General features: G+C 41.4%; 55 protein-coding genes. 19 read left to right on the forward strand and 36 right to left on the reverse strand.

Annotated features, from left to right (window positions below):
• Positions 1-265: 265 nt before the first annotated feature.
• The 8 genes from EZV76_RS15495 to EZV76_RS15530 all read right to left on the reverse strand — a co-directional run bounded on the left by EZV76_RS15495 (position 266) and on the right by EZV76_RS15530 (position 10,543).
• Positions 266-1,231, reverse strand: a complete 966-nt coding sequence (locus EZV76_RS15495; protein WP_136567479.1) for a hypothetical protein — start codon at positions 1,229-1,231, stop codon at positions 266-268.
• A gap of 312 nt (positions 1,232-1,543) precedes the next feature.
• Positions 1,544-3,991 (reverse strand): AAA family ATPase, encoded by a 2,448-nt coding sequence (locus tag EZV76_RS15500; RefSeq protein ID WP_161594430.1) that lies wholly within the window; start codon positions 3,989-3,991, stop codon positions 1,544-1,546.
• On the reverse strand, positions 3,975-4,157 hold the full coding sequence (locus EZV76_RS15505) for a hypothetical protein (RefSeq protein WP_116183694.1): 183 nt from the start codon (positions 4,155-4,157) through the stop codon (positions 3,975-3,977). Before EZV76_RS15505 ends, EZV76_RS15500 begins: the two co-directional genes overlap by 17 nt.
• 6 nt (positions 4,158-4,163) lie before the next feature.
• The gene (locus EZV76_RS15510) at positions 4,164-4,619 is read right to left on the reverse strand and encodes a hypothetical protein (RefSeq protein WP_116183693.1); all 456 of its coding nucleotides are present in this window, start codon (positions 4,617-4,619) and stop codon (positions 4,164-4,166) included.
• 2 nt (positions 4,620-4,621) lie between these two features.
• Entirely contained in the window at positions 4,622-6,616 is a 1,995-nt protein-coding gene (locus EZV76_RS15515) for a site-specific DNA-methyltransferase (RefSeq protein ID WP_116183692.1), read from the reverse strand.
• Positions 6,616-9,336 carry a restriction endonuclease gene (locus EZV76_RS15520; RefSeq protein WP_116183691.1) on the reverse strand — a complete coding sequence of 907 codons (2,721 nt, stop codon included), beginning with the start codon at positions 9,334-9,336 and terminating at the stop codon, positions 6,616-6,618. Before EZV76_RS15520 ends, EZV76_RS15515 begins: the two co-directional genes overlap by 1 nt.
• Before the next feature lie 5 nt (positions 9,337-9,341).
• Entirely contained in the window at positions 9,342-9,653 is a 312-nt protein-coding gene (locus tag EZV76_RS15525) for a helix-turn-helix domain-containing protein (protein ID WP_116183690.1), read from the reverse strand.
• A 413-nt stretch (positions 9,654-10,066) separates the two neighbouring features.
• A complete protein-coding gene (locus EZV76_RS15530; protein WP_093980792.1) occupies positions 10,067-10,543 on the reverse strand; it encodes a hypothetical protein in 477 nt (158 codons plus the stop codon).
• 148 nt (positions 10,544-10,691) lie between these two features.
• Between EZV76_RS15530 and xerA the strand changes: the two genes are divergently transcribed.
• The 4 genes from xerA (at position 10,692) to EZV76_RS15550 (ending at position 13,203) form a co-directional block, all read left to right on the forward strand.
• Positions 10,692-11,510: a site-specific tyrosine recombinase/integron integrase gene (gene xerA / locus EZV76_RS15535; RefSeq protein ID WP_136567480.1), complete on the forward strand. Its 819-nt coding sequence runs from the start codon at positions 10,692-10,694 to the stop codon at positions 11,508-11,510.
• 121 nt (positions 11,511-11,631) lie between these two features.
• Positions 11,632-12,219 (forward strand): recombinase family protein, encoded by a 588-nt coding sequence (locus EZV76_RS15540; RefSeq protein WP_093980791.1) that lies wholly within the window; start codon positions 11,632-11,634, stop codon positions 12,217-12,219.
• Positions 12,220-12,227: 8 nt separating this feature from the next.
• Entirely contained in the window at positions 12,228-13,019 is a 792-nt protein-coding gene (locus EZV76_RS15545) for an AAA family ATPase (RefSeq protein WP_093980790.1), read from the forward strand.
• Positions 13,020-13,038: 19 nt separating this feature from the next.
• Positions 13,039-13,203 carry a type II toxin-antitoxin system HicB family antitoxin gene (locus EZV76_RS15550; RefSeq protein WP_093980789.1) on the forward strand — a complete coding sequence of 55 codons (165 nt, stop codon included), beginning with the start codon at positions 13,039-13,041 and terminating at the stop codon, positions 13,201-13,203.
• Positions 13,204-13,454: 251 nt separating this feature from the next.
• On the opposite strand, the gene EZV76_RS15555 is transcribed toward EZV76_RS15550, so the two are convergent.
• Together EZV76_RS15555 and EZV76_RS15560 are read right to left on the reverse strand one after the other, a co-directional pair.
• Entirely contained in the window at positions 13,455-13,679 is a 225-nt protein-coding gene (locus EZV76_RS15555) for a hypothetical protein (RefSeq protein WP_093980788.1), read from the reverse strand.
• A gap of 287 nt (positions 13,680-13,966) precedes the next feature.
• The gene (locus EZV76_RS15560; protein ID WP_136567481.1) at positions 13,967-15,226 is read right to left on the reverse strand and encodes a phospholipase D-like domain-containing protein; all 1,260 of its coding nucleotides are present in this window, start codon (positions 15,224-15,226) and stop codon (positions 13,967-13,969) included.
• Between the two features lie 362 nt (positions 15,227-15,588).
• Here EZV76_RS15560 and EZV76_RS15565 point away from each other — a divergent pair, with 362 nt between their 5' ends.
• Positions 15,589-15,801 carry a hypothetical protein gene (locus EZV76_RS15565; RefSeq protein WP_136567482.1) on the forward strand — a complete coding sequence of 71 codons (213 nt, stop codon included), beginning with the start codon at positions 15,589-15,591 and terminating at the stop codon, positions 15,799-15,801.
• Positions 15,802-15,857: 56 nt separating this feature from the next.
• On the opposite strand, the gene EZV76_RS15570 is transcribed toward EZV76_RS15565, so the two are convergent.
• The 3 genes from EZV76_RS15570 to EZV76_RS15580 form a co-directional block, all read right to left on the reverse strand.
• Entirely contained in the window at positions 15,858-16,286 is a 429-nt protein-coding gene (locus tag EZV76_RS15570; RefSeq protein WP_136567483.1) for an FKBP-type peptidyl-prolyl cis-trans isomerase, read from the reverse strand.
• 137 nt (positions 16,287-16,423) lie between these two features.
• On the reverse strand, positions 16,424-17,500 hold the full coding sequence (locus tag EZV76_RS15575) for a DUF2911 domain-containing protein (RefSeq protein WP_136567484.1): 1,077 nt from the start codon (positions 17,498-17,500) through the stop codon (positions 16,424-16,426).
• A 21-nt stretch (positions 17,501-17,521) separates the two neighbouring features.
• The gene (locus EZV76_RS15580; protein ID WP_136567485.1) at positions 17,522-18,622 is read right to left on the reverse strand and encodes a hypothetical protein; all 1,101 of its coding nucleotides are present in this window, start codon (positions 18,620-18,622) and stop codon (positions 17,522-17,524) included.
• 129 nt (positions 18,623-18,751) lie between these two features.
• Between EZV76_RS15580 and EZV76_RS15585 the strand changes: the two genes are divergently transcribed.
• Positions 18,752-20,002 carry a hypothetical protein gene (locus tag EZV76_RS15585; protein ID WP_136567486.1) on the forward strand — a complete coding sequence of 417 codons (1,251 nt, stop codon included), beginning with the start codon at positions 18,752-18,754 and terminating at the stop codon, positions 20,000-20,002.
• Between the two features lie 12 nt (positions 20,003-20,014).
• Here the strand turns inward: EZV76_RS15585 and EZV76_RS15590 are convergent, their stop codons facing one another.
• From EZV76_RS15590 to EZV76_RS15630, 9 genes are all read right to left on the reverse strand, one after another.
• Positions 20,015-20,596, reverse strand: coding sequence for a YdeI/OmpD-associated family protein (locus EZV76_RS15590; RefSeq protein WP_136567487.1), 582 nt, complete (start codon positions 20,594-20,596; stop codon positions 20,015-20,017).
• Positions 20,597-20,616: 20 nt separating this feature from the next.
• Positions 20,617-21,498, reverse strand: a complete 882-nt coding sequence (locus EZV76_RS15595) for a helix-turn-helix domain-containing protein (RefSeq protein ID WP_136567488.1) — start codon at positions 21,496-21,498, stop codon at positions 20,617-20,619.
• Positions 21,499-21,633: 135 nt separating this feature from the next.
• Entirely contained in the window at positions 21,634-21,822 is a 189-nt protein-coding gene (locus EZV76_RS15600) for a DUF1348 family protein (protein ID WP_136567489.1), read from the reverse strand.
• Positions 21,823-21,918: 96 nt separating this feature from the next.
• Positions 21,919-22,335: a nuclear transport factor 2 family protein gene (locus EZV76_RS15605; RefSeq protein WP_136567490.1), complete on the reverse strand. Its 417-nt coding sequence runs from the start codon at positions 22,333-22,335 to the stop codon at positions 21,919-21,921.
• Between the two features lie 60 nt (positions 22,336-22,395).
• The gene (locus EZV76_RS15610) at positions 22,396-22,863 is read right to left on the reverse strand and encodes a YHS domain-containing (seleno)protein (RefSeq protein WP_136567491.1); all 468 of its coding nucleotides are present in this window, start codon (positions 22,861-22,863) and stop codon (positions 22,396-22,398) included.
• A gap of 28 nt (positions 22,864-22,891) precedes the next feature.
• Positions 22,892-23,437, reverse strand: coding sequence for a carboxymuconolactone decarboxylase family protein (locus EZV76_RS15615; RefSeq protein ID WP_136567492.1), 546 nt, complete (start codon positions 23,435-23,437; stop codon positions 22,892-22,894).
• Between the two features lie 349 nt (positions 23,438-23,786).
• Complete coding sequence (locus EZV76_RS15620; RefSeq protein WP_129652429.1) at positions 23,787-24,518, reverse strand: cysteine hydrolase family protein; 732 nt, start codon at positions 24,516-24,518, stop codon at positions 23,787-23,789.
• A 148-nt stretch (positions 24,519-24,666) separates the two neighbouring features.
• Entirely contained in the window at positions 24,667-26,754 is a 2,088-nt protein-coding gene (locus EZV76_RS15625) for an adenylate/guanylate cyclase domain-containing protein (RefSeq protein WP_136567493.1), read from the reverse strand.
• Between the two features lie 54 nt (positions 26,755-26,808).
• The gene (locus EZV76_RS15630; RefSeq protein ID WP_136567494.1) at positions 26,809-28,899 is read right to left on the reverse strand and encodes a lipocalin-like domain-containing protein; all 2,091 of its coding nucleotides are present in this window, start codon (positions 28,897-28,899) and stop codon (positions 26,809-26,811) included.
• 168 nt (positions 28,900-29,067) lie between these two features.
• Here EZV76_RS15630 and EZV76_RS15635 point away from each other — a divergent pair, with 168 nt between their 5' ends.
• Positions 29,068-29,688, forward strand: coding sequence for a JAB domain-containing protein (locus tag EZV76_RS15635; RefSeq protein WP_136567495.1), 621 nt, complete (start codon positions 29,068-29,070; stop codon positions 29,686-29,688).
• A gap of 6 nt (positions 29,689-29,694) precedes the next feature.
• On the opposite strand, the gene EZV76_RS15640 is transcribed toward EZV76_RS15635, so the two are convergent.
• The 4 genes from EZV76_RS15640 to EZV76_RS17405 form a co-directional block, all read right to left on the reverse strand.
• A complete protein-coding gene (locus EZV76_RS15640; RefSeq protein WP_136567496.1) occupies positions 29,695-30,072 on the reverse strand; it encodes a hypothetical protein in 378 nt (125 codons plus the stop codon).
• Positions 30,073-30,077: 5 nt separating this feature from the next.
• Positions 30,078-31,106, reverse strand: a complete 1,029-nt coding sequence (locus EZV76_RS15645) for a hypothetical protein (RefSeq protein WP_236640941.1) — start codon at positions 31,104-31,106, stop codon at positions 30,078-30,080.
• A gap of 1 nt (position 31,107) precedes the next feature.
• Complete coding sequence (locus EZV76_RS15650) at positions 31,108-33,165, reverse strand: RNA-directed DNA polymerase (RefSeq protein ID WP_136567498.1); 2,058 nt, start codon at positions 33,163-33,165, stop codon at positions 31,108-31,110.
• 391 nt (positions 33,166-33,556) lie between these two features.
• A complete protein-coding gene (locus tag EZV76_RS17405) occupies positions 33,557-33,679 on the reverse strand; it encodes a hypothetical protein (protein ID WP_262709770.1) in 123 nt (40 codons plus the stop codon).
• Between the two features lie 112 nt (positions 33,680-33,791).
• On the opposite strand from EZV76_RS17405, the gene EZV76_RS15655 reads away from it, so the two are divergent.
• Complete coding sequence (locus tag EZV76_RS15655) at positions 33,792-34,058, forward strand: hypothetical protein (RefSeq protein WP_136567499.1); 267 nt, start codon at positions 33,792-33,794, stop codon at positions 34,056-34,058.
• Here the strand turns inward: EZV76_RS15655 and EZV76_RS15660 are convergent, their stop codons facing one another.
• On the reverse strand, positions 34,059-35,243 hold the full coding sequence (locus EZV76_RS15660) for a PQQ-dependent sugar dehydrogenase (RefSeq protein ID WP_136567500.1): 1,185 nt from the start codon (positions 35,241-35,243) through the stop codon (positions 34,059-34,061).
• Between the two features lie 88 nt (positions 35,244-35,331).
• Positions 35,332-35,889 (reverse strand): DUF4251 domain-containing protein, encoded by a 558-nt coding sequence (locus tag EZV76_RS15665; protein ID WP_136567501.1) that lies wholly within the window; start codon positions 35,887-35,889, stop codon positions 35,332-35,334.
• A 91-nt stretch (positions 35,890-35,980) separates the two neighbouring features.
• On the opposite strand from EZV76_RS15665, the gene EZV76_RS15670 reads away from it, so the two are divergent.
• Complete coding sequence (locus EZV76_RS15670; protein WP_136567502.1) at positions 35,981-38,200, forward strand: DUF5916 domain-containing protein; 2,220 nt, start codon at positions 35,981-35,983, stop codon at positions 38,198-38,200.
• On the opposite strand, the gene EZV76_RS15675 is transcribed toward EZV76_RS15670, so the two are convergent.
• Positions 38,197-39,390 (reverse strand): MFS transporter, encoded by a 1,194-nt coding sequence (locus EZV76_RS15675; RefSeq protein ID WP_236640942.1) that lies wholly within the window; start codon positions 39,388-39,390, stop codon positions 38,197-38,199. The two genes, EZV76_RS15670 and EZV76_RS15675, sit on opposite strands and share 4 nt — an antisense overlap.
• A 74-nt stretch (positions 39,391-39,464) precedes the next feature.
• Between EZV76_RS15675 and EZV76_RS15680 the strand changes: the two genes are divergently transcribed.
• Positions 39,465-40,037: a Crp/Fnr family transcriptional regulator gene (locus EZV76_RS15680; protein WP_136567503.1), complete on the forward strand. Its 573-nt coding sequence runs from the start codon at positions 39,465-39,467 to the stop codon at positions 40,035-40,037.
• Between the two features lie 2 nt (positions 40,038-40,039).
• On the opposite strand, the gene EZV76_RS15685 is transcribed toward EZV76_RS15680, so the two are convergent.
• The 5 genes from EZV76_RS15685 to EZV76_RS15705 form a co-directional block, all read right to left on the reverse strand.
• Complete coding sequence (locus EZV76_RS15685) at positions 40,040-40,957, reverse strand: EamA family transporter (RefSeq protein WP_136567504.1); 918 nt, start codon at positions 40,955-40,957, stop codon at positions 40,040-40,042.
• A gap of 105 nt (positions 40,958-41,062) precedes the next feature.
• Positions 41,063-41,395 carry a hypothetical protein gene (locus EZV76_RS15690; RefSeq protein ID WP_136567505.1) on the reverse strand — a complete coding sequence of 111 codons (333 nt, stop codon included), beginning with the start codon at positions 41,393-41,395 and terminating at the stop codon, positions 41,063-41,065.
• 161 nt (positions 41,396-41,556) lie between these two features.
• A complete protein-coding gene (locus tag EZV76_RS15695; RefSeq protein WP_136567506.1) occupies positions 41,557-42,249 on the reverse strand; it encodes a YiaD family glycine zipper/OmpA-like lipoprotein in 693 nt (230 codons plus the stop codon).
• A gap of 3 nt (positions 42,250-42,252) precedes the next feature.
• Positions 42,253-42,738: a lipocalin-like domain-containing protein gene (locus EZV76_RS15700; protein WP_136567507.1), complete on the reverse strand. Its 486-nt coding sequence runs from the start codon at positions 42,736-42,738 to the stop codon at positions 42,253-42,255.
• Between the two features lie 89 nt (positions 42,739-42,827).
• Positions 42,828-44,804 carry an alpha-ketoacid dehydrogenase subunit alpha/beta gene (locus EZV76_RS15705; protein WP_136567508.1) on the reverse strand — a complete coding sequence of 659 codons (1,977 nt, stop codon included), beginning with the start codon at positions 44,802-44,804 and terminating at the stop codon, positions 42,828-42,830.
• A gap of 112 nt (positions 44,805-44,916) precedes the next feature.
• Here EZV76_RS15705 and EZV76_RS15710 point away from each other — a divergent pair, with 112 nt between their 5' ends.
• The 5 genes from EZV76_RS15710 (at position 44,917) to EZV76_RS15730 (ending at position 49,079) form a co-directional block, all read left to right on the forward strand.
• Positions 44,917-45,867 (forward strand): isopenicillin N synthase family dioxygenase, encoded by a 951-nt coding sequence (locus EZV76_RS15710; RefSeq protein WP_136567509.1) that lies wholly within the window; start codon positions 44,917-44,919, stop codon positions 45,865-45,867.
• A 3-nt stretch (positions 45,868-45,870) separates the two neighbouring features.
• Positions 45,871-46,200 (forward strand): translation initiation factor, encoded by a 330-nt coding sequence (locus EZV76_RS15715; protein WP_136567510.1) that lies wholly within the window; start codon positions 45,871-45,873, stop codon positions 46,198-46,200.
• 144 nt (positions 46,201-46,344) lie between these two features.
• Positions 46,345-47,277 carry a DUF1835 domain-containing protein gene (locus EZV76_RS15720; RefSeq protein WP_136567511.1) on the forward strand — a complete coding sequence of 311 codons (933 nt, stop codon included), beginning with the start codon at positions 46,345-46,347 and terminating at the stop codon, positions 47,275-47,277.
• A 1-nt stretch (position 47,278) separates the two neighbouring features.
• Positions 47,279-48,163: a nucleoside phosphorylase gene (locus EZV76_RS15725; RefSeq protein WP_136567512.1), complete on the forward strand. Its 885-nt coding sequence runs from the start codon at positions 47,279-47,281 to the stop codon at positions 48,161-48,163.
• A 67-nt stretch (positions 48,164-48,230) separates the two neighbouring features.
• Positions 48,231-49,079: a substrate-binding domain-containing protein gene (locus EZV76_RS15730; protein WP_136567513.1), complete on the forward strand. Its 849-nt coding sequence runs from the start codon at positions 48,231-48,233 to the stop codon at positions 49,077-49,079.
• 86 nt (positions 49,080-49,165) lie between these two features.
• On the opposite strand, the gene EZV76_RS15735 is transcribed toward EZV76_RS15730, so the two are convergent.
• Positions 49,166-49,831: a uracil-DNA glycosylase gene (locus EZV76_RS15735; RefSeq protein WP_136567514.1), complete on the reverse strand. Its 666-nt coding sequence runs from the start codon at positions 49,829-49,831 to the stop codon at positions 49,166-49,168.
• Between the two features lie 253 nt (positions 49,832-50,084).
• Between EZV76_RS15735 and EZV76_RS15740 the strand changes: the two genes are divergently transcribed.
• The 3 genes from EZV76_RS15740 (at position 50,085) to EZV76_RS15750 (ending at position 55,323) form a co-directional block, all read left to right on the forward strand.
• Entirely contained in the window at positions 50,085-52,256 is a 2,172-nt protein-coding gene (locus EZV76_RS15740; RefSeq protein ID WP_136567515.1) for an endonuclease MutS2, read from the forward strand.
• A gap of 713 nt (positions 52,257-52,969) precedes the next feature.
• A complete protein-coding gene (locus tag EZV76_RS15745; RefSeq protein WP_136567516.1) occupies positions 52,970-53,725 on the forward strand; it encodes a type 1 glutamine amidotransferase domain-containing protein in 756 nt (251 codons plus the stop codon).
• 140 nt (positions 53,726-53,865) lie between these two features.
• Positions 53,866-55,323 carry a Gfo/Idh/MocA family protein gene (locus EZV76_RS15750; protein ID WP_136567517.1) on the forward strand — a complete coding sequence of 486 codons (1,458 nt, stop codon included), beginning with the start codon at positions 53,866-53,868 and terminating at the stop codon, positions 55,321-55,323.
• 169 nt (positions 55,324-55,492) lie between these two features.
• Here EZV76_RS15750 and EZV76_RS15755 read toward each other — a convergent pair whose 3' ends face one another.
• Positions 55,493-55,774, reverse strand: coding sequence for a hypothetical protein (locus EZV76_RS15755; protein WP_136567518.1), 282 nt, complete (start codon positions 55,772-55,774; stop codon positions 55,493-55,495).
• Between the two features lie 242 nt (positions 55,775-56,016).
• Between EZV76_RS15755 and EZV76_RS15760 the strand changes: the two genes are divergently transcribed.
• The gene (locus tag EZV76_RS15760) at positions 56,017-56,742 is read left to right on the forward strand and encodes a DUF6090 family protein (protein WP_136567519.1); all 726 of its coding nucleotides are present in this window, start codon (positions 56,017-56,019) and stop codon (positions 56,740-56,742) included.
• The last annotated feature ends 249 nt before the right edge of the window (positions 56,743-56,991 follow it).

Raw genomic sequence — 56,991 nt, forward strand, 5'->3', positions numbered from 1 at the left:
GTTGCTTTGAACAATGTCAGGAACAAACTTTTGGCAAGGGCATTCTCTGTGGTTAAAAGAGGGACACCATACGTGGTTTTACAAAAATTCGCTGCTTGAAAAAGGTTGAAATAAGTTTGGATTTGATCTTGGAATACGGCTATGATTTGTGGCGGTGAAGAAATGCGGAGCATTTCCACCGTGGCAAATCCAGCCGTTGATGGTTTATGAGCTTCAAGTTAACGAAATGCAGCTATAAATTATAGCCCTTGTTAGCCACAGGTATTTATTTCCAATACTCTATTTCCCTAGTTTCTTCGTAAGCTGGCGTGAATTTCTTAGAATCAGCAAAATGCTCTTTTAAAGAAACAACTTTTTTAATCCAGTTACCTTCCTGGTCCAAGATGTATTTGCTTTTGAATTCCCGATTTAATTCTGAATTTTCAAACGCTTTAGAAATGACAGGATTACCATATTTGTCATACTCTGTAATTTCTTGAAGGTGTTCTTTCGTATCCGCACTGATGATGTAGCTTGTCCGTTCAGTCAAAGTTTTTCCATTGTACTTAGAGGTTGATTTGAATTTCATTTGACTGTTTCCGTTGATGCTTTCGGTAATATTTCCAGAGCTGTCATATTGATAGCTATAAGTCTGGGGCTCGTCATCGTTAGAAGGAAGAACTTCTTTAAAAATCAAACGGTTTTTTCCATCGAATTTCTGTTTTGCGGTCCAAACGACGGTATCACTATTTTCAATGCTTGTCTGCCTTAATAGCTGATCATTTTCATCATATTCTTCGATGTATTTAAAGTTTATGGTGTCGTTTATTACAACATTACGAATAGCTAAATTATTTAGGGTGTCATGTTCAATCGTCATCAGAGATTTGTGTGGACGAAGATGATGAGTGGTTAAGGACTTTACGAAAAATTGATTTTCGTCAAATTCATTTGTTGTAGTTTGGATCAAACTGCCAAAATCGTCATAATATTCAGTCCTTTTCGTTGAGCCAAACTCTGTAAACTCCTCCCTAAGGGTTTTTATGGGTTCACGAGTCTTTTTACCATCTGAATCCAGATAGGTCGCTTTGTAATTGGTGATTGACTTAACTTTCCCAACAAGATTTTTAGACTCCCAGTCAGTTCCTTGCTCAAAGGCTGAAAAATCCTGTTCTCCTGATGATTCTTTTTTACAACTAGATAAAACTAAAAGTTGTAGGACTAGGATTGAACTGAAAAAAGATTTATTCATACTTGTGGCTAACGACCCGGCTAAGAAACGTAGGGGAGTTTGAAATACTGCCCTTTCAGTTTAGCACTTAGCCAAGCCAAATATTTTTATAATTATCTTTCTTTTTTCATTATCAAAATTTTGGTTTGGCGGACTTGATTAAAAACTCCAAACTTTCAATTTACCATCGAAACCCCTATGTTTTTTTAGCCATTGTTACCCACCGTTTTCATTGCTTTTCAGCGTTGGCAAAGGCATACTCTTTGACAAGTTTTGGTTCGTGCGGTTGGCTTTTGAGCGACTTGGCAATGTGTATGACTTTTAGGATTAGCATTATTTCTTGTTCCAGTCGTATTTTGTTTCACCACAACCTCCACATCTTATTTTCTTTGCAACAGTGTCATAATTCTTTAGTGATACCATTGGTCTTTTACAGTCCGATTGTTCGCAAATGAATATTTTTTCCAATTCAAGGATGTCAGCCCAGAATGCTTTTAAATCCCCAATTTTAGGATTAAATGGATTGTCATGTGAAGAAATGTTTCCCAATATTGCCGAACTTTCTATGCGGTCAATGACTGGAAATTTTGCTTTTAATTCTGTACTACACTTTTTGATTTCTGATTTAATCCCCATAATCAATTCGTAAGGCATTCTATGCTCGTTCGAATCATTATACTGAAAACTTAATTTAGCTTCAATATTTAGGGCAATTTCCTTCAATGAGTGTTCAAGGTATCTGCGAATAGGATTCCCTAAATTCTCTATTTTACTGTCGGCTAGATTTGTTTCTATTCTTTCTCTTAAATCTCTTGGCTCTTCGTCAAGATATGTTCCTTTATCTTCTGTCCATTTAATCTCGTTAATTAGCCAGCCTTTCTTTTTTGCTAGTGGACTTACAAAATTTGTAAACCAATCGGCTTCATGAGTAAGTAAAATGATTTGATATTTTGAGAATTTTTCAAAAATCAATTCTGCAAAGCGTTTTCGGTGGTTAGAATCAAAACTTGAAATAACATCATCAAGTAGGATAAATTCGTTCTTATCGTTAAAGGCATTTACAGAAGCCAAAAAGAATGATAATCCAAAACAGTTCAAATGAGATTCACTAAAGTACTTTTGTGGCGGTGAAACCCAATTACCGTTGTACTTGTACTCAATTGTAATTCCGTTTAGTTCATCCTCATCACCAATAGTTACAATTTTAATCTCCTGAAAAGGCTCATCAGGATTCATGTATTGATAATATTCGTTGATTTTGCCTGAGAAATTGGTGATGAAATTTTCAAGTCCTTCTTTTTGAACTTTTACAAATTCATTATAGATTATTTCTAAGGACTTACGCTGTTTCTCCAGTTTTGCCTTTTGCTTTTCAAACAGTTTTATTTTTAGAAACGCGTCTTTAGAGGCAGAAATATTTGAATACAGAACTGCGGAATTGTCTTTCTTAAAAATTTCCTGTATTTGCTTAATTCTTGAAGCTATTGCCTTTTGAAACTCAAAATCTGAGGTTAAAAGTTTAAGTGTTTCCGCTTTTGGAATTTTATTACCTGAGGTTACTCGCTCAACACTTGCCTTTTGATATTCAGTGATTTTTTCTTTTAAATCCGTGAAGCCTTTCTTAATGAGTTTACTTTCCTCAATTTCAACAAGGGGATCTAAAAGAACGGTTTCCAACCTCTTAATTCGTTCAATGGTTATTGAATTAACTAATTGTTTTGCCTTATCAAATGATGCTTTTTTCTTAGAAGATTCTTCAATCTCTTTTAATCTAATGGCAATTTCTGCACGAAGTTCTTCAATGCTTTTGGGTTGCAAACAAAGAGGGCAGTTATCCGTCTTATGATACTTTTTAGCTAAAACGGTATCACCTGTTTTTAATAATTCACCTAAAAAAGTTTGCATGATGCTTTCAACATCATTTGCAATAAGTTCAAATTCATCAAAATATTTCGTGTATTCGGAATCAATAAATTCTACCTCTGATTTGAGTGTGTCCAATGCCGTGTTTGCTTTTTCTAAAAAAGCCAATTCCTTATTGAGTTTATTATTTGTTGCGTTTTTTAGGTGTGCTAGAACTTTATCAATATCCTCAAATTTCTTAACCTCAATGCCTGTTTTTAAGGGTTTGATTTTTTCGTTTATCTTTTCAAATAAATTTTCTTCTTGGCTAATAGCAGCACCTAATTTTTCAATAAGAGTTCCTTTTTGAATATTCGTTTGAGCTTCAAAATTTTGGTTCTTGATTTCGGTTTTTATCGAATTGTAGCTTTTTTTGAGAACCTCCTTCTTTTTAGTTACTTCCGAAAAACCAATAATGTCCGATAAGTACTTTAGTTTATCACTTTTTGTGTTGTCAATAAAATCGGTCAGATATTGATAACGCAACAGGAGGTTTTCTTCCTTTGAAAGCTCCAAATATTTTTTAAAATCATCAGAAGAATTAGAAAAATCCGTAGTTAGATTATCTCTTTTATAGAAAAGGGTTTTGGAACAATCAATATCAGTTTCTTTAACGAATGACACTTTAACTTCAGAAACATCATCTTTACCGAGTCCAGAGTTTCTTAAAGCATCTTTTAGGTCTATTTCACTATTACTGGATAAATGCGATACACGATTTGTGTAAAACCACTCAAGTGCATCTGAAATACTACTTTTTCCTGTTCCGTTATCACCATAGAGAACAATTGATTTGCCTTTTAATGGCAATTCCAAACTGTCTTTTGCCCCTCTAATACCTTTGATGGTAATACTATTTATTTTAGTCTTTATCGCCATCTCGTAGTTGTTGAAGTTCATTTTTAACATTGGTATCAGTCAACTTATCTTCTTGATAAAGTCTTTCCAACATTTTAGCAATGTCCGTATCAACATTTTCAATTTTCTCAATTCCATTGAAAAAATCGTCCAATATTTCTTTTCCAGATTTTACATTTTCTGCCATACTGTATTATTTAAAGTATTTCCAATCAATTTTAAAACTGGAAGTGAGTGTTTTATTTTGAATTTCAAAACCTGATTTATTATTACAAATAGGGTAAACTCCATATTGTTCCACAAAATCCAAAATGAAGTAGCTTTCCAAATCTTCGATACGGAATTGCCAAATATTTTTGAGCATTTCAAAATTGATATAGGTAAATAGTAAAGGTTCTACTTTTCTGTAATTGGTTAACCCCAGGTTTTTCGATTTACAATCAAAATGTCCCAATAAGCGTCTGCCAATGCTATTAGTTTTCTTCTCGCTCATACCTATATAAAGTAGTTTTGATTTATCAAAAGGGTATTGAATATCAATGGTCTGGCTAAAAATGAAGTACAGACCTGCAATGCCATTTAATGGCTGAATATTACTCGGCTCAAATGACAATGGGCGGTCAAAATATATGGTTACTTCATTACTCATTCCTAAAAAGCATTAAACTTATCGCCCATAGCGTGTTTCAGGTTCCATTTTTTGGTAGTGTCCAAAGCACGTTCAAGCACGATCAATTTTTGGTCGGTATGTGTTTTGAAATGTTCTACCGTTTCATCTGAAATGGTTACGTCCAAACAAATCAGGGTTTCTTTGTCACCGTCAGAAGCTAGTAAAATCTCATTCTTTTTAAATTCTTCTTGTTTGGTTAACGAGTAATTGAGTTTGAAGCCATTTTTGATTAAAATTTCGGTTATCAATTCATCCCTGTTGAAAGCTGTAACCAATTGAGCTTCTTTGTCTCGAATATATTTTTTGAGTGCCTCAATATTTTCTTCTTCCGTTTTTTCAGGATCGGGAGCGTATTCTACTCTAGGGAAATTTGATTTTTTGAGTTTGAAAACTTTAAAACCAAGACCATTTAATTGGTCTTGGTCATTTTCCTTTTTACTGAACAAATCAGGTTGAGCCTCTTTTTTTTCTTTGATAATTTTTTCAACTACACGTTTATTCCGTTCTATGGTGATGTCGCTTATTTTTTTGAATCCGTTTTTAAATGCGATACTTGATTCTGGACATTTTTCTGGTAGCTGAATAGCTATAAACTTAATGTCTTTGTCAGTGTTATTATTCAATTCGAAAACCGATTGTCCCGTAGTGCCTGAGCCTGCAAAAAAATCTAAAACAGTGTCACCTTTCTCAACGGTTAGTTCAATACATCTTTTAACTAATTCAACAGGTTTCGGGAAATCAAACTCACCATCAAACCCTAAGTTTTTAACTTCTACTGTTCCTGTTTCGGTAAGAAATGCATTATCATCCCATATAGACTTTGGTTTGTAAGTTGTTTTTCTATATTTTTCGTACACACCAAAACTGCCATCTCCCTTTTCCTTACCAACAACATTGCTTAGCAAAGTGTTAGTGTTTACATTGTCTTCAAATTTTGTTGTCCCCCAACGCCAGCAAGATTCAATGCCTTTTGAGTTAAATGGTTCAATTTTAACATTGTATTCATCTGTCTTTTTTAACGAAATTGGGAAGAAACCATCTTTATCAGCTAATTTGGTATTTGCATAAATAGGATAGAATAAATTTGGACGATTATGTTTACCAAATTTGGGATTTCGATTTCTTAATTCACGAATATTGAAATTTCCGATATCGTCTTTAAGATTCAAATCTGAGTTTGCTGCATCTTTTTCAAGTTCAATTAAATCACCATCAATCGACTTTGTGTAAATAAGGATATATTCATGTGTCTTTGCTATCTGGTTGTATGTTTGTCCCCTGCTGTTAGCACGAACAATTATTTGAGAGTAGAAATTATCCTCACCAAAAACTTCATCGCATAATTTTCTTAGATGGTGTATTTCATTGTCATCTAATGATATAAAAATGACTCCATCTTCCCGTAACAACTGTCTCGCAACAAGCAATCTGCTATACATCATATCCAGCCAGTTACTGTGAAAACGACCTTCAGTTTCAATGTTGGTGTCAATCTTGAGACCATTCTCTATCATTTCTGCATCCTCCCAGTATTCTTTTCTATCTTGATTGAACTTATCGGAATAAACAAAGTCATTTCCTGTGTTGTAAGGAGGGTCAATGTAAATGCACTTTACTTGCTCACGGTAGCTGTTACTTAGTAATTTTAGTACCGCCAAATTCTCACCTTCAATAATCAGATTTTCACTTTCGGCAGGGTTTACGCTTCTTTTTTCATCATAAACCAAAGTAGCATCAGTAGGGGTGAAAGCTTCTCTTTTCGCATTGCTTTTGCCAAACCATCTAAACTCGTAACGTTCAGTTTCATTTACGTTTTTCGGGTCAACCACTTTTTTAAGTTCGTTGATGTTTAGCTGTCCATCATTGGTAAAGAGGTCAGGCATTAATTGCTTTAGCTGTTCCAAACGTTCATTGTTCCAATCGTGTGACTGTACCTTTTCCATTGGGTTATCTGTGGTTTCTTTTTCCTTATTCATTATGCTTTTTCAATTAATGCGTTAATATCTTTTTGAGCTTCTGTTTTAAAATACTGATAGTCTTTTACAGGAGCTTTGTACTGTACTTCTACACCAAGCGTGGCAAAATGCTTTACAGCACATTTTATTTTATAAATCTCACTTTCTTTGAGAGCCTTTTTGTTGTTGATGTCGTTTGTTCCTTTGGTTTCAATCACAAAATAAAACTCGCTTTCTTTTCCGTTTCTCAGGCTTTTCCGCTTCATCACAATTCCGAAATCGGGTTCGTATTCGCCAATAGGTGTTTGAATTTTGTAGTAAGACGGAAGTTTAAGAAAACAAACCACTTCATCATCTAAATCGGTGGCTTTGGCAAAGGATTTTTCTACGTCACTATCCACCAACATTTTATCGAAAATGCCTCTTTTTGGAGTGGGTTCATATCCTTTTTCATCGATATTTTTAACGTAATCATCAAATTCAAAGGGGAAGGTTTCATCTGTCAAATGATAATCCAAACCTCTAAGCATTTCTTCCAACTCAATGTTTTTGATTAGGGAAGATGCCTGATGAATGTATTGCGGTGGATTTTTAGCAAAATGGGAATGATTGGTAATTCCGTCAATAATTCTAAAAAGAGTAGTGTAACTCAAACCTGTGTTTTCACTTAATTCTTCTACCAAATCCAAAGCCGAGAAGTAGGCTTTCAGTTTGTAACTTTCTTTGCCTCCAAATTCATCTTCAATGCCATCTTCCGTTATGGTTCCGATCGAACGGCTGCTTACTTCTGCTTCATAGTCTGCAATGTCAATGTTGTTTAAAGCTTCCTTGCTTCTTTCAATCAAAGCTTCTTCGTCAAAACTTACGGTATAGTTTGTTTTCTTGGCTAATGCAGTCCAAAAACGCTTGAATGCTTTATTCAGTTCGTCATTCGGATTTCGTTTAAAATGAACTTCATTTTGTGGTTTTCCTTTGTGTGTGTGGGTCATTCCTGCACCCGCTTTGGAAGTTCCGTAAACTTCTTTTATCTCTTCCTGGTACTGCGTTACAAAGGTTTCGTAGGTTTCATTTGGAATAACGGTCAATTGATTAATACGCTCATCATCTGCGACATTCAGTTTATCGTAAACTCGGTGTCCTTCACTGTTGACACAAATTCGCAAACCTCTACCTATTTCCTGTCTCTTTTTAATTTCGGAGTAGGAGTTACTAAGTGTAGCAATATTGAAAATATTTGGATTGTCCCAACCAACACCCAAAGCGGAATGCGAGAAGATAAACTCAATTCTATTGGCAACTGAATCACCATAAGACAACAATTCTTTCTTATCTCTCAGAATTGCATCAAATACTTCTGAGTTTTTTCGCATGGAGTTTTCATTGTCGGTAAATTCGCCTTTTCCTGTTTGAGCAAAATAAAATCCTTGGATTGCATCAATATGCTCTGCGGTGGGTTCTTTACCGTCATGAAATTCGGGGTATAGTGTTTTGTATTTTTCGATAAATAGATTTTTGATTGTGGGATCTTCACTCACATAGTTGGAAACTCTATCAATAAAAATCAGTGAAAGGCATTTTATGCCTTGTTCCTTTAATTTTTGTTTTTTGGTAAAATGACGTAGAATGAGCCATTCCAATTGCAAAGCCCAAACGCTTTGAATGTTTCCAGATGTTTGTTTTTCAAGAATTTCGGTTCCATTGGTAAAAGAAACAGACCATTTTCCAGTTCTCAAACTTTTATTGATGCGTTCAATTTTGTATTTGAGGTAGCTTGGGTTATTGGTAACTTCTCCAAGGTTATCGCCATCTTTCAACCATTTTGTGTCTTTGAATTCTATTTTCCCACTTGCTAATTGATGCCACGCTTTAATTTTAGCTTGTATTGGATTTTTTCCGTTTTTGGTTTCAGAAAGTTCCAGTTTCAAAGTGGCTTCATCATTTTTTTCTGTAACTGTTAATACTTCTATCTTTTTTACCAATCCTTCTTTATAGCTGTCATAAGGTGTTAAACGATAGACTTTATTGACTGAAACTTTATGTGTGGCGGAATATCTTAGTTTAAAAAGTGGATTGAGTTTTTTAATCCTTTCTACGGAATTCTCTGTGTCCATTCCTTCCTGTGGTTCATCCATAATGATGATTGGATTTGTTTTTCCAATAGCATCAATAAAAGGAATGTTGGAGAATAGGTCTTCTCGTTGTGCACGATTCAAAATTCTATCGTCAGAAGCGAATGATGCCAACGTCATCACCATTATCTGAGGGTGTTGCTCCTCAATAAAATTGGTTACTTTATTCAGCTTTTTACTGTCGTATTCAAAGGATTTGGGAGTAAAACCATAAATTTCTTCCAACTGTTTTTCAAAGGTTGAAATGGCACTTAGCACCCCTTGTCTAATGGCTACAGAGGGAACAAGAATAATGAACTTGGTAAAACCATAGTGCTTGAACAATTCGTAAACGGTTTTAATGTAAACAAGTGTTTTACCTGTTCCAGTCTCCATTTCGATAGTTAACTCCTGTAATTCGCTGAGTTTAGCGGTTTCTTCATCAATGCCATTTTCGATTATTACAGATTTGATGTTTTCCGCTAATTGTTCTTTTGAAAGTGAGCAAACATTTGAGCGAATACCTTCAAAGCAAGCATTGTCAAACGTGTTTTTGTTGTTGCCATCAAAAACATTAACCACAGATTTGATGGCTATTTGCTGGTACTCTAATTCTTCTAATTTTATTTCCATCAATCTCAGCTATTGTTTTTGTTATTGTATTTCATTTTTTGTTCAGCCGCTTTAAGTGCTTTGCTTCCCAATTCTTCATCTTTTATTTCGTAAAGAATTTTTTCACTCAGGAATTGAACAATCAAATCTTCTTCGTCTAATTCGAGAATTTCAGCAAGTTTTATGATTTGCTCTTTACTTGCTTTTCTTTCACTTCTTTCAATCTTGCTAAGTATTGCAGTGTCTATGTCAAGCATAGCGGCTACTTGCCTAAGCAACAATCCTTTTTTTTCTCTTTCTTCGCGAAGTATTTCTCCTGTTGTCTTGCTTTCTTTCATTTGTGAAATATCACTTGATTATTTTATTTTGACAATAAGTGTCAAATATAATTAGTCTTTTTGGTAATTCCTTGAAATTGTTCTCCGAACTTATTAACAGTCTGGGAGCGGTGGGAAAATTTATACTCTTTTGGTTTTTTGTGGAGGGCTTGTGAGTTGGCAAAAACCAAATGTGTATAAATGTGCGGTGGGCTTTTTCCTAATGGTGGGTAACGTCTCGGCTAAGCGTAGTGCGGTGGTAAGGAAACTTTTTCGTTTCCGTCTGTGCACGAAGCTAAAGCTTATTGTTTAGTTTTATTTTTTCTATTCTAAAGCTAAATCCATAAGATTTAGCGACTTCATAAATATACACAGACATTTCGATTGAGCCCTAAAGTCCGCATTACGTTTAGGAATTGTTGTAGTGCGTTTTTTCAGAGTTCTATATCCGTTATAAATTCGAGTGAGGAACCTTCTCTTAATTCCAAATTTTGAGTATTGTAAACCACTCCAGTTGGAGTATAGTAAGTTATATTACAGGGAATTTTAGTCAATTCTGCTAAAAAATCCAAGGTAACAGTTTCTGTATCGTTTAGTTTAATAACGTATTGAAAGGTCGATTCATTTGGTATAAATAATTCAATTGTATTATCAAACTCCCTAATTTCAGAATCAGGATTAGCAAATTCATTAGGAGGATTAAATCTGAAACCTAATCCATTTTGAAGTGTTATTTCTTCTGGGTTTACAGTACCATTTTCAATTAAATTATTACCGTTTGAATCAACTAATTTAATATATAAACTTGGAAATGCGGGGTCAAAAAGTTGACAATCAATACCATTATCATCATCATTCGAACAATTTGACAATAAAATGCTTATTACAATAAGTATGAAATTTTTTTTCATAAATCTGTTTACTATTAGATACTGAATTTGCCTTATGGTTGTGTCAAATGCACTACAACTACTGGATATCCGGAAAGTTCCGCATAACCATATTGATGTTGGATAAAAATAGTACTTTTTCACTATAAATCGATATCTTCATATTATTATGTCATTGCCTGATTTTGTGAAAATATTGGAGGTTAAGCGGTATAGCAGGAACACTATAGAGAGTTACTCTTCCATCGTAAAGATGGCGACTCAATTTTTTGAAAAGCCACTGAACAAGATTGATGAAACCGAACTTCACAGGTACTTCTATCATATGGTACACACCAAGAAAGTATCCTATTCCTACCAGAAACAGGTAGCGATGGCCTTGAAGCTGTATTACAGAGAAATTTTCGGTCAGAACATTAACTTGGAATATCTATTTCCGAGTAGAAAGCCAAATAAGCTCCCCGTAGTCATCGCAAGAAAGGAAGTTCTTAAAATCATTGAAAAAGCCAACAACATCAAGCATAAGAGCATGATAGCCGTGGTCTACAGTGCAGGCTTAAGGGTAGGCGAGTTGATTGCACTTGAAATCAAGGATATAGATTCATCCAGAATGGTGATACATATTAAATCAGGAAAGGGCAACAAGGACAGGATAGTACCCTTATCTGAAAAAACCTTGTCAATGCTTCGTGAGTACTATAAAGAATATACGCCCAAACGATACCTATTTGAAGGCCAAAAGGGAGACAGGTATTCTTCGTCAAGTTTCAACAAGCTTCTCCAGGCTGCTGCCAAAAGGGCGAGAATAAATAAAAACATCACCGCGCATACCTTGAGGCACAGTTACGCAACGCACCTATTGGAAAATGGTACCGATATTAGAATCATCCAAAAACTTTTAGGGCACAATTCCATTAAGACGACCATGATTTATACCCAAGTTACTGAACCTACTTTGTTGAATGTGACAAGTCCTTTTGATGATTGAACCGCTCCATAAATTGGCCGTTTTACGGCACAGTTGAATCCGCGTCAAAAAACATTCGTTCACAGTTCCATTTGTCGTTCTTTTTAGTAGTTTCGTTATATAACCTTTTACGGAACCAAATATGACGGTCGGATATGCCAGGGTGTCCACACCCGAACAAAAGTTGGAAGCTCAGATTGCCTTGCTCGAAAAAGAGGGTTGCGAGAAAATCTATACCGATATCGCCAGCGGTACAAGAGATGATAGAAAGGGCCTGAACGAGATGCTCAAATACATGAGGAAGGGGGACACCATTCTTACCTACAAAAACGATCGTGTTTTCCGTTCCCTGAGAAACATGGTGGAACTCATAGACCGCTTCAACGAGGCCGGGGTACACTTCAAAAGTCTGAGCGAACCGGAATTCGATACGACTTCGGCAAATGGGAAATTTCTTCTACAAATCTTTGCTGCGGTTGCGGAATTCGAGAGAAACCTAATCAGTGAACGTACCAAAGTGGGACTGGACAATGCCAGAAAACGAAACAAGCTTTTGGGCAGGCCCAAGGGTGCAAAAGTGGAAACAATTGAAAAGTACCACTACGCCAAACATCTTTATGAGAACCAAGGGGTCTCAATCGATAATGCATGCAAGCGGGCAAAATTGGGAAAGACCTCTTTCTATAGAGTGGAAAAATCACTAATGGCGGATTCAACCGTTAAACCCTGAACCGATCTATGCCGTACCTATCGTCACTTAGCGTTATAGCGGAACGGACCCATCCGTTTCCCTACGATGTCAGTGCTATCAAGTTTGCAAAGGATATCGATGTGTCCGCACCAGTCACATTTATTATAGGGGACAATGGAACGGGGAAGTCCACTTTACTTGAAACATTGGCACTTCGTTTACAACTCCCACATATGGACGGGTTCGGATATGGCAAGAATTGTTTCAAGGCGGCCCGTTCGCTGACACCTTATCTGCAATTGAACTGGAAAATTGAGAGGCCAAGGGGATTTTTCTTCAGGGCAGAGGACTTTGGTGATCTCTTGAACAGTATCGATAGGGAGGATGCCAGGCTCCACGAGTCGTTCAAGGATATCTATGGTGAAGTTCCGGACCGTATCATCCAGGAAATGAAGGATAACCAAAACTATCAGATTTATAAAATGCGGCAGAACTACGGCCAAGACCTTCAGGGGTTTTCACATGGGGAAGCTTATCTGAAAATAATGGACGATACCATAAATGGAAGTGGGATATTCCTGCTGGATGAACCCGAAGCAGCATTGTCCCCATCAAAACAGTTGTCATTGCTCTATTTCATCCAAGCACACTTAAAGGCCCATATGTCCCAATTTATCATTGCCACGCATTCACCCATGCTTATGGCGTATCCCGGAGCAAATATTTATGAGGTGACGGACAAAGGAATGAACAAGGTATCATTGGAGGAAACGGAGCACTATACCATTACCAGGTCGTTCTTACAAAGTCCGGAAAGCTATCTGAGGTTTTTGAAATAACATATCCTAAATTTGATTTATGGAATACGAAATTATTTATGAGAAGAGCAGCGATGGTTGGAGTGCCTATGTACCGGAACTTCCCGGGTGTACTTCCGCTGGTGCCGATAGAGCTGAAATCGAGAATAATATCAAGGAAGCCATTGAATTGCATTTGGAACTCCTTCACGGACAAGAACACTGAAAAGAGCTTACCGTGGTTGTTCCAATAAACAAAATAGGAATCTCATTATCGCATAAACATAAAATAGAACACTTGGGCAGTACGTTCAATAAACCCTATTGCACATTACATCCATATAGACCAATAAATAAAACTGGGGAATTTAATTAATCGATAAACACCAGTGTTTTCGGTATTTCCGAGCAAAGTTTTCCGTTTATGCAGCTATGTGGTCATCGGGCGGTTTCAGCCGCTATGCGTTCACTCCCAAATCAAAGTTTATATTGGTTTCTCCTATATTTTTTCCAGTTACGGGTACGTTTTGAAAATTTTGAGTTAGTGGTCTCTATTCCATGGGGGAAACAGAACCAACAACCACCCATCTTACGGTAGTTGTCAATCCTTGAAATGCGGATATTGGATATCTTTTTAGGAAAATCAATGTGTCCCTCTTGGGTAAGACCAAAGGCTTTTATAAATCGCTTTGAATGTTTCACGATTTCAATGTTTTAAGTGAATACTTAGAACATTGAGCCTTTTAAGAAAATGGAAAGAAACATAATCGGTTTATTTCCGTAAAGATAGTCCATTAACCGTTTTGCGCCCAAGTCGTTTTAAAAGCCATGAAATGGTAGTGTAATCCCGAAACGGGCTAGCGTCCGTAAAAAATTGTATTATAATAAATTAGGTAATTTAATTGGGCATTTTGTTCAATTTTGGGACGATGTCAAAGCGGAAAGCCAATGTTTTCAATGCCTCCGAGCTATATTGACACTTTTCGCAGCTATGAGGTCACTAGGCCAAGGAGCTGCATCTTCAGTTCCTCGGCAGCTTTGTCTGCTGGGTCCCGAAAACCACGGGTAAGTTTGTCCAACAGGGCGACCCTGAACGGTGCCTGTCCATTTTCGTAAACATCCTTGAACACATCGTTCATCCCAAAAGCAAATGTCATAAAAAGCCCTTCTTGGGCGTTTTTGGCCAATTGTGCGTACCAATCCAACGCATCAATAGTTTTTCTGGGACTGAATACCACATGGGTGCCATCGGTAAGGTTATTGACAGGAAGCAGTGAAAGGGCCTCCACCCGTTGTTTAAGGGTGCTGCTCTTTTCCGGTTTTTCCACCAGAGCATCCCAATACAGTTTGAATTTTTGTGCCACAGCCTCATCCTCTACCACATGGGCCACATTGGAATGTCCATAAATGCCCCCTTCCGAAAAATTGGTGCCTCCGGTCCAGACCGATTTCGCCACTCCGTTGGTCACTTTTACGATAAACTTGTTGTGTGAGATATAGGATTTTGGGCTGGTCCTTTCAAACGCGAAAGGATGGGTATCCAACCCAAAAGTGAACATGGCCTCTTGGTTTTTAATTTTTGGGCTGTCCTTGCGGGCATCGTACACAAATTTTACCACTACTCCCCTATCAATGGCGTTTTTGATGAGCAGCAACACCTTGTCATAATAAAATTCGTAGGCGGCAATATACAGCTCGTCCGTTCCGGGCGTACAACTGTTGATGTAGCTCTCCAAAGCCTCGTACAACCCTCGCGACAGCCATTCAAAAGCCTTATCGTTGGGCACATCTTCCGGTCTTTGGTCCCCAAAACGGCGCACGTATTCCTGTGAGGCGGCTATGCCCCTGTTGAAATAAACATCCTGATTGCCATTTTCGGGGCTCTCGGTGGTAATGTCCACCGAAACGGAGCTGAACTCCTGCAGATTGGCCGGGGTACCTTTCAAGGCCGTGACCGTGTAGGTATAGGTGAGTCCCGGTTTGGCCGAATAATCGGACCATTGGAACCCCTGAATGGGTTGTTTGCTGGTCTCGTACATAGATCCCGGAGGAAATCCCGGGTCGGTCTCGGGAAAGACCTTCATGCCCTTTAAATAAAAGGCTTCGTTCTCCGAAGGGCTCTCGCGGTGTATGGAAAAGCCCATAAGCCCACCGCACTGGTCCTGGGGCAAGTGCCACCCCATCATGACCACATAGGTGCCCGATATCACGTTCAGTTTAAAGCCGTTGTTGGTGCCCGATTTTCTCATGACGGTTGTTTTTTGATGACCAAATAGATGTTCGGGGGAAAAATCAAGAAGGCTATCCTGACTCTTTAAAGATAAAAAATGTTTGCCGGAACGGATTGCAGAAAAACCGTAGAAAAGTTGGGGGTTTTATCAAGTGTATCTTTCAGGTAAAGTCAAAAAAATACCCTAAAAGTATTATGATAAACTAGGATTGATAACAAACTTTCAATTTTTAGGTAGAAAAATTTTTATGCTTTTACCATATACTTTTATAGAACAAAACAATGTTTCTATATGTTTGAAATGCATCCCTAAAATTTTCGATTGCTTGTAAATCTGATATTGACTAGTTTTAGCTATCCCAAATCGAAAAATCACCCAAAATGAGCTTAAAACCAGATGACCTACACCCCCTCCTCGCCTACTTTGAAGAATGCCACGAGGGCAATCTGCTTTCCTTTGCCCAATGGCTGGACAAGGCCGTTTACATGTTCCACTACCTGCCCATAGATGCCTTTTCAGAATTGGAGCGTCAGAACACCTGCCATGTACTTATGGAACTTAAGGAGGCTGTTCTAAAAATCAATGGTGCATAAAACAAAAAACGCCTTACCCAAAAGGATAAGACGTTGATTGTATGTGGTATTGTCTTCTAAAGTATCTCCACCAATTCCAAGTCAAAAACCAAGTCTTGGCCGACCAACGGGTGGTTCCCGTCCAAGATAATGTCATCGGCTTCCACCTTTGCCACTCGGAACTGCTGCTGTTGTCCTTCGGCATTGGAGCCTACCAAGCCCATACCTACCTCGGGTTTGATGTCTTCGGGCAATTGGGATTTGGATATTTTTTGAAAAAGCGATTCATTGACCTCCCCATAGGCCTCTTCCTTGGCTATGGTTATGGTTTTCTTTTCATTCACGGCCATATCAATAAGTCCCTTTTCAAACCCGGGGATAAGCTGACCTTGCCCCAAGGCAACTTCCAAAGGTTCCCTTTGCAACGAGCTGTCAAAAATTTGCCCATTGGTCAGTTTTCCGGTATAATGGACTTTTACCGTGTCGTTCTCTTTTACTTTACTCATAATTTTGGTTTACAGTTTTATAATCAAAACGTTGCAAATATATGAGGTATAAAATGGTTGAACGAAAGAGTTGCCCATTGCTTTTCCATAAACCAATTTTAAAATGTATTTACGGGTTGAGCCGTACCCAATCGTAATCATTGCATTTGGTCCAATATCAACCTATTGGAAAGATACATGTAACGGGCATAGGGTTTGGACCGTTCCCCAGCAAACTCATAAGCCTTGCCAAAATGATGGGTCGCCTTTTCTTGGTTTTTTGCCTTGATGTAGTATTCTCCCATGGCCAGATTGACAATCCAATTGTTGGAATCTTTCTGGAACATCCCGGACAAAATTTCAAAGGTTTTCTCGGGATTATCCTCCAATAGCATAAAACTCAAAGGATAATAGTAAAAATACGGGAAACCCTCTCCCACTTCCAATGCTTTCTGCTCGTAAGTCTTACTTTCCTGCGACATTCCTTTTTGGGCCAAGAGTTTGGATTTCAACATTAGGTTACGGAACTCCTCTCCCATGGCGATGGATTTTTCGGCATACTGTAGGGCCGCATCCACGTTTTTGGCATCTTCGGACAGGGTCAATTGTGCCAATTTGATATAGTCATCAGAAGTTTTCTCCTCCTTGGATTTCAAATCGGTCAGTAAATTGGCAGTAACATCCGTGCCAATGGTGATTCCACATTTTACCGTGGACCATTGCAGTTCCAAAACGGCTTCTTCGGCCTCCCTTGTGGTGAATTCATAGGTGAGCCATTCCCGGTATTCACTTGGTTTAGGGGTAGCGGTAACCCGAAGGGCATCCTCCTTGGGATCATAACTGAAACTGCCCCAACTTTCATGGTTCTTCGAAAAAATATAGGTCCACTCCCCATCCCGCACAAAAATGTGCAATCCGTAGGTGCCTTTGGCAAGTGGTTTTCCTTGCACCGTAACATCATGGGTAAAGCTGATGGTGGTATTCTCGTTGGCCCCGGCACGCCATGGGTATTCCACCCCATCAACCACAAAATCATAGGGTACGATGCCGCCAAAAATCTTGCGCTGCTTTGCAGCCGGACTGTTGTAGGTCACGGTTACATCGGTTGTGCCGATTCGCTGCATGACGCTGGCTCGCTGGCTGACCTTTGTGGCCACCAACATATCTTGGGCCAAGGCCATATGGCAACTTATTACTACAAAGTTTAATGCGATTACTAGAAATCGTAGGTTCATTTTTTATCGTTTTTTGATGTGTTATTGTATTTTCAATCCTTTGGTGTCCAAAAATCTCCCGGTGACCAACCATCCGCCGAAATCCTCTGAAACGGCCAGTAAAAGTGTATTCTTTCCTTTTCTCAAGGGGAGATATACCGCATCGAAGAGACCAATCGTGCCCAAATAGCGATAATCCCGGGAACGGTATCTATTGTTGCCCTTATAAATGGGTTTGCCGTTAAGGATGACCACTGCCCTATCGCTGTAACCAAACTCAAAGAGTTTGGTCATGTCCGATGTTGCATCCAGTTCAATTTTGGCAAATACGGTGTTGCCTGGAGTATCATCAAAGCGTTCCACTTTTCGGGAAATATTGGCGGCCGTACCTTCTTCTACCACAACGGTTTCACCCCAAGTCCTGTCGGTAATGATTTGTGGGATTTTGGAATGATCATCCAAAAGTTGTTCCTCAAACTTATCAGAGAGCTGCCATTGGGGAATCAATCCTTCAATGGGCTTGCGGTCCAAGGGTTTAAAATTCTTGAGTTCGTGCTTGGTCTTATCAATTCGGATGTTGGCCAAATGCATGCCTTGGGCATTTCCGCCATTCAACGAGATGCCGCCCTCCACAGGTTCATGGAACAATTGCCAAGAAAGGTTCGGTTCCTCCGAATAGTCCAGAAAAACTTGGGCCTTATCGTCATGGACCACCAATTTCACATGGGTCCAATCATCGTATTTGTATTCATAGGGAAAGGCATACTTTTCACCATAGTACAACTGCCACGGGGAAATCCCTTTGGTCAAGGGAATCGCTTGGTTGGCATCTGGATTACCCGCTTGGTGCGGACGAATATAAAAGTGTTCGGCATCATTGCCGTTCATCCTAAAATAGACCCCCGGAAACGCCTGTACTTCCTTTAAATAGATGTCGTACTCAATGGTGCCGTTCAAAAAATCGCCATCTTTTAGGATGATGGAACCGCCTTGCAGGTAAATGGACTTTTTGCCCTTAAACTCTTCCAAAATATAGGACTCCGCTTCAAAGTTCCAATTGATGGTATCCAAAGGAATAATGTCTTGGGCTTTCCCCAAAAAACCACCCAAAAGGGCTATGATGATAATGCTCGCTTTTTTCATGATGAATTGATTTATGGCCGAAAGGTCCCGTATTCCTTTGTTTTTGCGGAAACAATCTCGTGCAAGTTGATTCATTACGGTTCATGTATCGGATTTTTTCCAACATTTGCAATAGAAGAATGTTCGCATATGTATCCTGAGTACCCATTGGTAAAAAAATGTTTGTCCCAAATTGAAGAAAGCCTTGGTTGGGGGCCTTCCGAACATTGGCACAACGATGTTTTTTCTGAACTGAGCGAGAAAATCCAGTATAAGACCCAAGTCCTATTGAGCCCAACCACCCTGAAGCGTGTTTGGGGCAAAGTGAACTACAAAAGCGCCCCGAGTATCACTACATTGAACACCTTGGCCCAGTTTGCGGGTTTTGAAAATTGGAGGGATTTCAAGAACAAGAACAAGGACACCAAAAAGATCTCAGTGCTGAGTAAGGTGAATTCCAATCTGGGCATTATCATGCTGGCCGCTTCGGTAATGGCCGTGGTTTTTATCTCTTTCTATTCTTTAAAAGGCTCCCAACCCGATACAGAAATGAACACCTCCAGTGTATACTTCAACAGCAGGCCTCTCGCCAAAGGCCTTCCCAACTCCGTGGTCTTTGATTTGGATATCGATTCCATTCAATCCGACAGTATCTATATTCAGCAATTTTGGGATCCCACCAAGACCATTACTTTGGAAATGGGACAGAAACAAGCTACCGGACAATACTATTACCCCGGCTATTTTAGGGCTAAGTTGGTGGTGGATGGCAAAGCCATTAAGCAGCACGACCTATTCATCAAGTCCGAAGGATGGTTGGGCACGGTGGATTATGAGCCTATACCAAAATACGTGGATGGAACTGACATACTCCAAGGTAAATTGGCCTTTCCACCTTCCCTATTGGAAGAGATAAAGACCAGTGAACAACCCATTTCATCAACCTTCCATTTGGTGGATGATTTTGGCACCGTTTCCGGGGACAATTTTAGGCTCACCATCCGTTTAAAAAACAACTATCGCGAAAAATGGGCCGTCTGCCAGAAAACCCAAATCATCATTTTGGGTACCAAGAGCAGTATGATTGTGAGTACATCCATTCCTGGTTGTGTTTCTGAAATTGGGGTGATGATGAGCGATGTGTACCTCAGTGGCAAGAAGCACGACCTGTCCAGCCTTGGTATGGATCTGTCCGAATTTAGGAACGTTACCCTTGAGGTACAGGAAAAGCAGTTGACTGTTTTCCTCGAGGACCAACCCATTTTTTCTGGAAGCTACAACGAATCCATGGGAGATATTGCTGGAATGCGATTCCAGTTTTTAGGAGCGGGTGAAGTAGCCAAAGTCCATTTGCAGGACCTAGTCACGGACAAAGTGATTATTGATGAGGATTTTAATTGACCTTTTTTAGTACTACCGCTCATTATACCCCTTGCCGTCCAAGATTTTTGGAAAGCTTTTTTCAATCCGGGATATGCGGGTCTTGGATTGTTTGGGTTGGGAAAAATAGAGCATATATCCCCGTTGGCGCCCTGGGGTGAGGGCTTCAAAAGCAGTTTTGAATTCGGTATCCGTGTCCAGTTTGGTTTGAAGCTCTTCGGGCATGTCAAACTCCGATGTTTTTTTTAGCTTTACCTGTAAGCCAGCTTTTTCCACTTCTACGGCTTCGTACAGATAGGTTTTTAGGGTAGATTCCATTTCTTGGATCTGTGCTTCTCTCGTAAACCGAATTTGCCGTGCGGATTGTACGTTCTCGGTTTGTTGGACAAGAATTCCTTCGGTGTCCTTCAATAGTACACCTTTGTGGAACAACAGTGCACTATAGTCCTTAAACCCGTGGATCAACACCACGTTCTTGCCGTTATGGGTGTAGCATGGAACGCCCCACTTCAGTTCTTCAATCAATCCACAATCCAAGATAATTTTCCGTAATTGCTTGTACGCTGATTGCCATGGGGTATCTTTCTCAAAAAAGAAATCGACTTTTGGATTCATGCTGCGCAATATACCAAATCTTAGGCCATGGCTCTTGCAAAACCTACGGTATCTCTATACATTTTTGGGGATATATCGGCATTGTTCTTAAAAAACCGACTAAAATAGTGCTCGTCATCATACCCTAGATCAAAGGCAATTTCCTTGACGGATTTATCGGTGAGGTACAGTTCCCGCTTGGCTTCAATGACAATGCGTTCCGAAATGAGGTTGGTCATGGTCTTGTTAAAGTGGTTCTTGGTGATCTTGGCCAACGCCTTTGGGCTTATGTTCAGCATATCTGCGTACTCTCCCGCCGAGTGTATGCTCTTGAAGTGGGTCTCGATAAGGTCCTTCAATTTTTGAAGGATAAAGGGTTCCTTTTCATCGGGGGTATCTTGTAACGATTCCGGCTGTTGCTTGGCCTTGGCCCGCGAAGCCGTAATCAAGAATATCTTCAAGTAGGAAACCAATAGCTCGTATTGGGCCAAATCTGCTTTCTGTACTTCGGATTTCATTTGCGAAAGGATCATTTCAAACTCCCTTCGGGTGCCATCATCCACACAAAAATAAGGCGGACTGTAAATATTATTGAAGAGCACCCCATTGCACGCAACTTGCTCATGATGCTTATGGATGCAGAAAAAATCAGGATGGAAATTCAACACCACACCCTCCAATTTTTCCTTTTCATTAAGGACAAAAGGTTGATAGGGTGCCAGGGCAAACAGGGTTCCTGCCGTAAAATCGAACTCCGCAAAATCTATTTGGGCAGTGCCGCTCCCCTCTTTTATCCAGATCAAGGAATAGTAATTGAATCGGTTTAGCGAACAGAACTGGCAATCGTCCTCAAAGCTGGATAGTTTAAAAGCAAGGTTCCCTGTCTGTTCGTTAATGAGTGTGTTGGTGTTGTAGATGTCCATTTTTTGAGTTTATAAATTGAGTATGTCACTTCGAGCTGTCATCCTGAGCGCAGTCGAAGGAACTGTCGAGAAGTCTTCAGTCTTAACTGCTTAAATGAGGTCTCGACTGCGCTCGACCTGACAAACCTTGATTGACTATAAGCGTCGTTCGGTTTCGGTTATCTGCAGGTCGTTGATGCTGACATAACGTCTCTGCATCAATCCATGTTCATTGAACTCCCAGTTCTCATTTCCATTAGCACGAAACCACGCTCCTTCGGCATTTGGGTATTCGTATTCAAGTTGTAGATGTCTATTTTTAGTTCTACAAATTGAATATGTCACTTCGAGCGCAGTCGAGAAGTCTTCAGTCTCAACTGCTTAAATGAGGTCTCGACTGCGCCCAAGATGACAACTAAAAGTGACCATGCACTATATTAATTACAGTCTTCGTTCATTGGCGGCTATGGGTAAATCGTTGATGCTGGCATAACGTCTCTGCATTAATCCATGCTCGTTAAATTCCCAGTTTTCATTACCATACGCCCTGAACCATTGTCCTTGGTCATTCTGGTACTCGTACTCAAACCGCACCGCAATACGGTTGTCGCTAAAAGCCCAAAGCTCCTTTTTCAGTTTGTAATTTTTCTCCTTTTTCCATTTGTCGCTTAAAAAGGCAATTACTTCCTTCCGACCGTTTATAAATTGTGAGCGATTGCGCCATTCAGTATCCACCGTGTAGGCCTTGGCCACTTTTTCCGGGTCTTGGCTGTTCCAGGCATCTTCTGCCAACTGTACTTTTTCTTGGGCCGTTTCCTCGGTAAAGGGAGGCAACGGATATTTTTGTTCTATGATCATTTTCATTGTGGTTTGTTCAAAAAAAGGGCAGGTAAATAAATTTTGACCTGCCCCTTTGCATCACTTACTGTTTTTGACCTTAGGCCAGTTGGCATGTGCCGCTTTTTTCAATTCGGCGGTACGATCTTTCCAATCGGGTAAGGCGTTGAAAGGCTCTCCGTTAAAATCCCCATTGTAAAACAGGTAGAGTTTTCCATCAACAATGTCATAGGTCTCCGGGTTTATGGGAAACTTGGCTTCCTTAGCGCCAACACCCCATGCACAGTACCCATCAAACTGGGGCAAATAATTGCTGGGCGATTTGGCAAAGGCATTCTTATTGGCCTTACTGGCAAAGTAATAGGTTACCCCATCGTGCTTGGCCGCATGTGCCTTGGTTCCTTTTTTGGCCTTTCCAGAAAAATAGGATACCACATCGTATCCACCAATGGCTACTCCGTCTTTGTTTACGGGGTCGATTTGTGCTTGGGCAAGTACTCCCCATACAAGGGCCAATCCCAATAGAATTACATTTTTAATTGTTTTCATGATTCTTGTTTTTATTTGTATTGCGTGATTAAACAGTTTGTGCCTCCACTACTGGAAAATCGATATCCGTGTCGGCAGTGTTGTTGAAATAGTTGGTGAGTACATTCAGGGCCACATGTGCCACGATCTCTCCCACGGCACCATCGGTATATCCGGCAGCTTTAACCGCAGCCACATCATCGGCGCTTACCCTACCGCGCTTTTCCACCAAGGTTTGGGCAAAAAATAGTGCAGCGGCGATCTTGGGATCTTTGTTCTTTCCTTCGCGGGCCATTTCCAAGGTGGTAGTGTCTATGCCCACCAATTTTTCCCCGATAAAGGAGTGTGCGGACAAACAGTAGTTACAGGTGTTGGATTCCGCTACCGCCAAGGCGATAAGCTCTCCCAATTTTCCGCCTAGGCTTCCTTTGCCAAGGGCGTCGCTAAAGTTCAGGTACCCTTCCAAAACGGCTGGGGAATTTCCCATGGTGCGCATCATATTGGGAACCATGCCCAATTTGCTCTGGATGCCATCAAAAAGTTCTTTGGACCGTCCGGTGGTCTCTTTTGGATCTAATGCTTGTAAACGTGTCATAATCTTTTTTTTGTGTATGAATTATTGATGGTACAAAGTTGCGGCGCAGACCTCTGGAATAAAATGGACAAACTTCACTTGTGCTTGGACATTTTTCCCGAAATGCCCATTTGCCCCAAAAACAAAGGGGATATTGTCTAAAAAGCGTATTAATTGTCAGGTTGAGCGCAGTCGAAACCTAATGGATCATCAACATGCTTTACGTTCTCGACTGCGCTCGAACTGACACATTCAAACTTCACTTGTGCTTGGACATTTTTCCCGAAATGGTCTTTATAACAAAAACAAAGGGCCAGACTTAAGTCCGGCCCCTTGCACTCCAACCTCACCATCACACTAAACACAGCGTTTATTTCTTGTGCATTTTCAGCTCGCCCACCAATTCTTGAGTGGTGTATACCTTGCTAGAGATCATTTTGTAGTTGGTCTGGGCAGCTTGGTCGCCATCCAGTCCGGGGAGTTTGGCCGAAGCAGTGGCATCACCCACCACGGCAACCTCAAAACCGTTCTCCACAAGTTCCCTCATGTGCGATTCGGCACAAAGGTTACCGGACATCCCGGCCAAGATCACCTTGTCTATCTTCTGTTTGCGCAGTTGCAGGGCCAAGTCGTTGGATTCTGACCCAAAAACCTTGTGTGGGCTGGTCACCACTACCCTATCCTTGTTGATGTACTTTTTGTAGCGGGGCAACCAGTCGGCGCCGGAACCTTCAAAACCCTCTACGTTCAATTGGTCTCCACGATCGAACATGGTAATGTTGTGCATGAGTTTCTCCAAGACCCCTTCAAACTTCCACACGTGATCGTGTTTGTAGTAGTAGTGGGGAGAAACAAATACGGGAATGTTGTGCTCTTCGCCCAACTTAAAAATCGTTTCCAGGTTCTCAATGGTGTTGTTCTCCTGTACGCTCTGTCCCACGGCACCCCAGGCCACGCCATCGGGGCTAAGGAAATCGTTCTGTGGGTCGGTGATCACTATGGCGGTATGTTCGTCTATAATGAAACCGGGTTCTGGTAATTGGGCAAAAAGCCCTGTAATGGTTGTAGTAAAAACTACTAGTGTTGTGAATACATTTTTCATGGTGTTTGTACTTAAAATTGTTATACTAAATTTTGATGGTACAAAGTTGACGCAACTCAACACCGTAAAAAATGGACGATCCACGCCACTGAATGGACAATTTTCGTTTGGGTATGTTTTGAAGGGTATAGAACGGTGTGGAAAGGGTCTATTCCGGCCAATGCATTTGATCGTAGAGCTTGGTATACCTTGGGTCCTTGGCCTTTTTGAACCGTTGCAACTGGTATTCGGTTTTCAACCATAAAATCTCCACGTCCTTGCGATCGAACGATTTCTGCAACCACTGGAAGCCCGTGACATCGTCCTTGATATAAAAATGGTACATGGCCAAAAACCAAGCGGGAGAACCGGCCATGCCCATATCATACTGCTCTTGTAAAAGCTTTAGCTTTTCCTCTATTTTCTTGGGGTCTTCGCCTTTGTAATGCATTTCAATGGCATCGTAGTAAAGGTGTACGGCGGCGTTGTCCAAAAAATTGGTCTTTAGGATGTTGTTCATCTCCATGAAAGATTCCATATTGCCCATGTTCAGGTGCACCATGGCCACATCCCTCACGTAAAATTGATCGTGTCGAAACTTCGCATCGTAGCGGTTCATCAAACTATCTGCTTTGTCCCACTGATCGGAAAGAAAATAGGCCCGTATCATCTGGGCAAAGCCATTGCCCGCTTCGGGGAAGCGCTCAATATAGTTTTCGGCATAGCGGATGCCCTCGTCAAATCGACCTAAAATGTTATTGTACACGGCATAAAATGCCCCATCCGGAAAGGGTGGCAAAATGGCCACCAAGGAAAGATGCTCTTCAGAATATTCAAAATCAAACTCAAAGAAAAACTTGGTAACGAGCTTGTACTGCGAAGCCTCCAAAGTGGGTTTCAGCGCCATGGATTTTTCCAGATATTCCTTGGACCTGGTCGCGGATTCATCTTGCCGAAAAACACCCCAAATGAGTCCCCCAATGGTATAGATCCGTGCCATTCCCATGTAGCCGTCCGAAAGGTTGGGCTCCAATTGGATCACCCTCTGGTAGAGCGGCATGGCCTGATACATGGATTCCTTGTCCATCTTATCGGTAAGGGCATTGGCCCGTTCCAGCAGTTCGTAGGCATCCTTGTTATCGGCGGGTCTGGGCAAACTTGCCACATTGGTGCTGTTCAAATGGGCGTCAAGTTCCGCGGCAATGGCCCCACTGGCTTGGGATTGGAGTATTTTTGGTATGTTGGCACTAGAAACATGATCGTAGCGTTCGGACCAGAGGTACATGCGCTCCAAGGCATCGGCCAAGCGAAGGTCCAGATTGTAGAGGCTGTCCGAATGGTGCAGCGCACCCTCCAAAATATAGCCCACATTCAGGGCGGTGGCCATTTTTTGCAACGGTTCGCCCTGATCCAGATAATCTTGGATCAAGGATTTGGGCACCACCTTTACCATCCCCGCCCTATCGGACAATTGCGCAATAAGGTCATCGGTGATGGTTTCGCACCACATGTTGTTTTCCGAAATCCCGGTAAGGTTCTGCACCGGCAGCACGGCAATGCTCCGAAGGGCATCCCCGTTCGGGCTGGGCGATTCCCCGTTTTTGGCAAAGGTGATGTAAAGTCCTACCAAAACGCACAATAGCAGCACCAAGCCACCCCACTGCAGGATTTTCCGGTTGGTGGAGAGGCGGTTTCGGCCATTTTTGAAATGCGCATGGGAATTGGTCTTCACATAGGCCTTTCGGTCCGGGACCACAAGCTGGTCGTGTACCAGAGCGAAAACGGGTACGGGTTCCTCCACATTCTTAAAATGGAAGATATCAAGAAAACGGGTCTCTAGATTTTTTTGGCTGCGCAGGTGGTCGTTCACCTGTCCGGAAAAGAAAACGCTGCCCGGTACGGCCACCGATTCTATCCGGGAGGCCACGTTCACGGCATCGCCCATGATGTCGTCCTCGGAAAGTACAATATCGCCCACATGGATGCCAATGCGCACGGGAATCACGGGGTCTTGCCGAAATGCCTTTTGCAGGGCCAGGGCACATTCCACGGCATCTACGGTACTGTCAAAAACGGAGAGGGTGCCATCGCCAAAGTACTGCACCACGGTGCCCCTGTACTGTTGGGTAAGGGCATTGAACAGCTCCCGGTGGCGGCAGCGCAGGGCGAGGGCCCGTTGCTCATCTTCGTGCATAATGGCGGTGTACCCCTGCACATCGGTAAACATTATGGCGTTCAATTTACGGTGCATGCCCATGGACCCTTTTGTATCTGGACCCTAAAATAGGGAAAAGGCGCCATATAGTGGTGCTCAAGGGACCATTACCTTTTCAACAAAGAAATCGGACTTGTTATGGACGTTTTCGTATAGGTTGTCTTTTTTGAATCCACTTGAAATACTGATGATCTCCCCACTATGATTTTCAAAGACCACATGGGGGTAACCCATGGTTTCAACCTTGAGCATGGAGGAGGTGTTCCTATCATAGACCACAACTTCTTTTTTATGAAGGCTCCCAGGCTCTATGAGCCAATCGGGATCATTGTTGGTCCCAAAAACCTTTGTGCCATCCGTACTTATTCCTGAAGGGAAGTTGGGCTGCCCAAAGGAATTCAGGTATTGAAAAGTGACGCTGGAATAGAACCTGTTCTGGGCCGTATCCAACAAAATATCCGCCGTAGAATTGTAAAGTAAGTACTCGCTGACGGACCTCCATCTGAATTGAATGTTTACCGATTGACTTTCCTGTATGTTGCCCGTATCATCAAGAGTATATAAGAAGCTAGTGGTTGCCTGTGAATGCCCCATCAAAACCTGTCCATTTTTCAATTCAATAATTTGATAGCCTGACAATCCCGGTCTTGAATCATAATGCGGTGTCTGATCAATTAGAAATAGAGTAGCATTGTCCCGCTGCATGGTATATACTTGATTACTGTCCATAAGAACCCAGACATCCCGAAAGCTGTTATAGCCAAAACCACCATAGTAGGCAATTCCTTCTGGGACTACCGCATATTTATATTCCATGGTCAAGGCATCATAAAAATGTAGTTTACCTCCCTGTGACAAGACCACCTCCTTACCATTGGGCCCCGAAACCACCTGTATTGGAATATTACCGGATATACTTGGGACAAAATCGGCAACCGATTCTGTTTCTTGTGTATCATAATTGTATCGCAGAAGACGTATTTGGGCAACTCCATTCTCTATTATACTTCCATAGAAATATAGGGTCGGTTCCGCAGTATCCAATGCATAAGAATAAATTTCAAAAAAGGGAAGGATCTCATCCCTTTTAAAAGGGACTTCCCAAAAGGAAGTGGCTTCACTGGTGTGCAACCGACTATAACCCCCAAAGATATTGTATGCACGGACAGCATAAAACGGATTCTCCATATAAGGTGGCTCATCATCCGTATAGGTAGTTAAATCCTTGTCATCTATAACAGCAACGACCTGTAGCTCATCATAAAAGCTACTTTGGTTTGAAAGTAGAACTTCGTAATGTGAAAAATAGGGGGACGTAGACGCCTCCCAGCTCAATCCTATACTATTTCCAGAAACCGTAGGCTCGTGTACCGCCACCGGGTCAATTCCTATAAACTGTGTGGACAACGTCCGGAGACCACTTTCACCCAATAATCCTTGATCGGTGTAAATCTTTATGTAATAGCAAAGTCCACTTACTGGAGGCGGGGCAACATCCGTAAACTCTGTTACAGCCCCATCTGTAATGGTAGCAATCAGTTCGGCGTTGGACTTGGAGCAATTTTCACCGCTGCTGCGGTAAATTTCATATTTATCAAACGTGTTGAACCCATCATAGGCCTCCCACCTAAAACCAATTAGGTTGTTCTCCCTAGCCTCATAGTCCTGCTGAAAGGATTGGGTATAAAAATCCTTTTCATCAGGGGTATAGCGCTTGGCAATGAGCACCACCACATCCAACTCTCCATCATCATCAATATCCACACGTGCCTTAAACTGAAATTCAGTGGCCGAAAGCTTAATGATGACCAAATCATCGGTACTGCCCGAAAGTGTCCTCATGGTAAGCACTCCTTTGTCCAGCTCCCATTGTAGTTGGTTGCTAATGGTTTCACAGCCCGAATTGGTGTACAGGTACTCCTGATAGGCCCCATTGTCCCGGTACACAAAAAAATCGCGGCCACAGTTGGCGTAGTTAACGGGCACAGGGACCCTTGTACCCTCGTACTCGGCCTCAAAAATGGCCCAATAGCCCAAAAGATCATCACCAGTGGCACTGGTAACGGCTCCTTTGTAAAAATTATCGGGGTTAGAGGGGTCGCCGGGGCCGTCCTCGTCCTTGGAGCAGCCAATGGTTGAACATAAAAGGGCGCACAGCAGGTATCTGAAGATCTTGGTATGGGTCATGGTATGAGGTTACAATACTGTTCTAAAGAAACCATTTTTGCACGAAAAAAGCCAACAAAAAGACCGAATTTAGACCAGACACCCCAAAAGGCGATTACCGGCCATTTGCTTTTTTCACGGGGTTGCGCTAAATTTCCACAACCCAAACCTATCTCTAACTTACTTAGCATGAACGTACGGCTCACCAAGGAACAAAAGATCAAAGTGCTCAACGCCAGGGACATTTACAGCATTATGCAGCAGGTATTGCTGCGCGAGAACAAGATCCGCCGCAACCAGGAACATTTTTGGGTGGTGGGGCTCAACAACATCAACAAGATCATGTTCGTGGAGCTGATCAGCTTGGGTGCGGTGAACCGCATTACCGCCGAACCGCCCGATGTCTTTAGAATGGCGATCTACAAACTGGCCAACAAGCTGGTGATGGTGCACAACCACCCCAGTGGGGCGCTGGAGGTGACCGACCCCGACCTGATCTTTACCGACCATATGCTAAAAGCGGGCCAACTGCTACAGATCGAGGTGCTGGACCACCTGATCATTACCGAGGAGGGCTATGTAAGCTTTAAGGACCTAGGGCTTATGGACAAACTGAGCGAAAGCGGCCTGTTTGAGATCACCAGCCCCGAGCGCCAAGAACTGGAGGAGTTTAAACTGGAAACGGAACGCAAGCGGGCGAAAAAAGAAGGGTTAAAGGAAGTTGCTAGAAATATGAAAGCCAAAGGCTACGATGATGCCACCATTAAAGAACTAACGGGGTTGAGTATGAAGGTTATTGGGGGGTTGTGAATAATGCTATGTGGCCATACCCTTTAATGCTATCTTTTCAAAAAGAAAAGAACCTAATTCATCGTTCTTTATATTTTTTGGCATCAGCTGTTTAAATATATCACCCTTTGGATTTGACAATACTGAAGGATAATATTTAAGCAAATATTTGAACACATGCTCTAATTGCTTTACTGTTATTTTTATATGATACTTATTGAAGAATACAACCCATCCTTTCAAATCAAATTCGTTCCGGTCACCAAATCTAGCTAATCCATTATGAAGATTTTGGACCACCTTCATGAAAATTATATCGTCTATACCGGAATCATATACCAATTTAAGGTCTTCAATTTTTGACAAAAACTCTTCTTCGTCTTTTATTTCAACTTCATATTTCATTTTGATCAGATTAGTTCATTAATTTCTTTCTCTATAGGTTTATACTTGTCCTTTACACCTTCTCCCATATAAAAATCGAGCAAATCTTTTTTGGTCAAAGTGCCGTCGTTTAAGAACTTGGAAAGATAGTCTTGGTTAAACTCCATTAGCAAAATACTCTTCTCCAATTGTTTCAAAATTGCTTTGTTGTTCTCGATATTACCCTCAACTAATCTTTTGATATTGGTTATCTCATTGATGTCTTTAATAATTCGATTTACAATTATTGCTAAAACATCTTTATCTAAATCAACATTTTTTGCGTTGATGGCAATGTCCCTGGCAAGCATGTAAGCAATAGCCAGATTGGAATAATCCCCTTTTTGGGAGTCAATGATAGCCACAAATCCTATGGACTGGATAAAGCCAACATTCTCAACTATTTTAAGAATACTATTGTCCACAATAGAGATATCGAAAACTATAATACTCACCTTTGAAGCTCGGTTAGCATCCGACTCTATCAATTGGCTCCAAGCTGTATCGTATTTTCGGGTAAAAACATCCTTACTTTCAATATTTCCTAACTTAATGCTTTTGTCAAACTTGCATTCAATGGCTATTTTTAAATCTGAGTCGCCGTTAATTCTACAAATGATGTCACCTGTTTTATTTCTTGGAAGATTTCCTGTCTCATTTCCAGTAAGGTGGGCGGTATCAAGAATTTTCTTATCCTTGAAATGATTATTTAGAAATTCTACTATATCTTCTTCCGCCAATGAGCCTTTTACAGCAGTCTTATAAAAAAGTTCTTGTTTTAAATCAAATAGTATTTTCAAGCTTTCCAATTCTGTCCCAAGTTCATTGCTTGTTTTAGAAAGAAATGCAGAAATACGATCTTCCATAAGAGCTAATACTCCAATGTACAATGCCCTTAAGAGAGTCTCATCTCTATCATTGGTTGGAACTTTATCAAAAAAGTTGAAAATGATAGAATTTGTGATTGATATTTCTTTTAAATCAATCGTTTTGCTTTGCTGATTTAATTTTATCATGCTAATCCATTAATTTTAATAGAAGACTAAGTATTTTATTCTCGAAATAAATTAAATCCTTTTTGTTTACTTTTTCAGCTGGCACATTTTTTTGACTAGGATGTGATATAAGATTAAAATTTCTTCGATTATAAAACTTGTTAATAATTAATTCATCGTCTAGTTCAATTTTTGAACTTTTGATAATTTCCTTAACTGTTGCCTTATCATCTAAATGCAATAACCCTTTGCAGGTCTCATGAAATAAGTTGTGCAAATGATTAAATGCTAAATCCCATTTTTTCTGTCTTCGATAAAGTACAAAATTCTTTAATTGGTCACTAGCTGCCTTATTCATCGAAGTTGTTTTTATCCACCTTTGAATTATCTTTTGATAATCAGTTTTAACACAGAAAAGATAGTTTGATTGATATGGAGGTTTTTTGAAATGTTCATGGCATATTCTCTCCAAATAACATTTTGGCTCATTTAACACATCATACTCTGCAACTGGTTTGTAGTTTTTTGATAGAACCATCAAATACTTCCCATAATTGTCGTTCAATAGAATATCATGTGAGTTTTTTATTTGCTTATTAATATATTTTGATTTATAGCCATTTTGTGCCATCAAAATATGAATAATGTGTACATGTCTTTTGTCATCAAACTTTAACTTATTCTTTAAAAACGAATCAAAAAAAGTCTCAAAAGCCAAATTTCCTTTTTTATTTTTTAAAAAAAATAGAACTATTAACATGTTAATATGGTCAACAGTTAACTCCACTTCTATCATTCTCAAGGTCCGTTTCAATATTCTTAAGTTATCTCTTTTCAACAAGAAGTTTTGAAATCCCTTTTTGTCATAGATAAGTTTCAAAATTTCACGGTCATTTTTTGAAATATTCAAGTTAAACTCTCCATTTTGTGGAAACTTAAACTTTTCGATAACAGATACAAAATCATTAAAATAATCTTTGATGCCCTTTTTTACAGGTGCTTCTAAATCTTCTCCTCCATTTTCAGTCTTTTCTTTTTCATCATCATCTAGCAATTCAATTCCCGATGTCGATTTTTTGTTTTCTTCAATGAATGCTTCCTTATCTTTTTGAGACAATATTATTTTTCTTGACGTTTTAGATGGATTTATGGATAGTCCCAAAACATGTAAAAACCAGTTAATGACTTTGGATTCTATCTCCAAAAGTTGTCTATATGCTTCAACAGAATTCAAATTGGAATCTTTTTCAAAGACTAATGTTATATCATCAACATACCTTATCATTCCTTTGAATTTCAAATCAAATCCTGAACACAACCTTTCAACTTCCATATCAAAAGGAACTAAATAAAGATACCCTAAGTAGTCGCTTACGAAATTCTTTCTCCCTTGAGGAATTGAGAACCTTCTACACATCAAACATTCAAAGTAAAATTCTAATCCAGATGGTGACTCTTCATCCAACTTGTTTTTGGTAAGAGTCGATTTATTAGAATACTTGTAAATAAGCTGAATCAATTTTTCGTGAATTATAGATTCAAAATATTGAGTTAAATCTAGTTGTAGTACTGCAGAATTACTGCTTACCACCTTATTTAGTGTTTGTTGATATTTTTTAAATTCAGTCTTATAATTATTCTTAACAAACCACTTATCAGATTCATCTTTTGAACTTTCCCTTAATTGAAATTTTGTAGGATAAAAGGGAAAAACATTTTTTCTATTAAAATTCAATCCGCTTACTACATCATTGCACGAATCAACAAATGTTAAACCAATTGCATTATAAAGAATCATTGAAAAAGTGCTGAAAAATCTATATTCTCTAACACCTGTAGATTTTTTTGGAACAGTAACCAAATCACATGAATGAAGCTCAGGTAATCCATAGATAAGCTCGGTTTTAACATATAAATTATAAAATGAACTTACTTGTTTCTCTGTTAATTGAACCAAGTGAGACTCAATTAGCCTAAAATTTATATCCAAAATATTTTCCGATGATTCACAATAATCTTTACAAATCTTGAAAGCATTTAAAAATCTCTCTTCTGAGATAATTTTTGGAAGGTCATTCATTAATTTTCTTGATTAGGATTCAATTCAAAAAGTGGCTTTTGAGACCTTTAAAACTTTTGAGGGGAAATTAAATTTACAAAAATATTTAACAAGTAATCCTTTACGGAAAACAGTAAAGTCACTAAAATTTAATTAGTTATACGTTTTTGCTTTTAGGCAATAAAAAAAGGAAGACCCTTCGGCCTTCCCTTATTCCTCTTTTACGTCCCTATACTTTTAAAACCCAAAACCTTAATGGTACCCCTGAACCCTACCCAAGGCATCCGTCAACCCAAATGAGGCATACATCAAGTCAAACAGGGTATCCGTCAATTGCAAGTGCGCTTTACCCTGCTATTTTCTAGCTTGCCCAAAAAATAAGAAAATGACTACTTTAGAAACTATAAATGCCCTACAAATTGTTGTGCTTGTCTGTATAGGTGTTATCCTGTACACCATCGGGTTCCTTCATGGAGCGTTCTGGGGAAAAAGAAACCGGGTCAGGGACAATACCTTTTAATGGATTGCGTTCCATTAGTCCAAATCAACCAAAAATAACTGCCATAGCCATTCCCCCAAATTACCCGAGACCCCAACGGACCCTTATCCTATGCCAAAATCTACAATTTACCATCGCCATAACCCAAATGTCCCACGGCGACATTCAATACCGTTGCTGGCGAAGACCCAAAACCGCCTTGGAACCGCCCTGTCTGGTCATTAGAAACGGGCAGTACAAAAACAGCTTGCGCAACGACAAGATAGAGCTGGTCTTTGTCCACGGCAAATGGACCTACTCCATTGAACGGATTCTTTCCAAAGGAAAGTATGGAAAAACTTCCTACGTGTTCTTGGAAGTGGCCAGTGAGGGAAACCCTCCCAGTACTTGGAAAATGGAGGACCTTACCCCATGATCACTTTTTATAGGTAACCCTGTAGATGGCATCGCCAAAATCGTCAGAAATCAACAGGGAACCATCTTTCATGAATAAAAGGTCCACGGGACGGCCAAAGGCTTCCTGTTTTTCCTCGTCCAACCAACCATCTATAAAAGGTTCGTAACTCACGGCCTTGCTGTTTTCCAATTTCACCAAGGTAAGCCTGTACCCTACCTTGGAGGAACGGTTCCACGAACCATGTTCGGCCACAAAGGCATGCCCCTTGTATTCGTCCGGGAACATGGAGCCTGTGTTAAACTTGATGCCCAAGGGTGCCACGTGGGGACCCATGGCCTGCGCCGGTGCAACAAAATCTGAACAAGGGCGCTGATCGCCAAACTCGGGATCTTTTACCGTTCCGGCATGGCAGTACGGATAACCAAAATGTTGTCCCGCCTCAGTGACTCGGTTAAGTTCCCCCGGAGGAAGGTCATCCCCCATAAGGTCACGGTTATTGTCGGTAAACCACAACTCCCCGGTTTCGGGATGCCAGGCAAAGCCAACGGTGTTTCGCACGCCTTTGGCGTAGATTTCACGGTCTGTGCCATCTGGGGCCATACGGGTAATGGTGGCATAACGTTCGTCCTCGCTGCTACGCTCACAAATATTACAGGGAGCGCCAACCGGTACGTACAGTTTTCCATCGGGGCCAAAGGCAATATACTTCCACCCGTGATGGAACTCCGTGGGATAATCGTCATAGATGACCACGGGCTCTGGCGGATTGGCAAGGTTGTCCTCTATATTGTCGTAACGCAGGAGCTTGCTCACGGCGGCTACATACAAAGACCCATCCCTGAAGGCAACACCATTGGGCTGTTCCAGATCGGAAGCGATCTCAAAGACCTTTTCTGCCCATAGGTCACCGTCCGCATCTTGCAGGGCGTACACCTTGTTTTCGTTTCGGGTTCCCACAAAAAGGGTTCCCTTGTCCCCCATGGCCATGGACCGGGCGCCGTCAATGTTCTCGGCATATGTGTTTATGCTAAACCCTTCGGGAAGGTTAAGCAGCTCCAAGGGCATATTGGATTGGTGTGGTTCGGGCAGTTCTTCTTGCTGGGCTTGATCATTGGCTTCTTTCTTTTTTGGATTGCAGGAAAAAACCAGCACGGAAGCGGCCAATACCAAAATTGATTTATAGTGTGTTCGGGAAAATTTCATCACGTTTTTTTATGCTTTTGGTTTCTTGCATAAAACTATGACAAAAAGATGTAATTATGGATTTACCGCCCCGTTTGTTGTGCCAAGTTTACTCTAAACGGTCTGGTGTCCATGTTCCATCATACCAAATGGGAGTTCTATGGGAGCTCACCACGCTTATATTGCTTGTCCCTGATGGATACAACTGAATGTGTACCTGATAATTTTCCGGGCCTTCGTTTACAGAGAATTTAACAGCGACTCCGCTGTCCTTTTTGGTAGGTTCCATGCTAAAATCCTTCGCCAAACCCTTAAAATGCACCCCACCCTTGATAGGATTGTAGGTGCCTCCCATCTGTCTTTCCCCATAATACGGCAGGTCCGCCATCACACTATCGTTCTTCACCCTGAGATAACTGGATGTTCCCGTAATGTTTATACGGTTTATGGTGCTTCCCTGAGGAACCAATCCCGCATTGGCAATGCTTGTAAGGGCTGGGTCTGGCATGGGTCTGGCCCAACGCGCATCTACTTCAAAGGATTTTTGCGTCACGGCGGTGTTCAAGGATTCCAATTCCGCCTCGGAATACTTGGGCTTAGGGTTTGATGCACACCCAAGGGAAACCATCAGCAGGAAAAGAAGCATATATTTTATAACCAACTTCATAGCAGCATATTAAAGGTCTTTACAAATTAATCAATCCCTGAAAGATTTCCGATTTAAAGAGTATATTTAACATGAAACCAGACCTAATTTTATGATAATTTCTCCAGGAAAATCCCTCATGGCCTTGGCCTTGTCCGTTTTCAGTCTAAGCCAAGCACAGCAAACGCCCTCCCAAAACATCAACAAACCCTCTTACTTTGCAACCGAACTGGCGGAAGACCCCAAGGTAGATGGAGAGATCATTAATGATCCTATTTGGCAAAACATCCCGGCCATCACGGATTTGGTACAGATAAAGCCCAATTATGGCGAAGCAGTCTCGGAGCGCACTGAGGTCAGGGTAGCCTACTCCAATAGCACGTTTTATGTGGCCGTGGTCTGTTACGACAAAAATGCCAACAGAATTGTGGTCTCAGACTCCCGCCGTGACGCCGATTTGAACGATGAGGACAGTTTCCTTTTTATCATTGATACCTATCACGACAGGCAAAATGGTTTCCTTTTTGGCACCAATGCGCAAGGAATGGAATATGATGCCCAAATTGACAACGAGGGCAAAGGGAATTTTAACGCCAACAGACAACAGGGCGGGGTAATTGGGGGCACCAACCTTAACTGGGACGCCACTTGGAAGGTAAAATCGCAATTGGGCGATTACGGTTGGAGTGCCGAGTTCGCCATCCCCTTCCGTTCTTTACGATTTGCACCCGGAAAGGACAAGACTTGGGGATTGAACTTTCAACGGAACATTAGCAAAAATACCGAAACCGCCTATTGGACCTCCCTCCCTTTGGGTTTTGATATGAAACGATTGTCCCTAGCCGGAAACCTCAGTGGGCTGAACCTAAAAAATCCCGGCAACCTGAAACTGATTCCTTATGTGCTTGGCCAATATGTGAACGATAAATCCGTATCGCCCAGCGAAACCGACACCAATTTTGATGCGGGGGCGGACATCAAATACAGCGTTACACCTAGTCTCACATTGGACCTTACTTACAACACCGACTTTGCCCAAGTAGAGGTAGATGACCAACAGGTGAATTTGGACCGTTTTAATCTCTTTTTCCCTGAGAAACGGGCATTTTTCCTGGAAAATGCCGGTCAGTTTGGGGTGGGCAGCCCCGGGGAGGTAGATTTGTTCTTCAGTAGGCGTATCGGCATTGGGGATGATGGCAGCTTGGTCCCCATTATAGGTGGGGCACGATTGTCCGGGAAAGTGGGTCAAACCAACATTGGATTTTTGAGCATGTTCACCGATGATGTGGTCGAGGCCGATATTGAAAAGAACAACTTTACCGTGGCCCGTGTCAACCACAACTTTGGAGGCTCACGATCCTCGTTGGGTGGAATATTTGTGAATAGGGCCGGTCTGGGTGAGATGGAGGATGACTACAACCGGGTTTATGCCATGGATGGTAAATGGGGTATTGGAAACAAGGCCACCATCAATGGTTTTGTAGCCAAGAGTACTACCCCCGGCATTGAAAAGGGTGACCATGCCTTCAAAATCTTAGGTAATTATGAGTGGAGTGGCTGGAACATCAACGCAGGATATACCGAGGTTGGTGAAGGATTCAATCCAGAAGTAGGCTTTTTGCAACGTACCGCTTTTAGAAAACCTGAGTTTTTGGTCTTTAAGGCGCATAGATTTAAGAATGCGGGTAAAATGCTGGAAATACGGCCCCATGTCTCCTATCGGGGCTATTGGAACTTTGATGACCAATTGATCACCAGTTTTTTACATGTGGATAATCACTGGGTATTTAAAAGTGGTTTTGAAATCCATACGGGAATCAATTTTACTACCGAACGGGTGTTGGAGGATTTTACCATTTCTGATGTAACCGTGCCCGTGGGCAATTATGAAAACGAAGAATTACAGCTTGTAATCACCACAAACCCGAACAATGCCCTTTCATTTGATACGCGAACCATTATTGGAGGTTATTTCAATGGGCACCAAATTACCAATAGCGGAACCGCCAAGTATAGGGTCGGGGATAAATTCAACAGTTCCCTAACGTTCAGCCATAGCGATATTCAATTGGATACCGGGGATCTAACGGCTTTGGTAGGTGGGTTACGACTTTCGTATTCCTTTACCCCCAGAATCTTTTTCCAAAGTCTGATTCAACGTAACAATGTGTCCAATATCACATCGGTAAATGCGCGCTTTGGGTGGTTGCAAAATGCCAATACCGGACTCTTTGTGGTATTTAATGTGGTAAAGGATGATGATTTGATTGATGCCGTGGACAATCAGACCCTAACCATTAAATATACCCACCGTTTTGATCTGTTGAATTAATTGGCAATCTTTCCTTTACGAAACAAGATATAGACGACTCCTATCAAGGCCAAGATGGCAGAAGCATAAAACGTATGCGGAATACGGGAAATACTTTCTTGATAATACCATCCAGAAAGTAGCGCGCCCAAACCAATACCAGCTTCCATGGCAATATACATGGTGGCCATGGCCTTTCCCTTTTGTCCCGGTAAACTCAAATCTATAGTCCACGCATAAATGGCCGGAGTGGCCACGCCCATGGCCAAGCCATAAATGCCTGCCCCAACCATTAAACCAGTGGGTGTATTGATGTAACCCATCCAAAATTGGGCGAAAATCAACAATATGACACCAACCATGATCACCTTGATCCTACCATGACGATCGGATAGCTTGCCTGCTACTACCCGCACCAAAAGGGAGGAAATTGTAAATACAATGAAGAACATGCCCTTGTTGGTAAAACCAACTGCTTCGGTCCAATCCGGAATCAATGTCAGTACTACCCCAAAACCTATATAGGCCAAAAAATTTACAATAGCTGCTGGCATCGCTTCAGGGGCAATGATATCTTTACGGGAAACTTTTAAAAGACTCCAGTTAAATTCTTTCCGTTGTGGTAGGGTCTCCTTAAGGTTGAAAATCAGCAACAGGGCCAACAGGGCCATGGCCGATGAACTGTAGAACAAAACGTCATAGGAGAAATGAAGCTTTATGAAGCTTCCCAATGCAGGGCCAATTGCCATACCCGTACTAAAAGCAATCCCATGAATGCCCATGGCCTCACCAAGCCGTTTATGCGGTACTACATCCGACACAAAAGTTGAGGCGGCCGTTGGAGTGAATCCCGTGGAAAATCCATGCGCCAACCGTAGCAGTAAAAAACCCGATACCGATGTAAGTATGGGATAGAAAAAACCGCAAATCAAACAGACAAAGGCACCAAAAAGCATAACTGGTTTTCTTCCTATCGTATCGGTGAGTATTCCGCTAAAAGGGCGTGAAACACCTGCCGTAAGTGTAAATAGGGCGATGATCAGCCCAATATACTCCGCTCCTCCCAAACTGGACAGATAAGCAGGCAATTCTGGAATGAGCATATTAAAACTGGCCGAAAAAAGTAGGGATCCCATACAGACCATCACAAACTTTGGGGTGAACATCCTTTCCCCTTCCAATTTTGTTCCGTGCTGTATGCCGATCTTCATGCTATTGCGTAACTTTATCACAAAGAAATCACAACGCTTCTGCTTAAAAAAGGACATTTGTCCCAACAATAAAAATGATTCGCACCAACCCAGAATTAATGGCCTATGCGGAAAAGCTTTTTTCCAAAGGAGATTGGGACCTGCATGAAGAATCTTTTGGTTCCAAGGAGCGAATCATGGAACAAGATCATAGATATGGGAAGGTATATCTAATTCGGGAAGGTATTGCGAAATGCTTTATTTCTGATGAGAACGGCAAAGAATTTATCCAAGAGTTTTTGGGCGAAGGCATGGAATTTGGGGAATTGGAGGTTTTTAGCAATAAATTGACCATATGCGCTGTGGAGTCCATTACCCCTTTAAAAGCTTTTTCGTTTACCCATGGTTGTTTCAGTCAACTTTTGGAAAATGATACCCGTTTTAACCAACTCGTCATGAAAGCTTTAGCCGATAAGATTCGTTATAAAGCCCCTAGACATTCTTATCAACATGCCTATCCCATTGAAGATAATATTATACGCTTAAAAAAACTTTTCCCTGAATTTACGGAGGTGATTTCCAAAAAGGACATTGCCAACTATATCGGAATTACAACCAGAAGCCTCAACCGAGCCCTTAAGGAGTTAAAGGAAAAAGTGGACCGTTAGACCTATCTTTTAAAGCGCTCAAAGATGGCCAATGTTTTTTTGGTGTTGATGAAGTATACTCCTGTCAACAAAATGGCTGCGGCCAAAATGGATTGCAGTGTTATTTGTTCATCCAAAAAATACCATCCCAGTAGCAGTGCAACAATAGGGTTCACATAGGTTGATGTTGCCACTTTTTCGGGGGAAACTGCCTTTAACAAATAGTTGAACGAAGTGAATGCGACAATGCTCCCGAATACAATCAACAACACCATGGACAATTGCACCTTTCCGCTCCACTGCAAGGGTGAGGTCCACGGTTCTCCAAAGCCAAAACTCATCAAAGCCAAGATAATTCCCCCGGTAAACATCTGATATCCCGTGTTCACAAAGTAGTTATTGGGCAAATCTGCCTTGGAGACAAACAGACTGCAATAAGCCCAACTGAGCATGCAGAAAAATATCATGATCATCCCCACAATAGAACTTTCTTGTGCAATAATCTGCTTTTGACTTACCAATAGATAGATACCGATAATGCCAAGGAACACCCCAACCAATGACATGGGTTGTATTTTTTTGCCTTGTAAAAAATACATGAGCAAGAGAATGATCAAGGGTTGTGCAGATATTTCCAAAGCAGCAAAACCACTGTCCACATATCGTAGTGCCCATACCACTACCCCATTACCAAAACTCAGAAAAAGAACCCCGGCAATAATGGTGTTCCATAGTTGTCTTTTGGTGATCTTCAACGAAATTCCCATGGATTTGGCCAAAGCAAATATTAGTAGGCCAGCAGTGATGAATCGACATGAAGCCAACATAAAGGGTGGCAATTCCATGACCGCAATCTTGTTAAGAAGGTATGTGGACCCCCAAATCACATATATGGCAAAAAAGGCAAGGATAACGAGGGCAGAGTTTGAGGATTTTCCCATTACAAGATTGGTTTATCGCCCTACAATATTACGGATGTTTGCAGGAGTATGAAAAATTTCCCTATTTAGTTTGTGAAGAAAGTGAAATTGGGTGATATGCTAAAGTCAACTATACTTGTCCGTATCCAATAAATACGAATCCATATCCTTTTCCAATTGTCTAAAATGTGTAAAATGCCGCTCAATTTCTTTATCCAAATCCTCTGGAATTTGCTTGGTCTTTTGTTTGAGCCGGTCCATAATATGTTTTTGGTCGGTTGTATACCGCTTAAAACTTCTTTTGAGTTCATATAGCTTTTCAAAACATGAATAGTCATGGGGCTCGCAAGTGTAAGAGCTCAATTTTTCAGCAAGACGTTGAATAAGCTTGTTGTTTCGCTCCATTCTTACCAATAGTTCCTGGATCTGATACGTACTGTTCTCTAGAATATCACTCATGGCTCTTGGGTTTTTATGGGAGTATACAAAACTCCCCTTAAGTTAATGATTTTCCTACATTTTGACTTTAAAACAATCTTCAAATTTGTGTTAATTAATTTTTCAAGGGCAAAAAAAAGCCCGGTGCTATGCACCGGGCTTTTATAATTTATGGTCAGCAACTAGTTTTTGGTTTGCTCGTAGGCTTCCTCTTTTAACTCGTCGCTGGCAATAATGGCCAACTCCACACGACGGTTGGCGGCCATCCCTGCTTTGGTGTCATTACTTTCAATGGGTTGGGTCTCCCCATACCATTTTGTAGTAAACCTGCCACTTGAAATTCCCTTGCTTACCAAATAATTGGTAACTGACTGTGCCCTCTGTTGGGAAAGGGTCATATTGTATGCATCGCTACCGGCACTATCCGTATGTCCTTCCACCAGGATATTGGATTTAGGATATTCTTTGAAAATTCCAGCCAGTTTATCCAAAGTAGTCGCGGAGGTTCCTTTAATATCAGATTTGTTGGTATCAAAATAAACTCCGTTTTCGCCACTAAAGGTAACGTTGATTCCTTCACCCACACGCTTTACTTCAGCACCTGGGATTTCTTCTTCAATACGTTCGGCCTGTCGGTCCATTCGGTTACCAATATAACCTCCTGCAGCACCTCCCACCACGGCACCAATGATAGCACCAAGGGCAGTATTTCCTTTTCCTACATTATTTCCGATAATGCCACCGATTACAGCACCACCACCAGCTCCGATGGCAGCACCTTTTTGTGTGTTGTTGGCATTCTTAACGGCATCGCAACTTAGAATTAAGCTCAATGCCAGTATAGCTGTTGTACTTTTTATGATGATTCTTTTCATGTGTTAGCTTTTTGTGAATTCGTAAACTATGGTAACAGGCTGTCCGTCCACTGAAACATTGGATTTAAGCGTCATGTTCTGTTCGGTAAGGTTGGCAATGTTCAATCTGTAGCCGTATCCGCCAGAGATGTCCTTTCGATTTTCATCAATGAACTTGAACTGCAATTGGCTGCTGTAGTTCTGTGAAGGTTCTACTACCGACCATCTAAAGAAACGGTCACCACCTTGGCACAATGTACTTTGGTTAATGGTATACCTACCGGTACTGTTATTGTCCCTAAAGAACCATTGACTGCCTTCAAAACAAATATCCTCCGCATCATTAAAGATGACAGACTTAAAATTGCCCGAATTGTTTTCATAGGAAATGTTTTCCAAGGTCCAAGTACCGCTAAAAAGATTCCTTTGCGTCCTTGCACTTTTGGAAACGGAGCACGACGTAAGTAAAATTCCCGCCAGTGCAATAATTAAAAATGATTGTTTTACCATAAGAATTGGAGTTTAAGTTTACATATATACGAGTGAGACACCATAAATGTCCATTTGGGGTGTTAAAAAAATGTTAACGAATCACTAATTCAATAGTTATACAGTTCCAATAAAGCTGTTTCAAATCTCTTTTTAGGCAGGTAATTCTCCTCTAGTTCCCTTGCAAATGGTACTGGTGTTTCCAAACTGCCCACTCTTTTTACCGGAGCGTCCAAATATTCGAAACAATGTTCCATGACCATTGCGGAAATATCACTTGCAATGCCGCCAAACAACGTATCTTCTTGCAATATGATGAGCTTTCCTGTCTTTTTTACCGAAGCATAGACAGCATCTAAATCTAGAGGTTGAAGTGTACACAAATCTAAGAGATCTGCTTCAATTTCTGGGTGCTTTTCCAATACTTCCATGGCCCAATGTACCCCAGCCCCGTAACTCACTATGGAAATTGAATCGCCCTCTCTTATTTTATTGGCTTTTCCGAAGGGCAAGGTGTAATAATCCGATGGTACATCACCATAAACACTTCTATACAATCCTTTGTGTTCAAAAAATAATACGGGATTGGGATCATTTATGGCGGTGTTCAGTAATCCCTTAGCATCATATGGGAATGCAGGGTACACCACCTTGAGCCCAGGCACCTTGGTAAACCACGCCTCATTGGTTTGGGAATGAAACGGTCCAGCACCTACCCCACCACCACAGGGCATTCGTAAAACCACATCCGCGTTTTCATTCCATCGGTAATGTACTTTGGCCAGATAATTCACTATGGGATTGAATCCACTGCTCACAAAGTCTGCAAACTGCATTTCCACCACAGCTTTCATTCCATTAATGGACAAGCCCATAGCGGCAGACACAATAGCCGATTCGCAGATAGGGGTATTCCGCACCCGGCTTTTCCCGAATTTTGTTGTAAAACCTTCGGTAATCTTAAATACTCCGCCATAATCCGCTATATCTTGCCCCATAATGATGAGTTCATTATGGCGGTACATGGATTGCTCCAAACCTTCAGAAATAGCGTCCACAAAACGAATATTTTTCAAATTATTTTTTGATTCAACTACTTCATATTTATATTCTTGATATACTTCACCTAACTCTTTACTTTCAATGAAAGAAACAGCAGGTTCCTCAAAAGCCAGTTGTAAATTTTCATTGATTTCTTCCGATATCCGCTCTTTAAACCCCTCTATTTCCTTGTGGCCAATCAGACCTTCGCTCAATAAAAACGACTCATAATTGGCGATCGGGTCTTTCTTCTCCCACTTTTTCATCAATTTTTCAGGGACATATTTGGTGCCGCTGGCCTCTTCGTGCCCCCTCATCCGGAATGTCTTGAACTCCAATAGAATGGGTCGCGGACGTTTTCTAATGGCTTTACAGATTTCATCCACCTTTGTATACACTTCCAAAATGTTATTCCCCTCAATTATGCGGGATTCCATCCCATATCCCTTGGCTCTATCGGCAAGATGTTCACAATTGTACTGCTCATTGGTGGGTGTCGATAGTCCGTACCCATTATTTTCAATACAAAATAACACGGGGAGGTTCCACACGGAGGCTACATTGAGCGCCTCATGAAAATCCCCTTCACTGGTAGCCCCTTCCCCAGTAAAAACAGCAGTCACCCGCTTTTTGCGTCGGAGCATGTCCGCTAAAGCAATACCATCAGCCACACCCAATTGGGGACCTAAATGCGATATCATCCCAACAATCCTGTACTCTTGCGTTCCAAAATGGAAACTACGGTCCCGTCCTTGGGTAAACCCACTTTGTTTTCCCTGCCATTGGGCAAAAAGTCTATGCAATGGAATGTTTCGGGAAGTGAACACCCCAAGGTTTCTATGCATGGGAAGAATGTACTCCTCGGCCTTCAGTGCATGGGTGACGCCGACCGAGATGGCCTCTTGCCCAATACCGCTGAACCACTTGGAGATTTTTCCCTGCCGAAGCAACACCAACATCTTCTCCTCTATCATTCTGGGCTTCAACATGCCCGTGTATAAATCCAAAAGTTTTTGTTGGTCCAAATCCCCGATGTGATATCGCATATCCTAAAATTCGTGTTTGATAAAAGTAGAAAAAAAGCGCTCATATTTTATCATATCCCCAATGGTTCCATTGAAATTATTACTTTTGATGGTAATCCAATTTATCCATACCATGAGCGCAATTCCAAGTGTCAACCTAGAGGATTTTGTTTCTGGAGATCCTATCAGAAAAGAAAAATTTGTCAAAGAAATAGGAGCTGCATTTGAAGATATCGGCTTTGTGGCCTTGAGTGGGCATTTTCTTTCCGATGCTTTGGTAGATCAACTCTATTCGGAAATCAAAAAATTCTTTCAATTGCCCCAAAATGTGAAGGACAAGTATGAAATTACAGGAATTGGCGGTCAACGAGGCTACACTTCATTTGGAAAGGAACATGCCAAAGGCAAAAAAGAAGGCGATCTAAAAGAATTCTGGCATTTTGGTCAATATGTTGAGGACAATCCTAAATTGGAAGCGGAATATCCAGACAACGTAACTGTTTCTGAGCTCCCGGAGTTCAACCAGGTTGGAAAGGAGACCTACAAAATGCTCGAGAAAACCGCCCAATACGTGTTAAGGGCCTTGGCTTTGCATCTAAGTTTGGAGGAAACTTATTTTGATGATTACATCAAAAATGGAAACTCCATTCTAAGACCCATACACTACCCTCCCATAACCGAGGAGCCAAAAAATGCTGTTCGAGCGGCGGCCCATGGTGATATTAATCTGATTACATTGCTCATGGGGGCTCATGGAAAAGGACTGCAAGTCCAAAACCATGAAGGCCAATGGGTGGATGCCATTGCCCGACCAGACCAACTCATGATAAATGTTGGCGATATGCTCTCCCGCTTGACCAACAACAAACTTAAATCAACCATACACCAAGTAGTAAACCCACCAAAAGAACTTTGGGGCACCTCACGATACTCCATACCGTTCTTTATGCACCCGGTTAGCGATATGCCGCTAAATTGCCTTGAAAACTGTGTGGATGAAAAGCATCCCAAAGGGTTTGAGGACACTACTGCAGGAGAATATTTGCATGAGCGCCTTGTGGAATTGGGATTGGTCAAAAAATAACCTATGGATCTACAAGACCAGCTAAAAAACCTTTTTCCCGACCACAAACCCGAGGAAACGGAAGAAATTGAACAAGAAACTTCAACATATTGGCTCCAAGACGAACCGATTATTTGTAAATATGAAAAACGAAAAGGCAAACCCATTACCCTCTTGGAAGGATACAATGGAGCCGATTCCGATTTCAAGAAATTAACCAAAGACCTTAAGACCTTTTTAGGGGTCGGTGGCAGCTATAAAAAGGAAATTATCATCATTCAAGGTGATTATCGCGACAAAATTATGGCGTTTTTAAAGGAGCATGGATTTTCAGTGAAACGGGTGGGTGGTTAACCATCCCTCCACTTGTAAGATACTTTATACAACCCATTCTTGTTAAATCTGAACATTGAAAACCAATGTTTTATGAAAAAATTTTTATGTTTTTGGTTTAAATCTTACTTTTATTCTTCCTAACCAACGAAAACTGAATTGAAAATGAAATCACTGTTGCACATTACCAACGGCGACGGTTTCACGTCAAGATTGCAATCGCTACAGTTAAAAGGAGACATTATCACATGGCGGGAAATGCTCTGCGAAGGCAAAACCCTCTGCTCTGTTGGCAGTGAGTCTTTCTGGAAAACGCGATTCGATTTTTTAAACAAGAACTACAAGGTCACCAAGTCTTGGTTTGTTGAAAAGACCTTGAAGGAGTATCGATCTTTGTGTAATCACAAACAACAGGACCAAATTGTTCTTTGGTTTGAGTATGACCTTTTCTGCCAAATTAACATGCTAGCCGTTTTGAGCTGGCTAAAAACCCACAGAAGACATGCCGAAATATCCTTGGTGTGCAGTGGAAATGAGGATGAAACGGATAAGTTATACGGTCTTAATGAGTTAAGCGACGAAAAGCTTTTGGAACTATACGGGAACAGAACTATACTCACCCAAGACGATATTGAATTTGCCGATTACGTCTGGCAATTGTACTGCAGCGATAATCCCATCCGATTGGAAAACCTAATTGCCCACAACGATTTTCAGTTTGAATACCTTTCTGACGCCTTAAAAACGCACCTGAAAAGATTCCCGTCCATTAAAAACGGACTCAACGAATTGGAGAACAAGGTTTTGAAAACATCCCTCAATCAAAAACCAAAATCAAGAAAGGAGTTATTGGGAACTCTTTTAACCGATCAAGGCTATTACGGTTTTGGCGATACGCAGTACGACCGCATCATCACCTCACTACGCCCCTTATTTAGCTCCTTTAATCCGGTAAGACTTACCAAAAAAGGCAAGGAGGTTTTGGACAACCAAACAAATTATTATTCTCAAATACGTGATAATCAACTATATTTGGGTGGTTCTTTAAAGTACAACTTCTTATATAATACATCCACAGATCGTATTCTAAAACTTTAAAATGTCTTTAGGAAACTCAGAATTGATTCTGAACCCTGATGGCAGTATATACCATCTTAATCTTCTTCCAGAAGATATTTCTACTACAATTATCACCGTTGGTGATCCTGGTCGGGTATCAGCGGTCAGCAAGTACTTTGATTCCATAGAAATTAAAAAACAGCACAGGGAGTTCTGTACCCATACCGGACATCTCGATGGAAAACGAATCACAGTCATCTCAACAGGTATTGGAACCGACAATATCGACATCGTTTTTAACGAATTGGATGCCTTGGTCAATATCAATTTTAAAACTAGAGAAGTGAAATCCAATAAAATACAGCTCAGTTTTATACGGATTGGTACATCGGGTAGTATACAGCCGGATATTCCCGTGGACTCTTTTTTAATGAGTACTTCGGCCATTGGATTTGATAACCTCCTTCATTTTTATGATTCTGGACAGTTTACCAATACCAGTTTGGAAAAAGAGCTTTACAGACACCTTGGATGGGACCGCCATAAAATTCATCCGTATGCTGTTGATTTTGATAAAAATTTAGGGGAAATTTTTGCATCAAATCGTATACGATTCGGAATAACATGCACTAATTCAGGATTTTATGGTCCGCAAGGCAGGACCCTTCGTCTTAATCCCAAGATCACTGATTTCAATGAACGTCTTGCTTCATTTATTTATCAGAATCAACAGATAACCAATCTGGAGATGGAGACTGCAGGCATATATGGTCTTGCCAAATTACATGGACACCGTGCCGTTTCCTTGAATGCAATCCTTGCCAACCGTGCAACAGGGGAGTTTTCTAAAGGTGGCGCAAAGGCCGTTGATGAGCTTATCAGATACACATTGAAAAAATTGGTTTCCAGCTCCCTTATCCCATGATTTTTTTCTCAACTTAAAAATCATACCAAACGGAATGGGTATTTTTGGGATTTAAAGATTGCCCATCATGAAAAAAGTAAAAATTATTGGAGTACCCGAACATTTTAACCTGCCATGGCACTTGGCCATGGAGGATGGCGCCTTTGAAGATCGCGGCATACAATTGACTTGGACCGATGTACCGGAAGGAACCGGGAAAATGTCCCAAATGTTACACGAAGGTGAAACGGATTTAGCCATTATTCTTACTGAGGGCATCATCAAGAGTATTTCTCAGGGAAACCCAAGCAAGATTGTTCTGGAATATATCTCCTCCCCCCTACTTTGGGGCATCCATGTGGACAAGGATAGTCCAAGACAATCTGTCCAAGAATTGAAAAACGACAAGGCAGCCATCAGTCGATTAGGCAGTGGGAGCCATTTGATGGCCTATATTAATGCAGAAAACCAAGGCTGGGACACCACTCAACTCCAATTTGAAACCATCAATAACCTTGATGGTGCCGTGGATAATATTAGCAATGGTTCTGGGGCCTATTTTATGTGGGAGCATTTTACCACTAAACCCTTAGTAGACAATGGCACCTTCAAATGGCTGGGCGACTGCCCTACTCCATGGCCTTGTTTTGTTTTGGCGGCCACAGATGCGTTTTTAAAGAAAAGCCCAGGATTATTGAATCATATCTTGGAAGTCATTCATACCTACACCTCTGAATTTAAGCAAATCCCTAGCATAGATAGAACACTTTCCAACAGATACGAACAAAAATTGGAAGATGTTCGAACATGGCTCTCCAAGACTACATGGGGACAGAATCAACTTTCTGACCACACTGTGAATGAAGTCCAGTCGAGATTATTTGACCTTAATTTAGTTGATGAAATAAAACCTGTTGAGAACTTTCTTTGGGGATAGTCTAACAATCTAATAATCCCTGATTGACACGAATTACTCGAATTTTCTCGAATGAAGCGTGCTTTTACGTATTTAAACAATCAGATTCACCAATCTATCGGTTGCCTACCCAGTTTGGAAAGTAGGCCATTGGTCGCACTAAAATGTTGATTTCCAAACCACAATCCCCTATTGGCACTTAACGGCGAGGGATGTCCTGAAGTCAAAATATGGTGTTTGCCTTTATCAATCAAGGCCGCTTTCTTTTTGGCAAATCCGCCCCAAAGCAAAAACACCACCCCGTCCAATTGTTCCGAAACCGTACGGATGACAGCATCCGTGAACTGCTCCCAACCTTTATTCTGATGGCTTCCCGCTTGATGGGCCCTAACCGTGAGGGTCGCATTCAGCAAAAGCACCCCCTGGTCTGCCCATCGTTCCAGATTTCCGCTCTTGGGATACGGTTTTTCAACATCCACTTTGATTTCCTTGAAAATATTGACCAATGAAGGCGGATGAGCTATCCCATCCTTTACCGAAAAACACAACCCATTGGCCTGATTGGGTCCGTGATAAGGGTCCTGTCCTATAATCACCACCTTGGTTTCCTGAAACGAACAATGGTCAAAGGCCGCAAAAATATCCTTGCCTTTGGGATAGCAGGTATGCTGACTGTATTCCTGTTTCACAAATTGCACCAACTGCTCGAAATAAGGTTTTTTAAACTCTTGCTCCAAATGTGCCTTCCAGCTTGGATCAATGTTTACATCCATAAATATTTGCTATTTTTTCTTGGTCAGTTTGTAGAGCAAATAACCGATTCCCACAATAAAATGTAGCAGGATGATTCCCGCTATCACATAAATCAAGGTATTGTCATTGCCCATTACAAAAGAATCTATGCCTAAAAACGGCAATGTTTTTTCAAAAGTACGTATTGAATACCTTTAAATGGTCAAGCTGGCCACAAAAACTCTTTTTCCCTCCCAAGCCAAAATCCTATCTTTACGCCGCCAGTTGAAAAAGATGCAAAACATTCACCCTAAAACACTACAGGATCTAGAGTTTCCCACCGTGTTGCAGCAGGTTTCCTCTCGTTGCAATACCGAACTGGGAAAGGAATCCGCTTTGGACATAGCTCCCATTGACGACAAAGAAATGTTATTGGAGATTTTGGGACAAACTTCTGAGTATTTGGCCTCTTATTCCAATGACAACCGGATTCCAAACCACGGTTTTGATAGCATCAACAGTGAACTGTCCTTGTTGAAAATCGAGAACAGCACTCTTGAAGTCCCAAGTTTCAGGCGAATTTCAAGCATTTGCAAGACGGTCGCCATCCATCAAAAATTCTTTAAAAAATTCAAGGAATACTATCCCCTACTTTTTAAAAAGTCAGAGGCATTGGAACCTAATATCGAGATTCCGGCCGCTATAGACAACGTAATCGACAAGTTCGGGGAAATCAAGGATTCCGCTTCCGATGAGCTGCGGCACATCCGTTTGCAAATCAATAGTGTACGGGGCAAGATCAACCAAAGTTTCTCTGCTGCATTGGTACGGTATCAATCTTCCGATTTTCTGGATGACATCCGTGAATCTGTTGTGGAAAACCGCAGGGTATTGGCGGTAAAAGCCATGCACCGCCGTAAGGTAAAGGGTACCGTGATGGGCAGTTCAAAGACCGGAAGTATTGTCTACATCATCCCAGAGTCTACGGTGGCCCACACCCGGGAACTCAACAATCTGGAGTTTGAGGAAAAAGAAGAAGTCCAACGTATCCTCAACCAACTCTCCAACAGCATCAGGCCATTTGCGGCCCTTTTAAAACTCTATCAAGCCTACCTAACCGACATAGATATTACCGCTGCAAAGGCCAAGTACGCTTCCGAAATGGATGCGCTGCTTCCCGAAATCAGCGAGAAACGGGAACTTTTTCTAAGAGATGCCTATCATCCATTACTGTATTTGACCAACAAACGGAAGAATGAAAAAACATGGCCGCAGACCATTCAACTGCACAAAGAAAATAGAATCATTGTAATTTCCGGACCCAATGCGGGAGGGAAAAGTATCACCCTAAAGACCATTGGACTGCTCCAGACCATGCTGCAGAGCGGCTTGTTGATTCCGGTTCACGAGCGAAGCAAAGTATGTCTTTTCGATAAGATTTTAACGGATATTGGAGATAATCAATCCATTGAAAATCATTTAAGTACATACAGTTATCGATTGAAGAACATGAACCACTTCATAAAGAAGTGCAACGACCGTACTTTGTTCTTGATTGATGAGTTTGGAACAGGAAGCGACCCCGAATTGGGAGGCGCATTGGCCGAAGCCTTTTTGGAAGTGTTCTACGAAAGGGAGGCCTATGGGGTCATTACCACCCACTACGCCAATTTGAAGGCATTGGCCAACGAATTGCCGCATGCCACCAATGCCAATATGCGTTTCAATTCCAAAACCTTGGAGCCCACATTTCAGTTGGTGTTGGGCGAAGCAGGTAGCTCGTTCACCTTTGAGGTGGCCCAAAAGAATGGCATCCCCTACTCCTTGATCAACAAAGCCAAGAAAAAGATAGAGCGCAGCAAGGTTCGCTTTGATGCTACCATCGCCAAGCTCCAGAAAGAGCGCAACAAAATGGTAGAGACCGGCTCCAAGCTCAAGGAAGAGGAGAGCAAGGCCCGTGAAGAAGCCAACCGTTTGGAAGAACTTAACTCACGCATCAAATCCAAATTGGAGAACTATCAGGAACTGTACGACCACAACCAACGGATGATCCAATTGGGCAATAAAATCAACTCTGCTGCCGAGAAATACTTCTTGGATAACAAAAAGCGTCCCTTGATATCCGAAATGCTCCGCATTGTGGAAACCGAAAACAGTAAGCGTAAGAAAACCACGGCCAAAAAGGCCAAGGAGAAAAAGCAGCAACAGCAACAGGTAGCCCAAGAATTGGAGCAAAAAATCAAAAAAGTACGGGTAGAGAAGAAAATCCAAAAGAAAAAGGAAATCCAAGCCGAAAAGAACAAGCCTAGACCTGTCTTCAAAGTGGGCGACCGTGTACGCATGATGGACGGCAAGGCCGTGGGCAGCATAGACGCCTTGGAAAAGGGTAAGGCCATTGTAAACTACGGTATGTTCACCACCAATGTGAGTGTGGACCAACTGGATTTGGTGGAGGCCAAAAAATAACCAATGTCATTCCTGCGAAAGCAGGAATCCACTACTATTTCCTCATTTGGATTCCGCATCTAGTGCGGAATGACAATACATCCTCGTTAAGTAATTTTCTACTTTTCTGCGGCTGGTTAGCGCCCGCCTGCCGGACGGCCAGAGAGTCGAAGCACCAGTTGCACTAGTTCATTTGTCATTTCGAACCGAGCTATGGGAGTGTGAGAAATCCCATCAACTTAGAAAACTTCTCAATCGGCACATTGCGCCTCGTATCGAAATGACGGATGTCTCTCCTGAAAAGGCAAAATTTCTTGTCGTCCCGAAAGGCTTCGGGACTCACTCGAAATGACAAACATCTTCCATGCATACCCTTTATGAAGTAGTTTAAAAAATGGGAAGTTTGGATTTTCCAGTATGGAATAATAATACAACTCTTTAATTTTCCCTTGTCATTTCGAACCGAGCTATGCGAGTGTGAGAAATCCCATCAACTTAGAAGATTTCTCAATCGGCACATTGCGCCTCATATCGAAATGACACAAATAACGCTGTAGTATTTATAATTCCCATAAAACCAAATCCTTAACATATAGTATTATGCTTTTTTTACCGAACTTCATCAAGGATAAATATGATTCATTACAAAAAATCATATCTTTTAGATTGGCATTATTCTGGAAAATTGTAACATTTCCATCGATTTGTTGTCCTATATGAAAATCAATCAAAAAATGAAGAAAGGATTCTTAGCATTATTGACATTATTATTTTTTATTTCTTGTAACCATGACCAAAATGAAAAGGGAAGAATACTGGTCATAGTTTCAAATACAGAAGACATGGGAGACCCTGAAAAACACTTTGCAGGGAACAACCTTTGGGAAGTAGCTCCCCCTTACCATATTTTTGTTTCCCACGGATATCAAGTGGATTTTGTTTCGCCAACAGGCGGAAAAGTGCCTTTCTCAATGGATCCTGTGGGAATAAGCAGTTATACCATCAAGTATGAGAATTTTAATGGCAAGGTTGAAAGTTCATTAACACCCGATTTGGTCGACCCTAAAAACTATAAAGCCGTTTTTATTGGTGGTGGCTATGGACCCCTGTTTGATGTGGCCAAAAACGAAGATTTACTGCCAATTATAGCCGACATTTACGAAAACGGCGGAATAGTTGGAGGTTGTGGACATGGTCCCGGTGCCTTCGCAAATGTTAAACTTAGCAATGGCGATTATATGGTTAAGGACAAAAAAGTAACCGGGTTTCCAAATTCGACAGAGGTTACCAAAAGCTGGGCCAAAGAAGGAACTTTATTGCCCATAATGCTAGAGGACCAATTAAAGGAAAATGGGGCACTGTTTCAAACCAAAAGCGACTTGAACGATAAACACGACGTGGTAATCGACCAGAGGATTGTGACGACCATGTTCCTTCCTTCTTCAGCAATTGTGGCAAAAGAAATGATTTATGAAATTGAAAAACACTAATGCCACCGGTACATGACAAAACCCTTCATTGCTCTATTTCCTTAAATTCAACTTTAACATCACAAAAAACCAAACCATTCGCTGCACTATTTTTTCTATATTGTTGGGGAAAATTAATCTAAGTCAAACCTCAACAAACAATGAAAGAAAAACCAACCCCCTCCAGTAGACGGAGTTTTATCAAAAACACAGCGCTAGCTTCCAGTATTTTTATCGTTCCACGCCACGTTTTGGGCGGCCCAGGCTATTTGGCCCCCAGTGATCGCCTGCATTTGGCGGCCATAGGTTCGGGCGGTAAAGGAGCCAGTGATATTGCCAATGCATCGGTAGATGGTCGCGAGCGGGTGGTGGCCCTTTGCGATGTGGATTTTTCCGGCTCTGCCAAGAATACCGTAAAAAAATTCCCCAAAGCAAAACTTTTCAATGATTATCGCGAAATGCTGGACAAGGTTAAGGGCATAGATGCGGTTACCATCAGTACCCCGGACCATGTGCACGGCCCTGCGGCCGCCTATGCCATGGGACTCGGAAAGCACGTATATATACAAAAACCCATGACCCACAACATTCGCGAAGCCCGTATCCTGACCCAAATGGCCCGCGACAAGCAGGTGGTGACCCAAATGGGGAACCAAGGCGGTTCCAATCCGTTACTGGGTATGGTGCAACAATGGGTAGATTCCGGAAAACTGGGCAAGATCACCAAGGTGGAAATCTGGACCAACCGGCCCGTTTGGCCACAAGGATATGCTATGCCCGAGCCAGATGCTGGCAGCAAACCGGACGATTTGTACTGGGACCTTTGGTTGGGCCCAGCCCCGTTGAAACCCTATACGCCCAACCTTCATCCCTTTAACTGGCGTGGATGGTGGGATTACGGAACCGGTGCCTTGGGCGATGTGGGCTGTCACTTGGTGGATATCCCCTACCGAACCCTAAAACTGGGCTACCCCACTGCCGCCGAATGTAGCGTGGGCACGGTATTCTCCCAAATGTGGAACCCCGATTACCACCCAGAAGGATGTCCGGCCACCTCGTTCATCACCTTGAACTACGAAGCCACCGAAAAAACAGGAGCACCCTTGACCATGACCTGGAGCGATGGGGGTATACGTCCCTCCCACCCCGAAATCATCCCTGCCGATAGCGATATTGGAGGTCCGGGAAGTTATAACGGCGTGTTGATCCACGGCGAGAACGGGGTCATTTCCACGAACATCAACGACAGTTCTCCATTGACGCCCAAATTGTACCTGAACGATGGTACCACCGAGTTTGGGCCGGAAGTGGAAGATATGCCGGAACCTGAGTACGGCCACCAACGCAAATGGGTGGATGCCTGCAAAGCAGGATACGGAAGCCCCGAGCACATGGGCCTTACCTCATCCTTTGAGTATGCCGGTCCCATGACGGAGACCGTACTCATGGGCAACCTGGCCATACGCAGTTATATGCTGCAACGCCCCAACGGCGATGGCAACATGGAGTTCTACGGCCGTAAAAAGCTGCTGTGGGACGGGGACAACATGAAGGTGACCAATTTTGAGGATGCCAACCAGTTTGTTACCCGCACCTACCGTGAGGGTTGGGAAATGTAACCCGGCAACATACCATACCAAAGGGCTGCAAAACATCTCTGAAATCTGATATCAGAAATCAGACGTCAGATATCTGATGTTTTGCGGCCCTTTTCTTTCCCCACCCCACCACCAAACTCCTAAATTCCCAACCCCTATCTCCTATCCCCTAATTCCTAAGACCTAGAAATTACTCCTTAATGCGCTCAATGCACTCCCAAAGCCCTTTTACACTGAACAGGGCATCTTTCTCGGCCTCGTCCAAGAGTTCATGGGAATGGTAAATAGTAACATCATGTACCAATTTTAGGGCATTGACCAAATCCGGGGCATCCAGATAATGGGTGTAGTCCAACAGTTGTACCTGTGCAGGACTGAGCATTTTGGAAATTTTGGGGGTGATTTTCACCTCATCTTCGGTACCGCCCTGAGTGCAACAGGGGCAGTTGGTTTGTTTTTCCTTGTTTCGCATAACAGAAGATTAAGAAATTGAACAAAAAACATTTGGTCACCGCGAAACTGATAAGTGTAGCAAGGCAAATATACATTTTAAATGTATGCGGTTGATACCTCTTTGATATTGCATGGGTTAAAGGGTTGGGCAGAAATAAAAGATGATCTATTTCATCGGTTTTATGCCTATATTGGGGGTATATAGATGTATTTTACATCTATATAAACAAGTTGTGCTTCATTATGACCAACCATTAACCAATGATAAAATTCTTTAGAAAAATTAGACAAAACTTACTTGCAGAGGGAAAAACTGGAAAGTATCTTAAATATGCGTTTGGAGAGATTTTACTTGTAGTTATTGGAATATTAATCGCATTGCAAGTTAGTAATTGGAACAAAAAAAGAATTGACTCTGATTCTGAAAAAGAAGCTCTTTTTGATTTAAATACAGAGATAAAATCTAATATAAAAGCACTGGAAATAATAATAGCTGAACACGAAAAATCTTTGGTTGCAGGAAAGGACATTAAATCAATGATAATTGACACTAATAAGCTAAATAGTATTTCCAATGATAGCTTGCAGTCTATCTTAATTGTTATGAACTATAATTATACCTATGACCCTAAACTTGGTATTTTGAATTCAGTAATAAATTCAGGTAAAATTAATCTTATACAAAATAAGGACATAAGATATATGTTGTCTTCAATAAATGAATTAATTATTGATGCAAACGAATCTACTGAAGTAATAGAAAAATTAAGAGGAGAATATTATTGGCCAATGATTGCATCAAAAAGAGAAATAGTCGATTATAACAAGCTAACAAGAGATAATAAAACATCTTTTAGGAATCCTGAATTTGTTTGGTGGGTAGATTTCAACACTACTGTTAGACAAGAAGGTTTAGACGAAGAATATGAATTATTGGAGTTTCTAAAAAAAATCAATGTACTAATCGAAACAGAAATTAAAAAATAACGAAAGCACAACAATGTATAACCGCAATTACGGCGGATTCGACCACCCTTCGACGACGCTCAGGACAGGCTTCTGAAAATCCTAGCGGATTTCATAAGTCGAAATCATAGCCGTATTCCAAGATCAAATCCAAACTTATTTCAACCTTTTTCAAGCAGCGAATTTTTGTAAAACCACGTATGGTGTCCCTCTTTTAACCACAGAGAATGCCCTTGCCAAAAGTTTGTTCCTGACATTGTTCAAAGCAAC

It is taken from the genome of Flagellimonas alvinocaridis (assembly GCF_004916895.1).
In the GTDB taxonomy this organism is placed as follows: domain Bacteria; phylum Bacteroidota; class Bacteroidia; order Flavobacteriales; family Flavobacteriaceae; genus Flagellimonas; species Flagellimonas alvinocaridis.

Coding starts and splice junctions, on each gene's coding strand:
- EZV76_RS15540 (WP_093980791.1), top strand. CDS start 11,632: ATGACGGTCGGATATGCCAGGGTGTCCACACCCGAACAAAAGTTGGAA.
- EZV76_RS15740 (WP_136567515.1), top strand. CDS start 50,085: ATGCAAAACATTCACCCTAAAACACTACAGGATCTAGAGTTTCCCACC.
- EZV76_RS15620 (WP_129652429.1), bottom strand. CDS start 24,518: ATGAAAAATGTATTCACAACACTAGTAGTTTTTACTACAACCATTACA.
- EZV76_RS17405 (WP_262709770.1), bottom strand. CDS start 33,679: ATGGAACGCAATCCATTAAAAGGTATTGTCCCTGACCCGGTTTCTTTT.
- EZV76_RS15705 (WP_136567508.1), bottom strand. CDS start 44,804: ATGCGATATCACATCGGGGATTTGGACCAACAAAAACTTTTGGATTTA.
- EZV76_RS15545 (WP_093980790.1), top strand. CDS start 12,228: ATGCCGTACCTATCGTCACTTAGCGTTATAGCGGAACGGACCCATCCG.
- EZV76_RS15515 (WP_116183692.1), bottom strand. CDS start 6,616: ATGAATAAGGAAAAAGAAACCACAGATAACCCAATGGAAAAGGTACAG.
- EZV76_RS15690 (WP_136567505.1), bottom strand. CDS start 41,395: ATGAGTGATATTCTAGAGAACAGTACGTATCAGATCCAGGAACTATTG.
- EZV76_RS15560 (WP_136567481.1), bottom strand. CDS start 15,226: ATGAGAAAATCGGGCACCAACAACGGCTTTAAACTGAACGTGATATCG.
- EZV76_RS15755 (WP_136567518.1), bottom strand. CDS start 55,774: ATGCGAAACAAGGAAAAACAAACCAACTGCCCCTGTTGCACTCAGGGC.
- EZV76_RS15685 (WP_136567504.1), bottom strand. CDS start 40,957: ATGGGAAAATCCTCAAACTCTGCCCTCGTTATCCTTGCCTTTTTTGCC.
- EZV76_RS15550 (WP_093980789.1), top strand. CDS start 13,039: ATGGAATACGAAATTATTTATGAGAAGAGCAGCGATGGTTGGAGTGCC.
- EZV76_RS15500 (WP_161594430.1), bottom strand. CDS start 3,991: ATGGCGATAAAGACTAAAATAAATAGTATTACCATCAAAGGTATTAGA.
- EZV76_RS15680 (WP_136567503.1), top strand. CDS start 39,465: ATGATTCGCACCAACCCAGAATTAATGGCCTATGCGGAAAAGCTTTTT.
- EZV76_RS15580 (WP_136567485.1), bottom strand. CDS start 18,622: ATGAAAAAAGCGAGCATTATCATCATAGCCCTTTTGGGTGGTTTTTTG.
- EZV76_RS15520 (WP_116183691.1), bottom strand. CDS start 9,336: ATGGAAATAAAATTAGAAGAATTAGAGTACCAGCAAATAGCCATCAAA.
- EZV76_RS15585 (WP_136567486.1), top strand. CDS start 18,752: ATGTATCCTGAGTACCCATTGGTAAAAAAATGTTTGTCCCAAATTGAA.
- EZV76_RS15615 (WP_136567492.1), bottom strand. CDS start 23,437: ATGACACGTTTACAAGCATTAGATCCAAAAGAGACCACCGGACGGTCC.
- EZV76_RS15625 (WP_136567493.1), bottom strand. CDS start 26,754: ATGGGCATGCACCGTAAATTGAACGCCATAATGTTTACCGATGTGCAG.
- EZV76_RS15735 (WP_136567514.1), bottom strand. CDS start 49,831: ATGGATGTAAACATTGATCCAAGCTGGAAGGCACATTTGGAGCAAGAG.
- EZV76_RS15530 (WP_093980792.1), bottom strand. CDS start 10,543: ATGAAAAAAAATTTCATACTTATTGTAATAAGCATTTTATTGTCAAAT.
- EZV76_RS15670 (WP_136567502.1), top strand. CDS start 35,981: ATGATAATTTCTCCAGGAAAATCCCTCATGGCCTTGGCCTTGTCCGTT.
- EZV76_RS15750 (WP_136567517.1), top strand. CDS start 53,866: ATGAAAGAAAAACCAACCCCCTCCAGTAGACGGAGTTTTATCAAAAAC.
- EZV76_RS15730 (WP_136567513.1), top strand. CDS start 48,231: ATGAAAAAAGTAAAAATTATTGGAGTACCCGAACATTTTAACCTGCCA.
- EZV76_RS15675 (WP_236640942.1), bottom strand. CDS start 39,390: ATGAAGATCGGCATACAGCACGGAACAAAATTGGAAGGGGAAAGGATG.
- EZV76_RS15665 (WP_136567501.1), bottom strand. CDS start 35,889: ATGAAGTTGGTTATAAAATATATGCTTCTTTTCCTGCTGATGGTTTCC.
- EZV76_RS15660 (WP_136567500.1), bottom strand. CDS start 35,243: ATGAAATTTTCCCGAACACACTATAAATCAATTTTGGTATTGGCCGCT.
- EZV76_RS15645 (WP_236640941.1), bottom strand. CDS start 31,106: ATGATAAAATTAAATCAGCAAAGCAAAACGATTGATTTAAAAGAAATA.
- xerA (WP_136567480.1), top strand. CDS start 10,692: ATGTCATTGCCTGATTTTGTGAAAATATTGGAGGTTAAGCGGTATAGC.
- EZV76_RS15745 (WP_136567516.1), top strand. CDS start 52,970: ATGAAGAAAGGATTCTTAGCATTATTGACATTATTATTTTTTATTTCT.
- EZV76_RS15575 (WP_136567484.1), bottom strand. CDS start 17,500: ATGAACCTACGATTTCTAGTAATCGCATTAAACTTTGTAGTAATAAGT.
- EZV76_RS15590 (WP_136567487.1), bottom strand. CDS start 20,596: ATGAATCCAAAAGTCGATTTCTTTTTTGAGAAAGATACCCCATGGCAA.
- EZV76_RS15610 (WP_136567491.1), bottom strand. CDS start 22,863: ATGAAAACAATTAAAAATGTAATTCTATTGGGATTGGCCCTTGTATGG.
- EZV76_RS15760 (WP_136567519.1), top strand. CDS start 56,017: ATGATAAAATTCTTTAGAAAAATTAGACAAAACTTACTTGCAGAGGGA.
- EZV76_RS15595 (WP_136567488.1), bottom strand. CDS start 21,498: ATGGACATCTACAACACCAACACACTCATTAACGAACAGACAGGGAAC.
- EZV76_RS15510 (WP_116183693.1), bottom strand. CDS start 4,619: ATGAGTAATGAAGTAACCATATATTTTGACCGCCCATTGTCATTTGAG.
- EZV76_RS15650 (WP_136567498.1), bottom strand. CDS start 33,165: ATGAATGACCTTCCAAAAATTATCTCAGAAGAGAGATTTTTAAATGCT.
- EZV76_RS15565 (WP_136567482.1), top strand. CDS start 15,589: ATGAGCTTAAAACCAGATGACCTACACCCCCTCCTCGCCTACTTTGAA.
- EZV76_RS15525 (WP_116183690.1), bottom strand. CDS start 9,653: ATGAAAGAAAGCAAGACAACAGGAGAAATACTTCGCGAAGAAAGAGAA.
- EZV76_RS15725 (WP_136567512.1), top strand. CDS start 47,279: ATGTCTTTAGGAAACTCAGAATTGATTCTGAACCCTGATGGCAGTATA.
- EZV76_RS15505 (WP_116183694.1), bottom strand. CDS start 4,157: ATGGCAGAAAATGTAAAATCTGGAAAAGAAATATTGGACGATTTTTTC.
- EZV76_RS15570 (WP_136567483.1), bottom strand. CDS start 16,286: ATGAGTAAAGTAAAAGAGAACGACACGGTAAAAGTCCATTATACCGGA.
- EZV76_RS15695 (WP_136567506.1), bottom strand. CDS start 42,249: ATGAAAAGAATCATCATAAAAAGTACAACAGCTATACTGGCATTGAGC.
- EZV76_RS15710 (WP_136567509.1), top strand. CDS start 44,917: ATGAGCGCAATTCCAAGTGTCAACCTAGAGGATTTTGTTTCTGGAGAT.
- EZV76_RS15720 (WP_136567511.1), top strand. CDS start 46,345: ATGAAATCACTGTTGCACATTACCAACGGCGACGGTTTCACGTCAAGA.
- EZV76_RS15495 (WP_136567479.1), bottom strand. CDS start 1,231: ATGAATAAATCTTTTTTCAGTTCAATCCTAGTCCTACAACTTTTAGTT.
- EZV76_RS15630 (WP_136567494.1), bottom strand. CDS start 28,899: ATGACCCATACCAAGATCTTCAGATACCTGCTGTGCGCCCTTTTATGT.
- EZV76_RS15700 (WP_136567507.1), bottom strand. CDS start 42,738: ATGGTAAAACAATCATTTTTAATTATTGCACTGGCGGGAATTTTACTT.
- EZV76_RS15605 (WP_136567490.1), bottom strand. CDS start 22,335: ATGATCATAGAACAAAAATATCCGTTGCCTCCCTTTACCGAGGAAACG.
- EZV76_RS15635 (WP_136567495.1), top strand. CDS start 29,068: ATGAACGTACGGCTCACCAAGGAACAAAAGATCAAAGTGCTCAACGCC.
- EZV76_RS15640 (WP_136567496.1), bottom strand. CDS start 30,072: ATGAAATATGAAGTTGAAATAAAAGACGAAGAAGAGTTTTTGTCAAAA.
- EZV76_RS15655 (WP_136567499.1), top strand. CDS start 33,792: ATGTCCCACGGCGACATTCAATACCGTTGCTGGCGAAGACCCAAAACC.
- EZV76_RS15715 (WP_136567510.1), top strand. CDS start 45,871: ATGGATCTACAAGACCAGCTAAAAAACCTTTTTCCCGACCACAAACCC.